Consider the following 57034-nt stretch of genomic DNA (forward strand, 5'->3'; position numbering starts at 1 on the left):
CGGATCCCGCGACCGGCTCGGCACCCGCGCCGACGGCAGCGGCGCCCGCGGCCCCGAGGCCCGAGCCGCCCGGCTCACCACCGAGATCGCTCGGCGGATGCTGCTGGGTGCTGCCCATCAGCGCTTCACCTCACCGATTCACCAAGTCGCCATTACATCGATACAGAGAGTGGGAGCCGACCATGGCTCTCTCACGCCCCCTCGCGCAGGTTCTTCTGCCCGGCGTTCCGGGTACAACACCCGGTTCGTCACCTCGCGGTCGTGAGCAAACCGACAGCAGGGTGCGGCCGCGCCGCGCGGAACCTATTCGGAGAGGGCCGCTTCCAGGGTGTCGTGCACGGTGAAGACAGCTTCCGCACCGGTGATCTCGAACACCCGGGCCACCACGGGCTGCATGCCGGCCAAATGGACCCCTCCCCCTGCCGCCTCGGCCTTCAGCCGTGCGCCGAGCAGCACATTGAGGCCGGTGGAGTCGCAGAACGCAAGCTGCGAGCAGTCGACCACCAGCCGTGATCGCCCCTTTTCGAGCGCGGCTTCCAGCGGTTCGCGCAGCAGGTCGGCGGTGTGGTGATCGAGCTCACCCACCGGCGTGACGACCTCGCTCCGGCCCTCCGTCCGGACCCCGACGCTGAGTCGGCCCTGATTCGCGCTGCCGACCGTCCCGCGGTCCATGCCGCCCCTCTTCGCCGATGCCGTTGAGTCGGTAGAACCCTACGCCTTCTCCCCACCGGTCGGTAGTCGGACTCCCCTGCAACCCAGACATATGGGACAATTGACACTTGCAACGATCCAGGAAGAGCGGGTAGGGCTAGTAGGGACACCCATTCGCAGGGGACACCCGCCACAGGGACACCCCCGACACGGCCGGCTTCGGAGGCGCCGCACACCGCAGCGACGCAGATCGGCATCGGCGGCCTTATGCCGAGAACGATGGAGGAGACCATGTCACCCCGGCTCGACGCAACGCGTACCCCCCTCGCGACGTCGACAACTCCGCCCCACCACATCCCCTACGAGATCACCGGTACGCTCGGCGACCCGGCCGACCCCCTCGCCGGTCTCGGCCTCCCCGACATCCCCCCGTACGACGAGGTCGAACCGCTCGACGCGCGAGCGCTGTCCAAGACGCTCTTCGCCCGGCTCGAAGCGCTCGAGGAGGGCACGTACGAGTACGCGTACGTCCGCAACACCCTCGTCGAGCTCAACCTCGCCCTGGTCAAGTTCGCCGCCTCCCGGTTCCGCTCCCGTAGCGAGCCGATGGAGGACATCGTCCAGGTCGGCACCATCGGCCTGATCAAGGCCATCGACCGGTTCGAGCTGGCCCGTGGCGTCGAGTTCCCCACCTTCGCGATGCCAACCATCATCGGCGAGATCAAGCGCTTCTTCCGCGACACCTCCTGGTCCGTGCGCGTCCCGCGCCGGCTGCAGGAGCTGCGCCTCGACCTCGCCAAGGCCGGGGACGAGCTCGCCCAGGAGCTGGACCGCGCCCCGACCGTCGGTGAGCTCGCCGAGAAGCTCGGCATCACCAAGGAAGAGGTCGTCGAGGGCATGGCGGCGAGCAACGCGTACACCGCGAGCTCGCTGGACGCGCAGCCCGAGGAGGACGACACCGAGGGCGCTCTCGCCGACCGCATCGGCTACGAGGACAACGGCCTGGAGGGCATCGAGTACGTCGAGTCCCTCAAGCCGCTGATCGCCGCGCTGTCCGCCCGGGACCGCAAGATCCTCTCCCTGCGCTTCGTCGCCGGGATGACGCAGTCGGAGATCGGCGAGGAGCTCAACATCTCGCAGATGCACGTCTCCCGGCTGCTCTCGCGCACCCTGGGCAAGCTCCGCAAGGGTCTGACCCTGGACGAGTGACACCGCAGGTCCCCCTCCCCGGAAGGGCCCGTTCCGTCAAGGGATGGGCCCTTCCGCCGCCTTGACGGGATCGTCCCCATGGGGCGACATTGTCCCGGGGCTCAGGGGGGTATCACATGCGGTACGCGGCTCTGGAAGAACGCATGCGCGCACGGCTCGGCAGAGAGTGCCTGTACGTGCCGTCGTGCCGGCTCGGGCTGTACCTGGCGCTGCGTCACTTCTGCCCGCCGGGCGGCCGGGTGCTCATGTCCCCGGTCAACGACGACGTCATCCTCTTCGTCGTCCTCGCCGCCGGGCTGCGCCCCGTCCAGGCGCCGCTGAAGCCGCACGACGCCTCCCTCGACGCCGCCGCCGTCCCCGAGGACGTGTGGCGCGGCCTGTGCGCCGTGCTCACCACCAATCTGTACGGCAACCCCGACCCGGCGCCGGAGCTGGCCGCCGCCTGCCGCGCGCGTGGCATCCCGCTGCTGGAGGACGCGGCGCACGCGATCGGCAGCGTGGTCGGCGGCCGGCCCGTCGGCACGTACGGCGACGCGTCCGTCTTCAGCCTCTCCAAGCACACCGGCGCCGGGACCGGCGGGTTCCTCGCCGTCCGCGACGCCGGCCTCCGCGACGAACTCGCCCTGGCGCGCGACGCGTTGCTCCACCCCGCCGGCCCCGGAGCCGAACTCGCCTACGCGGTACGGCCGTACGCCGAGGCGGCGGTGCGGGGGCTGCGGCTGGTGAGGGCCGCCCGGGCCACGCTGCGGGCACTGGGCCGGCAGGAGCGCGAGGGGATCCGGATGCCGCTGCGGCCGGCCGCGCTGGAACGGGCGGTGGCCGCCGCCCCCGCTCTCGTCCCCTTCCACCCGTGGGTACGGGTCGACCTGCACACGTACCGCCTCACCCCCGGACCCGCCCGGCTGCGGCGCACCGAGCGGCTCCTCGGGCGGCTGGACGCGACCCTGGCGGCCCACCGCGCCGGTACGGAGCAGCTCCTCGCGTCTCCCTGGGGCACCCCGCCGGCCGCGCTCCAGCCGCTGTTCCGCGTACCGCTGCTGGTCGCCGACCGGGACGCGGCCATCGCCGCCCTGGCCCGGGCCCGGCTGACCACCGGCTACCTCTACGACCCGCCCCTGGACGACTACGCGGGTGCCGCCTTCTGCGACCCCTCGCCCGCCCCGGGCGCCGCCCGCTGGTTCGCCCGGCACGCGCTGCCCGCCGACCCGCTGCGGGCCGGCGCGGTGCTCGGCGTCCTGCGCGCGTCGGGCGCACGGCCCGCGGGCCGCCACGGTGGCTGACACCTCCGTCCGGCACGGCACCGCGCCGGCGGAGGACGCCGGGAGCGGAGCGCCGTCCAGCGGCGACTCGATGTTCCGCAACGCCTACGCGCTGATGCTGTCGACCGGGGTCTCCGCGGCGCTCGGCCTGGGGTTCTGGCTGGTCGCCGCCCGCTACTACACCGAGGAGGCCGTCGGGCAGGGCTCCGCCGCCATCGCCGCGATGCGGCTGCTCGCCTCCGTCACCGCCACCACGATGATCGGCGCGGTGGTGCGCTACGTGCCGCGGGCCGGACGCGCGACCGGGCCGCTGGTGTGGCGCGCGTACGCCGTCAGCTCCCTGGTGGTGGCGGCGGCCAGCGCGGCGTTCCTGGCCACGCTGGACCTGTGGGGACCGTCCTACGCGCCCCTGCGCGGGCTGCCCGCCGGGCTGTTCTTCACCGCGGCGTGCGTGGCCTGGGCCCTGCTCACGCTCCAGGACGGGGTGCTGACCGGGCTGCGCAAGGCGGTGTGGGTGCCGGTCGGCAACGCCGTCTTCTCGACGGCCAAGCTGCTCCTGCTGGTGGTGTGCGCCACCGCGCTGCCGGTGCTCGGCATCTTCGTCTCGTGGGCCGTCGCCATCGCCCTGTCCGTACTGCCGCTCGGCTGGCTGGTGTTCCGCCGGCTCATCCCCCGGCAAGCGGCCGCCGACCGGGACCGGGAGCCGCCGACCCTGCGGGAGATGGGGCGGTTCCTCGCCGGGGACTCGGTGGGCGCCCTGTTCAGCCTGGCGATGATCAACCTGCTGCCGGTGATGGTCGCCGTGCGCTTCGACGCCGCGCACAACGGCTTCTTCTACACCGCGTACACGGTCGGCGGGACGATGGAGTTCATGGCCATCAACATGGCCTCGTCGCTGACCGCGCACGCCTCGCACAGCCCGGAGTCCCTCGCCGGCGGGGTGCGGGGCGCGCTGCGCCGGATGGCGTTGCTGCTGGTGCCGGTGGTGCTGGTGCTGGTCCTCTTCGCGCCGTGGATCCTCCTGCCGTTCGGGGCCGCGTACGCCGAACACGGCACGCTGGTGCTGCGGTTGCTGGCAGCCGCCGCGCTGCCGCGCGTCGCGGTCGAGCTCTGGATCGGTGTGCTGCGGGTCCAGGGGCGCACCGGCATGCTCGCCGTCGTGCAGGGCGCGATGTGCGCGCTGGTGCTGGGCAGCGCGGCGGTGCTGACGGTGACGGCGGGGATCGCGGGGGCCGGGATCGCGATGCTCGCGTCCATGACGGTCATGGCGCTGGTCTCGGTGCCGGGGCTGCGCGGGGCGCTGGCCGGCCGTGCGCCCCGCCCGCCGCGGTGGCGGCGGGACCGCGGGCCGGAGTACGGCACGCGCTGGGCCCGGGAGGCGGCGGAGCGGGCGGCCCGCCGGGAGGGGAGCCACGGCACGGAGTGGGCGCACCGGCCGGCGTATCCGCGGGTCGGACACGACACGGCGACGCCCGCGGTCGGGCTGCCGGTGTACGTACGGGCGCGGGCGCCGGCCGCGGTGGACGACGAGCGGTGGCCGGTCCGCTGGCTGTGGCTGCTGCTGGCGCTGGCCGCCGGGCTGTTCTGGGGACCGCTCGGCGGCGTCCGGCAGTCGGGGCGGGAGCGGCTGTCGGGCACCGTGTCCGGGGCCGAACTGGTGGCCGCGCTGCCCCCGGTGACGCTGACCGCGGGCATCCTCCTGGTCGTCGTGCACTGCGCGGCGCTCTCGCTGCGGCGGCCGCGGCCCGCGCTGACCGGTGCGGTCCTGCTGGTGACGGTCGCCGCCCTGCATTCGGCGCCGCTGCTGCTGGGCCTGCGGCCGGAGGCGGCGGGCGGGCCGTGGTCCGGGGCGCCGGCGCGGCTGCTCGCCGGGGTGGCGGGGCTGTCGGGGCCGCAGGGGGTGCTCGCCGTGGCGCCGTCGGTGCTCCAGGTGCTGTGCCTGGGCCTGGCGGCGGTGGCGCTGCGGGCGGCGGGCGCCGGCGGGCGGGAGGTGGCGGGCGCGGTGTGGGTGCTGGCGGTGGCGGGGTGGGCGGCGCAGGACGCGTTCGCGGCCGCTGCGGTGCCGGTGTTCCTGGGGTGGTGCGCGGCGGCCGCGGCGGCGCTCGTCGTCCGCCGCTACCGGGGCGGGAGCGGCTGCCGGAAGTAGTCGTCCTGCCCGGCGATCCGGTAGCCCTCGAGGCCCGGCCCGTCGTCGACGGTCAGGTCGCAGCCCTCGCCGGGGACCGGCCGGTTCCAGTGGACCAGCGCCTTGGCCTTCGGCAGCGTCGGCGCGACCCGCGGGATGTCGGCGTACCAGTCGCGCTGGCGCTGCGGGCGCGCCGGGTCGGGCGCGGTGGCGAACTCGGCGAGCATGAGCGGCTTGTCGCCGGAGATGTGGGCGCGCAGCCAGTCGTAGGAGGGCCGCTGGCTGCGGTCGAAGTCCAGCCAGGTGGTCGACCTGTGGCAGAGGTAGTAGTTGTACTGGTCCATGCCGATCCAGTCGACGTACGCGTCGCCCGGGTACAGCGCCTTCATCTGCCGGGCGTGGCCCAGGTAGCCGGAGACCGTCCACACCCACACCACGTTGTCCACGCCGAGCCGGGCGAAGCGGTCGTGCAGGTGGCGCCAGGCGGCGACGAACTCCTCGGGCGTGCCCGCGCCCTCCTTGATGCGGAAGTCGGTCTCCTGGTCGAAGGAGAGGAAGACGCGTTTGCCGTACGCCTTGATGCGGCGGGCCTGCGGATCGATGACGTCCTCGTCGTACGCGCCGGAGGCGATGTTCCTCCAACCGAGCTGCCGCTCGGTCCAGTTCGCGTGGTGGGGCTCGGTCCAGACGGTGGACTCCCAGGCGAGCATCAGCAGCCGCTCGCGACCGAGTTCCCGCTCGTCGGGGGTGAGGAGCTGTCCGTCGAGCTCCGTGCCGGACATGTCGTGGTAGTTGTAGACGAGGTCGAGCTTCCGGCCGATCCTGCGCTCGAACCCGTGGACGGCGTCCGTGAGGGAGCCGTTGGCCGCGTACGGCACGTAGGCGCCCCACCAGGCCCCGCACGGGGGTTCCAGCAGCGCGGTCGGCGCGCACGGACCCCGCGGTGCGTCGCCGGAGGCACCGCCCGGCCGGGTGGCGGTCCATACACCGAGGCCGAGGAGCAGCGCCCCGACGACGGCGAGCACCAGCGCGGTGACCGGGCGGGGGCGGCGGCCGCCGGTGTGCCGCCCGCTCATCGGTCCGGTCCGTCGGGTCCGGCGCGTCCGGCGGCGCCGCGGGTGGCCGCGGGGAGCGGCACTCCGGGCAGGGCGGCCACCACCGTCGCGAAGGCGGCCAGCGGGACCAGGAACGCGGTCGCCGAGAACCCCTCCAGCAGGAACAGCGTGGTCGCGGTCAGCGTGGCCAGCGACAGGCTCACCGGCGCCGCCAGCGCCAGCGCCTCCAGCCGCGCCCCGGGCCGCAGCCCGCGCGGCTGCGGGTGCAGCAGGGCGAGGCCGGGCCCGAAGGCGACGAAGGCGAGGACCGGGATCCAGCGCAGGGGTGAGCCGCCCGGCAGGGCGGTGGCCGCCAGGGCGAGCCATCCAAAAGCCGCCAGGGCGGCTCTGTACCAGGTGCGGTTCCTCGGCATGGCGACCTCCCTGTCACCGGGGCACGTGGACGAGTACGAGTCCGTGCCTGCTCTCCTCCACCACGCGGAACAGCGGCGAAGCCTTGAGGCCGGCCACGAGGGTGTCGAAGCCGCCGGGCGGCAGGTAGCCCTCCCCGGTGACCGCCTCCTCCTGGGTCGGCGTGAGGATGACGTACGCCCGGCGGCCCTCGGGGATGCCGCGCGCCAGGTAGCCCGCGGGGTCACGGAGCATGGCGAGGTTCTCCGGGATCTCCTGCTCGGTGAAGAACCAGCGCTCGTAGCGGTCGTAGCGGGTGTAGGCGCCGGGGAACGACCCCGTGGTGGCCAGGATCAGCGAGCCCGCCGGAGCCCGGTCGTAGGCGCGGGTCACGAGCGCGGTCTCGGCGGGCGGTGCGTAGTGCATGCCCTCCTTGCCGTAGTACGAGGGCAGGAACCCGGCCAGCAGCAGCGTCAGCGCGACGGGCAGGGCGACCGCCGTGACCCGCCGGGCGGTCCGGGCGCCACGGCCGGCCGCCCCGGCGGCCGGCACCAGCGCGGCGGCGGCGAAGAAGGCCGTGCCGGGCAGGCCGAACAGGTAGACGCGGAAGAGCATTTCGCCGCCGTAGTCGTTGACGGCGAACATCGGCACGGGCGCCGCGGCGGCCAGCAGCAGCGGCAGCGCGCTGCGCGCCAGCCGGCGGCGCAGCAGCACGGCCGTGCCGGCGAGCGCGGCGAGGAGGAGCACCACGGCGATGTTGGCCGTGCCGACCAGTTCCGGGCCGGGGCCCGTGGGCTCGCCGGCGTACCCGGCGCGGGAGTTTCCGAGGAGGTCGCCGGCCGAGTCGCGCAGGGTGCCCAGGGTCTCCAGGAACAGCACGCGCCCCATGGTCAGGTCCCAGGCCAGCATGAGCAGCCCGGCGACGACGAGCAGCCCGATGTTGCGGTAGCGGCGGGTGAGGCACAGGGTGAACAGCGTGGCGCACAGCATCACCGGGGTGAGCTGGTGCGAGGCGTTGACGGCGGCGATCAGCGGGGCGAGGACCAGGACGCAGACCGCGCGCTGCCGGGTGCCCGTGGGCGGCGGCACGGCCGCTGCCGCCGGGTCCAGCCATGCCCGGTCGCGCAGCGGCCCGGCGGACCCCGGCCGCACGAAGTGCCGTACGACGACGACGAGGACGGTGAGGTGCAGCAGGTACGAGAAGCCCTGCGGCGAGAGGTAGTCCTGGCCGACCCAGTTGGCCAGCTGGAAGACCCACACGCCCGTCCACACCAGCCGCCAGTCGTCGGTGAAGGTGCGGTAGAGCAGCGTCAGCACGGGCAGCGTGAGCACCCCGAGGGCGACGGGCGCCCAGTTGATGTAGGAGGCGGCCGCCTCCACGCCGACGGCGCGCACCAGGGCCGCGTTGAGGGAGAAGAAGCCGGGCCACTGGTCGTACGCCGCCATGCCGCCCGACAGTTCGGTGTACGGGTGGACCGTGCCCTCGGCGAGCAGCCGGGTGATCACGGCGTCGTGCTTGGCGGCCCAGGCGTACCGCACCCCGTCGTACAGCACGGCCGGCGGCGCCTTGAGCGCCACCAGCAGGGCCACGCAGTACGCCGCGGGCCACCGGGGCGCCGTCCCGGCGCGCCGCAGGGTGACGACGAACCCGGCCGTCAGGACGGCGAGCGCGGCGTAGTACGCCGCGGGGAAGCGGTCGAGCAGCCCGTGGTCGCCGATGTCGCGGAAGCCGGTGCGCGGCAGCGCGTACAGCCACAGGGCCGCCGCGACGAGCAGGGGCAGCCAGCTGAAGAGGGTCTGCAGCGGCCGTCCGCCGCTTCTCGCGGGCGGCGGCGCGCCCGCTTTGACGTCCGCCCCGTCACCGGCCGGCCGGGCGGCGGCCGGCGCGGGCACGCGGTGCTGCTGCTGCACTGTGCCACTCCCCCCACGCATGTGGCCGCTTCAGCGAAGGACGGGAACGTTCTCCGGGTCCGGGCGGCTCTCGTACGAAATCGTCTGTCGTGGATCAGCTCGTGGTGACGCCGGTGGTCCGGCCGGTGGTCCGGCTCGTGGATCAGCCGGCGAATTCGGGTCCGCGGACCAGGGCCCTGGCCCGCCGGTACATCCGCCAGCCGGCCGTCGCCGGCGAATCGGGGTAGGGCGCGGTCCGCGCGCCGCGCCCCGCCATCCACCGCTCGACGTCGGCGACGGTGTGGGATCTGCGCACGATGAGCCGCGCGATGCGGTACGGCTCGTCCGTCTCCGAGCTGAGGGCGTGCCGTACGGCGACGGCCGACGCGTACCCGGCGTCGGCCGCGGCCCGGCGCACGGCGCGGCTGTTGTAGCCGTGCGGATAGGCCAGGTGCGCCACCCGGTGCCCCAGCACGTCCTCCAGCGTGGCCTTGGCGTCGCGCAGTTCGCGGCGGAGCGCGCGCGGCGCCAGGGTGTCCAGCTGGGGGTGGGTGACGGTGTGCGCGCCGATCTCCATGCCGTACTGCTCCAGCAGGGGTGCCTGGGCGAGCGCCATCATCGGCGCGGGCGGCAGCAGGCAGTCCCGGCCGGGTGTGAGGGCCCCGGTCGTCAGGTACGCGGTGGCGGGCAGGCCGCGGGAGGCGAGCGCCTCGGCGGTCGGGCCGGGCAGGTCGGCGAAGCCGTCGTCGAAAGTGAGCACGACGGGCCGGGGCGGGAGCCCGCCCCGGCCGGCCAGGTGGCCGGCGAGCACCGAAAGCGGCACGGCGGTGCGGCCGCCGGCGACGATCGCGTCGAGCTGTGCCGCGAAGTCGCGGGGCGTGACGGTGAATTCGGCGATCCAGGGCGGCGGGTCGTCCGTCACCGCGTGGTAGAGGAGCACCGGTACGGGTGTTCTCATCGGGTCCCACCGCCCTCGGTGCCCGGTGCGACGCCGGTGGCACGCAGCGGGGCCGGACCGCCCGGCCCGGGGCGGGCGCGCAGCCGGGCGCGGGCGCGGGCGTAGCCGATCGGTCCGTAGAGCATGCCGAGCCGCTCCAGCCGGGACAGGCTGCGGGGCCAGGGGTGGCCCTGGGCGCCGTGTTCGCCCGGTGCGCCGGCTCCGGCGGCGCCGCGTGCGGCGGTCATCGCCCGCGCGTGGGCCAGTCCGCGCGGGAGGCGGGCGAGGAGGGCGGGCAGCAGGGCCGGGCGGCGGACGACCAGGGCGGTGAGGTACGCGGTGAGGCCGGCGCCGTACCCGTACGCCTGGCCGCGCAGGTCCTGCCAGGTCTCGCGGTGGTGGTGCCAGACGAGGGCGTCGGGCGTGTAGTGCAGCCGGTGCCCGGCGGTGAGCACGCGGACGAAGGCGTACAGGTCGTCGCCGCCCCGGGCGGGCGTCCCGGTGCCGGTGGCCGGGTCGAAGCCGCCCGCGGCGCGCAGGGCGGTGGCGCGGAAGGCCATGTTGGCGCCCGAGCCGAAGCTGCCGGCGGTGAACGGGAAGAGCGGCTCGCCGGCGGGCGGGCGGCGCGGGTCCCAGGTGCGCGGGGTGAAGCCCTTGGCGAAGCCGCCGTGGCTCTCGAGCAGGATCTGCGCCGGGGTGCGCAGCCGGGCGGGCAGGATCAGACCGGTGACGCAGCCGACGCGCGGGTCGGCGGCGAACGGCGCCGTGAGGGCGGTGAGCCAGTGCGGGTCCGCGACCACGTCGTCGTCGGTGAAGGCGAGGACCTCGCCGCCGGCGGCGGCGACGCCCCGGTTGTGGGCGGCGGCGAGCCCGGGCACGTCCTCGCGCACGTACCGGACGCCGGGGTACTCCGCCTCGATCAGCTCGCGGGTGGCCGCGGTGCGGGGGGCGTTGTCGACGACGACGACCTCGTAGTCGGGGTGGTCCTGTGCGAGGAGCGAGTCCAGTGCCCGGGGGAGCACGCCGGCGCGCTCGCGGGTGGCGACGACGACGGACGTCCGCGGCGGGGGGCCGTACGCCACGGGCCGGGGCACCCTCCCGGCCAGCCGCTCGCGGGCGACGGCGGCGAGGGCCCGCGCGGGGTCGCCGGTGCCCGGCGGGAGGTGGGCGAGGACGGTGCCGACGGGCCGCCCCCGGAGCCGTACGAGGGCGTGGACGCGGCCGTGGGGGACGTCGTCGCAGCGGAACGACAGGACCGTCCCGTCGAGTGCGAGGTCGAGGTCGGCGACGGCGATGGGCATGAGGGGGCCTCCTTCAGCGGCCGTGGCGCAGGCGGCCGACCTGGTTGAGGGTCTGCTGCGCGAGCCCCGCCAGCCGGGGGCGGCTGCGGACGAAGCTGTGGGCACGCCGCACGGGTGCGCGGCCGATCCAGTGCAGGCCCGCGCGCACGCCGGGGCGCACGCAGGAGCCCTCGTACACGCGCAGGTCGCCGGTCTTCAGGGCCTCCTTGTACTCGGCGCCGCCGCGCCCGAGGTCGAGCATCCCGATGCCGGCCGCGGCCGCCGCCTCGGCCATGCGCAGGTGGAGGACCAGGCCCGGTGAGTACTTGGCGAAGGCCGGGTCGTACGCGGGGAACCAGCAGGACAGGACGGTGCGGGAGCGCAGCCCGAAGTGTGCGGCGGCGGGCCGCCCGCCGGCGTACAGCACGGACAGGACACCGGAGCAGCCGGGCGCGCGGGTGGTGTGCAGGTCGCGGACCAGCGCGCTGATCCACGCCTGGGCGAACCGGTCGCGGCGGCCGGTGCGGCGGTACTGGGCGGACTTCCAGGCCATGAGGGTGCGCAGGGCGGCCGGGTCGTGGTCGTCGAACACGAAGCGGAGCTCCCCGGCCTGCCGGGCGAGGCGCCGCTCCTTGGCGCGGGTGGTCCGCAGGAACTTGGGCGACCGCTCGCGCAGTGCGTGCTCGTACGCGGCCCAGCCCTCGCCGACGTCGATGACGGGCGAGGGGAACTCCTCGGCGGCGTGCGGGACGAAGACGCCCTGCCCGGCTTCGAGGTTGTCGAACTCCCAGGCGGCCAGCCCGCAGCCGCGCAGCACCTCCCGTGCGCCCACCCGCAGCCCGGCCCGGAACACCCCGCCCTGGCTGTCGGAGACGCCGAGCCCGATGGCCCGCCCGTGCCCGAGGGCGCTCCTCTCGTGGGGGAAGAAGCCGACCGGCTCGCCGTCCTCGGTCAGCACACCGACCCGGGCCGCGGCGGGCCGCGCCCGGCCGACCGCGAGGGTGAACTCCGGTTCCATGAAGGGATGGGCGGGCGCGCCGGACTTGGCGCGCAGTTCACGCCACGCTTCGAGGTCCCCGGTGCGGAGCTCTTCCGGCCTCATGACATGGATGCGGACAGCCTGTTTCCGTGCAGCGCTCAACTCCGACCCCCCGGCCCCCGGTCCCCCGGTCTCCCCCTGAGCCTTGCCGGTACGAGACGCTACCGGCCCGCTTCCCTCCGGGACAGGGGCATTCGCCCATCTTGTGACCGATCCGTGAAGGAGTGTGACGGGTGGGGAGAAAGTGCCCGGAGGGACGGGGTGAGCGGGGGGAAACGCGACGCCGGGACGTCGTGTGGCGCGGCCGGGTCAGAGCGCGCGCTCGCCCCGGCGCCAGACGGCCTTCACCAGCGGAACGCCCGGGCGGTAGGCCAGGTGCACGTGTGAGGGGGCGTCCAGGAGGGTGAGGTCGGCGCGGGAGCCGGGGGTGAGGCGGCCGACGTCGGTGCGCCGCAGGGCCGCGGCGCCGCCGGCCGTGGCGGACCACAGCGCCTCGTCGGGGGTCATGCGCATGTCCCGTACGGCCAGCGCGATGCAGAACGGCATCGAGGAGGTGAACGACGAGCCCGGGTTGCAGTCCGTCGAGAGGGCCACGGTCACGCCCGCGTCGAGGAGGCGGCGGGCGTCCGGCCACTCGGCGCGGGTGGAGAACTCGGCGCCGGGGAGCAGGGTGGCGACCGTGCTGCCGCTCGCGAGCGCGTCGACGTCCTGCTGCGTGAGGTGGGTGCAGTGGTCGGCGGAGGCCGCGTCGAGCTCGACGGCGAGCTGGACGCCGGGGCCGTACGAGAGCTGGTTGGCGTGGATGCGCGGGTGCAGGCCGCGGGCCTTGCCGGCGGTGAGGATCGCCCGGGCCTGGTCGCCGTCGAAGGCGCCCTTCTCGCAGAACACGTCGATCCAGCGGGCGTGCGGGGCGCAGGCGTCCAGCATCGGGCCGGTGACGAGGTCGACGTAGCCGGCCGGGTCGTCGGCGTGGTCGGGGGGGACGATGTGCGCGCCGAGGTAGGTGACCTCGTCGGTGTGGCGGGCGGCGAGGCGCAGGGCGCGGGCCTCGTCCTCGACGGTGAGGCCGTATCCGGACTTGGTCTCGAAGGTGGTCGTGCCCTGGTGGAGGGCCTCGCGCAGGTAGCGGGTGACGTTGGCCTCGAGCTCCTCGTCGGTCGCGGCGCGGGTGGCGGCGACGGTGGTGCGGATGCCGCCGGCGGCGTACGGCTGCCCGGACATGCGGGCGTTGAACTCGGCGGTGCGGTCGCCCGCGAAGACGAGGTGGGAGTGGGAGTCGACGAAGCCGGGGATCACGGCCCGGCCGCCGGCGTCGACCCGGTTGTCAGTGGCGGGTGCTTTGCTGGTTTCACCGACCCAGGCGATGCGGTCGCCGTCGATGACGACGGCCGCGTCCTGGATCAGGCCGAGGGGGGATCCGTCACCGAGGGAGGGGTCGTTGGTGACCAGGCTGGCGATGTTGGTGATGGCGGTGGCCGTCGCCGCGACGGCGCTGTTCGTCGTGGCGGGGGCCGGCGTCGCCGGGGGGATGTTCGTGGTCTCGGGACCGCTGCTCATGATGAGGGGTGTCTCCTTCAGCCGTGGGGGCCGTACCGGTCGTCCCGGCCGGTACGGCCGTTTCGACCGGTTCAGCCGTTCCGGTCGTGCAGTGCGGCGATCGCGTCCGTCAGAGCTCGCGGGACGTCCGGGATCCCCGTGTGGGCTCCGTCCCGCACGACGTGGCGACCACCCACGACCGTATGGCGCACGTCCGCTGCCGACGCGGCGAATACCGCTGTCTCGGCGGCCAGACGAGGTACCGGTCCCGCTGTCCTGACCGAGTCGAGCGCGATCGTCGTGAAGTCGGCGAGCGCGCCCGCCTCCAGGCGGCCCGCGCCGGCCCATCCGAGGGCCGCGTGGCCGTCGGCGGTGGCGGCGCGCAGCAGCGCCGCGGCGGTCCAGTGGCCGCGGGTGCGGGTGCGCAGCCGTTCGTCGAGCTCCATGGCCCGCGCCTCTTCCAGCAGGTCGATGACGGCGTGGCTGTCGCTGCCCAGCGACAGCGGGGAGCCGGCCCGCTGGAGGTCGGCGGCCGGGCCGATGCCGTCGGCGAGGTCCCGCTCGGTCGTCGGGCACATGCAGGTCCCGGTGCCGGAGCCGCCGAGCAGGGCGATGTCCTCGTCGGTGAGGTGCGTGTTGTGGACGCCGGTGGTGTGCGCGCCGAGCACGCCGTGGTCGGCGAGCAGGCGCGTGGGGGTGCAGCCGTGTGCCGCGAGGCACGCCTCGTTCTCCGCCGTCTGCTCGGAGAGGTGGACGTGCAGCGGGGCGCGGCGGGCGGCGGCCCATTCGGCGACGGTGGACAGCTGCGCCGCCGGGACCGCGCGCACCGAGTGCACGGCGGCGCCGATGCGGACGCCGTCCCGCTCCTTCAGCAGCGAGGCGCGTTCCGCCCACGCCTCGGCCGTGCCGTCGGAGAACCGCGTCTGGTGCCGGTTCGGCGGCTGGCCGAACCCGGCCGACAGGTACGCCGTGTCGAGCAGCGTGATGCGGATGCCCGCCTCGCCGGCGGCCGCGATGAGCGCCTCGCCCATGGCGTTGGGGTCGGCGTACGGAGTGCCGCCGGGCGCGTGGTGGAGGTAGTGGAACTCGCCGACGGCCGTGATGCCGGCCAGGGCCATCTCGGCGTACACGGCGCGGGCGAGGGCGTGGTACGTGTCGGGCGTCAGCCGGGACGCGACCTGGTACATGACCTCGCGCCACGTCCAGAAGGTGCCGCTGCCGACCTGGACCGTGCCGCGCAGGGCCCGGTGGAAGGCGTGGCTGTGGGCGTTCGCCAGGCCCGGGACGGTGAGGCCCCGCAGGACGGCCGCGCCGGGTGGCGGGGCGCCGGTGCCGGTGCGGACGGCGGTGATGCGGCCGTCGGACACCTCCAGGGCGACGCCCGGCTCGACGTGGCTGCCGAGCCAGGCGTGCTCCAGCCAGTACGTGGTCACCCGCATGCCAGGCCCTCCAGTACGTCGGCGAGGGCGTGCACGCCGGCGACGCAGTCGTCCTCGGCGGCGTACTCGGCCGGCGAGTGGGAGACGCCCGTGGGGTTGCGCACGAACAGCATGGCGGTGGGGACGGCCGCGGACAGGATGCCCGCGTCGTGCCCGGCACCGGTGCCGAGGACCGGCACCTGCCCGCCGAGGATCTTGCCCAGCTCGTCGCGCAGCGCGTGCTCGAACTCGACGACCGGCGTGAAGGACTCGCGGACGACGGCGAGGTCGATGCCCTGGCGCTCGGCGGCCGCGCGGGCGGCGGCCTCGATCGCCTCGGTCACGGTGTCGAGCGTCGCCTGGTCGGTGGCGCGCGAGTCCAGCCAGCCGCGCACGAGCGACGGGATGGCGTTGACGCCGTTCGGCTCGACGGAGATCTTGCCGAAGGTGGCCACCGCGCCCGCCAGCTCGGCCTCCCGGCGGGCGGCGAGGACGGTCTCGGCGTACGTGAGCATCGGGTCGCGCCGGTCGGCCAGCCGGGTGGTGCCGGCGTGGTTGGCCTCGCCGTGGAAGTCGTACCGCCAGCGGCCGTGCGGCCAGATCGCGGAGGCGATGCCGACGGCGTCCCCGGTCAGGTCGAGGGCGCGGCCCTGCTCGACGTGGAGTTCGACGAACGCGCCGATACGGGCGAGCCGCTCCGGGTCCGGCCCGATGGCGTCGGGGTCGAACCCGGCCGCCTCCATGGCCTGCGGCAGCGTCACGCCGTCGCCGTCGCGCAGCCGGTGCGCCGCCTCCTTCGTCAGCTGCCCGGCCGTGAGCCGGGAGCCGACGCAGGCGAGGCCGAAGCGGGCGCCTTCCTCGTCACCGAAGTTGGTGATGGCGAGCGGCTGGCGGAACTCCGCTCCCCGGGCGCGGAGTTCGTCGAGGGCCGCGAAGGCGGAGACGACACCGAGCGGGCCGTCGAAGGCGCCGCCGTCGGGGACGGAGTCCAGGTGCGAGCCGGTGACCACGGCGCCCTCGCCGAGGGGGTCGCCGAGCCAGGCCCACTGGTTGCCGTTGCGGTCGGTCTCGTACGTGAGGCCGCGGGACTCCGCCTGGTCCCGGAACCAGGCGCGGCAGTCGGCGTCGGCGCCGGTCCAGGCGTAGCGGCGGTAGCCGCCGCTACCGGTGTCACGGCCGATGGGCGCGAGGTCGGCCCACATGGCGTGGAACGTCACGCGTCGTCACCCTCACGCATGGGGACGCGGACGCCGCGCTCGGCGGCGACCTCGTCGGCGCGGTCGTACCCCGCGTCGACGTGGCGGATGACGCCCATGCCCGGGTCGTTGGTGAGGACGCGGCGGATCTTCTCGCCGGCCAGCGGCGTGCCGTCGGCGACCGTGACCTGGCCCGCGTGGATCGAGCGGCCCATGCCGACGCCGCCGCCGTGGTGGAGGGAGACCCAGGAGGCACCGGAGGCGACGTTGACCATGGCGTTGAGCAGCGGCCAGTCGGCGATGGCGTCGGAGCCGTCGAGCATGGCCTCGGTCTCGCGGTAGGGGGAGGCGACGGAGCCGCAGTCGAGGTGGTCACGGCCGATGACGACCGGTGCGGACAGCTCGCCGCTCGCCACCATGTCGTTGAAGCGCTCGCCCGCGCGGTCGCGCTCGCCGTAGCCGAGCCAGCAGATGCGGGCGGGCAGGCCCTGGAAGTGGACGCGTTCGCCGGCCATCTTGATCCACCGGGCGAGGGACTCGTTCTCGGGGAAGAGGTCGAGGATCGCGCGGTCGGTGGCGGCGATGTCCTTGGGGTCGCCGGACAGGGCGGCCCAGCGGAAGGGGCCCTTGCCCTCGCAGAAGAGCGGGCGGATGTAGGCGGGGACGAAACCGGGGAAGGCGAACGCCCGGTCGTACCCGGCCAGCTGCGCCTCGCCGCGGATGGAGTTGCCGTAGTCGAAGACCTCGGCGCCCGCGTCCATGAAGCCGACCATGGCCTCGACGTGCCGGGCCATCGACTCCCGCGCCCGCTGCGTGAAGTCGGCGGGCTTCTCGGCCGCGTAGGACGCCATGTCGTCGAAGTCGACGCCGGCCGGCAGGTAGGCGAGCGGGTCGTGGGCGGAGGTCTGGTCGGTGACGATGTCGATCGGCGCGCCCATCGCCAGCAGCTGCGGGACGAGCTCGGCGGCATTGCCGAGGACGCCGATGGAGAGCGGGCGGCGGGCGTCGCGCGCCTCGGTGGCGAGGGCCAGCGCGTGGTCGAGGGAGTCGGCCCTGACGTCCAGGTAGCGGTGCTCGATACGGCGTTCGATGGCGCGCGGGTCGCAGTCGATGCAGATCGCGACGCCGTCGTTCATGGTGACGGCGAGCGGCTGGGCGCCGCCCATGCCGCCGAGGCCGGCCGTCAGGGTGATGGTGCCGGCGAGCGTGCCGCCGAACTTCTTCGCGGCGACGGCGGCGAACGTCTCGTACGTGCCCTGGAGGATGCCCTGGGTGCCGATGTAGATCCACGAGCCGGCGGTCATCTGTCCGTACATGGTCAGGCCGAGCTGCTCCAGGCGCCGGAACTCCTCCCAGTTCGCCCAGTCGCCGACCAGGTTGGAGTTGGCGATGAGCACGCGCGGCGCCCACTCGTGGGTCTGCATGACGCCGACCGGGCGGCCGGACTGGACGAGCATCGTCTCGTCCTGCTTCAGCGTGCCCAGTGTGCGGACCATCGCATCGAAGGAGCGCCAGTCGCGGGCGGCCTTGCCGGTGCCGCCGTAGACGACGAGCTTGTCGGGGTGCTCGGCGACCTCGGGGTCGAGGTTGTTCTGCAGCATCCGCAGCGCGGCTTCCTGCTGCCATCCCAGGGTGTTCAGTTCCGTGCCGCGCGGGGCCCGTACGGGTCGGGGTCCTGACATGGGGATGCCTCCTCGGTGGGGGTGCGGATGCCGTGCGCATGCCGATTGCAGATCGAGCTATTCACATCTTGTCGCGATGAATAGATGTAGTCAACGGCTGCGGTGGCGGACACCGGGTGATTGGCTGGGGGGCATGGCTCCCCACCGCCGCGATCAGGCCGTACGAGCAGCCGTCGACCAAGCCCTCCTCACCCCGGCCGCACCCGTGGCCGCCCTCCTCGACCTCGCCGGCGTCCGCGCCTCCGCCGCCGCTCTGCGCGCGGCCTTCGCCGGCGTCACCGACGCGCCGGTCCTGCACGCCTTCGCCGTCAAGGCATGCCCCCTCGTCCCCGTGCTGCGCCTGCTGCACGAGGAGGGGCTCGGCGCCGAGGTGGCCAGCCCCGGCGAGCTGGCCCTGGCCCGCGCCGCCGGCGTCGACCCGGCGCGGATCGTCCTCGACTCCCCCGCCAAGACACCCGCCGAGCTGCGCGAGGCGCTGGCCCTCGGGATCGCCGTGAACGCCGACAACCCGCAGGAGCTGGCCCGCCTCGACACGCTCGTCGCGCAGACGCCCGCCCGCTCCCCGCTCGGGCTGCGCGTCAACCCGCAGATCGGCGGCGGCACCATCGACGCCCTGTCCACCGCCACCACCACGTCCAAGTTCGGCATCGCGCTGCGCGACGAGGGCGCCCGCGCCCGGGTCGTGCGGGCCTTCCTCGACCGGCCCTGGCTGACCCGGCTGCACACCCACTCCGGCTCCCAGGGCATGCCGCTGTCCCTGCTCGTCGCCGGTGTCCGGGAGGCGTACGAACTGGCCGAGGAGATCAACGCGGCCGCCGGGCGCCGCCAGGTCGACACCCTCGACATCGGCGGCGGTCTCCCGGTGAACTTCGCCTCCGACGAGGACACCCCCACCTTTGCCGAGTACGCCCGGCTCCTGGCCGCCGAGGTGCCGGGCCTGTTCGACGGGCGCTACGGCCTGGTCACCGAGTTCGGCCGGTCGCTGCTGGCCCGGCACGGCACGGTCCTCGCCCGCGTGGAGTACACCAAGACCTCCGGCTCCCGCCCCATCGCCATCACGCACGCGGGCGTCCAGGTCGCCACCCGCACCGTCTACGACCCGGCCTCCTGGCCGCTGCGGATCGCCGCGTACGACGCCGCGGGCGAGCCGAGGACCGGCCCGGCCGTCGACCAGGACGTGGCGGGGCCGGCCTGCTTCGCGGGTGACCTGCTCGCCGTGAAGCGCCCCCTCCCCCTGCTGGAGCCGGGCGACGTGGTCGCGGCGCTGGACACCGGCGCGTACTACTTCGCGCACCACTACGCGTACAACTCCCTGACCCGCCCCGGCGTGTACGGCTTCACCGTCCGCGAGGACGGGTCGGTGCGCTTCGCGACCGTGCGCGAACCGCAGACCGTGGCCGAGATCGTCGCCGAGGCAGGTGGCGGACACCCGGACGTACTACTCCGCGGCTGACCGGGAATCAGCCGCACCCCGGAGGGCAGAAGTCCCGCATGCCAAGAGAAGAGACCACCCCCGGCGGCCCCGGGGACCCCACGGGGCCGGGCGAGCCCCGCGGGGCCACGCCGGAGCCCCCGCTCAAGCGGGCCATCGGGCCCAAGCTGCTGCTCCTCTTCGTCATCGGCGACATCCTGGGCACCGGCATCTACGCCACCACCGGCAAGGTGGCGGGCAAGGTCGGCGGGGCGCTCTGGCTGCCGTTCGTGATCGGCTTCGTCGTGGCGATCCTGACGGCGGCGTCGTACGTCGAGCTGGTCGGCAAGTACCCGAAGGCCGCCGGTGCCGCCCTCTACACCCAGAAGGCCTTCCGGGTGCCGTTCCTGACCTTCATCGTCGCCTTCATGGTGATGTGCTCGGGGCTGTCGTCGGCGAGCGCCGCCGCGCGGGCCTTCAGCGGCGACTACCTGGCCGAGTTCACGGACGCGCTGCCGCCCACCCTGGTCGCGATCCTGTTCATCGTCGCCCTCGCCGCGCTCGCCCTGCGGGGCGTGTCGGAGTCGGTGAAGACGAACGTCGTCCTGACCCTCGTGGAGCTGACGGGCCTGGTCATCATCCTCGTCATCGGCGCGTGGGCGGTCCTGACCGGCGAGGGCGAGCCGTCGCGGCTCGGCGAGTTCGAGTCGAGCGGCGCCGGATACGCCCTGCTCACCAGCGTGCTCGGGGCGACCGCACTGGGCTTCTTCGCCTTCGTCGGCTTCGAGGACTCGGTCAACATGGCCGAGGAGACCCGCGACCCGGTCCGCAGCTTCCCCCGGGCGATCTTCACCGGCGTGGCCGTGACCGGGACCGTGTACGTCCTCGTCGCGCTGGTCTCCTCGCTCCTCGTCGACCACCGCACGCTGGAGAAGTCCAGTGGACCGCTGCTGGAGGTGGTCGAGGCGGGCGGGCTGGACTTCCCGCCCAAGGCGTTCGCGCTGATCGCGCTGTTCGCCGTCACCAACTCCGCGCTCATCAACATCATGATGGCGTCGCGCCTCTGCTACGGCATGGCCAACGAACGGATCCTGCCACGCGCCATGGGCCGCGTCCTGCCGGTGCGGCGCACGCCCGTGACCGGGATCCTGTTCGTGACGGTGCTGGCGATCGGGCTGGTGTCGACCGGCGAGATCGCGGGGCTCGGCGACACCACCGCGTTCCTGCTGCTGTGCGTCTTCGCCGTGGTCAACGTCGCCGTCCTGGTGCTGCGCCGCGACCGCGTCGAGCACCCCCACTTCCGTACGCCGACGCCACTGCCGGTCCTCGGCGCGCTCACGTCGCTGATTCTGGCCAGCCCCCTGGCGGACCGGGAGGCGGACGTGTACATCAGGGCGGGAGTGCTGCTGGCGATCGGCATCGGGCTGTGGGCGCTCAACAAGACGGTGATGCGCGTACGCGGAGAGGCGTAGGAGCGGGGCGCGGGCGCGACGCCGCACGGGCGCGGGCGCGGAGGCCCGCGGGCGGGCGCCCGCGGGCGGGGGCGCGCGCGGACGCGACGGAGGCACCGAGGCGTCGGGGCGAACCCTAGCGCCTCGGGGGCATGTTCCAGCCGCAAATGCCAGAACTCTCCCTGGGCGGGCGAACGTTGAGTAACGTCGCCGTCACAGCCGTGACCCACACAACGGGGAAATGGGAGGGGAGCCCGCGTGCCCGGAATCGACGAGTGCCTGCTCGAAGCCATGACCGTGCCGGGCGCACGGGGCGCGGCCCTCGTCGACTGGACCAGCGGGCTCGCCCTCGGCGTGATCGGCGACTCCCCGGTGGGCGACCACGAGACCACCGCCGCGGAGACGGCCGAACTGGCCCGCGCGGCGGCCGAGTACGAGTCGTTCGCCCCGGCCGACGCGGCGACCGACGAGCTGCCGAAGGGGCAGCCCGTCGAGGACGTCATCGTCACCACCCGCACCGGCTACCACGTCCTGCGCTTCGTCGAGACGACGTTCGACAGCAGCGTCTTCCTCCACCTGTGGCTCGACCGGGCCACCGGCAACCTGGCCATGGCCCGCATACGCCTGCGGGACCTCGCGGAACGGCTGGTCCTGGGATGACCGTCGTCTCACCGATGCTGCTGCGGCTGGCCGCCGAGCGGGCCACCGGCGCGCTGCTGCGCGACCACGGCACGCTCTACCTCCTCGACGGCCGGGTCGTGCACGCCGAGAGCCCCGTCGCGCCGGGCGTCGACGTCCTGCTCACGGCGGGCGGCCGGCTGCCGCGGCGCAGTTGGGAGGAGGCGGTCGCCCGGGCCGGGGCCCGCCACGAGGTCGGGCGGTTCCTGGTCGACAGCGGGCGGCTCGGCGACGGCGAGCTGGAGATATGCCACCTGGGCGCCCTCTTCGACGCGGCCTTCTTCGCGCTGACGCCCGGCAGCGGCCCGGCGCGCTTCCGGTACGGGGTCGGGCACTGGTTCGGCACGGTGCGCCCGGTGTCCGTGGCGGAGGTCGAGCGGGAGACCCTGCGCCGCCGGGAGCTGCTGGACGGCGTCTGGCCGTATCCGGCCGTCGACACCGCACCGGTGGTGCCCCGCCCGGGCGCCCCCGGCCAGCCGGTGACCGCCCGTCAGCGCGAACTGCTCGGGTACGCGGACGGGACGCGCACACCGTCCGACCTGGCGCGGGTGCTGGGCCGCCCCGCCTTCCACACGCTGCTGGACGTGCGGCGGCTGGCCGCGGCGGGCCTCGTCGCGACACCGCTCGACACCCCGGCCGCCGATGCGCCGGCCGGCGAGCCCCCCGCGCCCGGGCACGAGGACCCCGGCGCCCCGCACCCCGGCGCCACGGACCTCGACCCCATGGGCGGCCTGGATTCCACGGGTCCCGGCTCCACGGGATCAGACCCCACGGACCCCGGCTCCACGGACCTCGATCCGACGGGCCCCGGCCCCACCGGCCCCATCCCCACCGGCCTCGGCGGGCGGGTGCCCCGCCCCCGGATGCCCGACCAGTGGAACCCCGACCCGTGGAGCCCCGACCCGTGGGCCCCCGGGGCTCAGCCGGGAGCGAGCGGGGCGCCCGTGCCGCACCCCCTCCCCCCGCTCCCCGGCGGGCCGGCCGGCGCCGGCGGACCACCGCCGGTGCTGCCCGTCCGCCGACCCGGGCGGATCCCGTACGCCGCGCAGGTCCCGACCGCCCCGTCGGCCCCGCCGGTCACACCCGTCCCGTCCTGGGTCGCGGACATCGCCCCCGACCCGGACATCGCCCTGCTCCGCAGACTCCGCGACGCCCTGGAGGCCCAGCTGTGACGCCCCACACCGAGTCATGAGGCGCGCCCTTCGACCGCGCGCCGGAAGGAGACAGGTGGTCATGACGGCGGCCGAAACCGAAGCGCTCGGCGAGGTGCTCGGCGAGCTCAGACGCCTGCGGGCCCGCGTCCCGCAGCTGACCGGGGCCCTCGCGGCGAGCGCCGACGGCCTGGTCCTCGCCCAGGACACCGGCGACAGGGGCGCGGCGGAAGGTGTCGCCGCGCTCACCGCGGCCGCCCTCGGCGTCGCCCTGCGGCTCACCGACACGACCGGCCAGGGCGGCTTCCGCGAGCTGCTGATCCGGGGCGACCAGGGCTACGTCGCGACGTACGCGGCGGGCGGCTCGGCCGTCCTGACCCTCCTGGCGGAGCCCCGCATCAACGTCGGCCGGCTCCATCTGGAGGCCCGGCGCTCCAGCGCCCGCATCGGCGAACTGGTCGACGGCGCGCTGGAGCGCCGGGACCGCGAGACCACCGCCACCCCCGTACCACCCCGCCCGTCCCACAAACCGAAGGAAGCGTGAGAGGTCCATGGCCAACATCGAAACCGCCCTCAAGGAAGCCACCACCGGCATCGACGGTGCCCTGGGCGCCGCTCTCGTCGACTACACCAGCGGCATGGCCCTGGGCACGCTCGGCGGTGGTAAGGAGCTCGACCTGAACGTCGCCGCCGCGGGCAACACCGACGTGGTGCGCGCCAAGGTCCGCACCATGGAGATGCTCGGGCTCAAGGAGGAGATCGAGGACATCCTGATCACGCTGGGCAGCCAGTACCACCTCATCCGGCTGCTCAAGAGCCGCGGCGGCACCGGCCTGTTCCTGTACCTCGCCCTCGACAAGGACCGGGCCAACCTGGCGATGGCCCGCCACCAGCTCCGGCGGATCGAGTCCGAGCTGGAGGTCTGAACGCCGCGACGTTCAGCGACGGCGCCGCGCCCCGCCGGGTGCGGCGTCGCCCGCGGCGATGCCCGTGATGCGGTACGCCTCGACGGGCCGGCCCGCGGGCCCCTTGGCGAGCCGGTCCACGGGCACCCACAGCAGCACCTCACGCGCGCTCTCCCGGCGGCCCAGCCGGACGGCCTTCAGCCACAGCCCCGCACCGGCCCCCGCCAGGCACAGCCCGCCCGCGCCGGGGAGCACGAAGGACGAGCCGAGCGCGGCGAGGAAGGCGAGCAGCAGCCACCAGCGGCGCGACCGCCGCCAGGTGCGTACGGTCACGGCCCGGTCCTGGAGGAAGTCGGCGCGGGCGGCCCGCACGGCCCCGTCGGCCAGCCGGGTGTACCGCCCGTACCGGACCAGCGCCACGGCGGCGGCGGTCACCAGGAAGAGCGCCGCTCCGGCGAGCAGTCCGATGCGCCGCCCGGTCAGCCCTGGCACCAGCGCGCCCACCCCGGCGGCCAGCAGCCCCGGCCACCACAGCGGTGCGGCTCCGGCCCGTACGACCACGGCCACCCTTGCCAGCGCCTGCCCTCCGCGCCCCACGTCCGCCTCCCTGCTCGACCTGCGTGTGTGGGGCGGGAGCGTAACGCCCGACTCTTAAAGTCTCCTGAGAGACGGCCGGGCCGGGCGTACTACTCGACGAACAGCCCGCGTGCGGCTGCCGCGGCGTCGAACTCCTCCAGCCGCGCCTGCGCGTCCGGCAGCCCGTCGCACATCGCCTCCAGCAGCACCCGGCCGAGCAGCATCGGCGCGCAGGCGGTGTCGAAGGCGAGGCCCGTGCCGACGGCGGCGGGCAGCAGGACGTCGCTGTGCTTGGCGACCGGCGCGAACGCCGATTCGGCCACCGTCACCACCGTCAGCCCGGCCGACCTCGCGTACGCCAGGGCTTCGACGACCTCCCGGGGGTGGCGGGGCAGGGCGAAGCACAGGAGCACCGTCGCCCCGGCCCGTACCGCCCCGTCGATCCGGTCGGTGAGCATCGTGCCGCCCTCGTCCAGCAGGCGTACGTCCGGGTGGACCTTGCCCGCGAAGTACGCGAAGCCGCGCGCCTGCGAGGAGGCGGCGCGCAGGCCCAGGACGGGCAGCGGCCGCGAGGAGGCCAGCAGCCGGCCGGCCCGTTCGACGGGGGCGGGGTCGGCGAGCAGCTCGGCGAGGTGGCGCAGGTTCTCGATCTCGGCGTGGACGGCCTGCTGGTACTCGTTGAACCCGGAGCCGCTGGGGGCCGGCTCGGCCGGGGCCACCTCGCGCAGGTGCTTGCGCAGCGCCGGATAGCCGTCGAAGCCGAGGGCGACGGCGAATCGGGTGACGGACGGCTGGCTGACCCCGGCGAGCTCCGCCAGTTCGACGCTGGACAGGAACGGCACGTCGGCGGCGCGCCGCACCATCCAGTGGGCGATCCGCCGCTGCGTCGGCGTCAGCCGGTGTCCCTCGAAGAGCGCCTGGAGCCGTGCGCCCGGGGTGTCGCTCATGCCGGTCCCCCTGTCCTTCGCCTGGTCTATTCAGTCACCCCCGTGACTGAATAGACCATATGCAAGAGCCGGGGCCGGGCGAAAGCGGGGGCTAGCCCCACCGACACGGCGCCCGCACCCGCCTAGCGTGGCAGGCATGGAGACCCGCGACACGGAACTCAAGCGCGATCTGGACGCCACCCTCCAAGCCCGCCGCGAGCTGGGCACGGAATACGAGTCGGCGCTGATCGAGTCCTTCCTGGAGAAGGTGGAGGAGCGCCTCGACGGCACCATCGACCGGCACGTCCGCCGGGGGCTGGCCGAGCGGCAGCTCACCGCGGCGCGCGACGGCCGGGCGGGCGGTGCCGGCGCGCCCGGCGGCTTCGGCGAGCGGTTCGGGTTCGCGGCCGTATCGCTGCTCCTGGCGGTGCCGCTGTCCGCGATAGCCGTGTCCCATGCGGGCCTCGGGGGCCTGGTGGTGACCTGGCTGGGGATCGTCGGGGTGAACGCGGCGCAGGTCGCCCGCGGTCTGTCCCAAAGGCCCTTCCGCCGCCCGGAGAGCACGGACCGGTAATCCGCCCGCGTTCTCCACCGGATCCTCACAGCCCCCAATCTGCCTGCGGGGCAGTCGTGTTGTCCGGCACATCGCAGGTCTTTCCGGCACGACCCGTTCCGATGCCTCCGGCACGCCGCACATACAATGCGACACATCTTTGATCAACAGCCACGGGGGTCGGCACATGGGATTCGACGAGGAATGGGCGCAGCTGCGGTCCGAGGCCGCTGACCGGCGGGAGGCGTCGATGCGGCTGAACCAGCTGCCCGCCGACCAGGGCGGCGGGGGCGGCGGGGGTGCCGGCGGGAAGATGGCGTCCACCCCCTCCGAGAAGCGCGCGGCCGCCAACACCATCGAGACCACTCTGGTGCCGGACACCAAGAAGGCCACCGACTGGGCGGACGAGGCCACGACGGGCGCCATGGGAGCGCTCAAGGGCTGGGAGACGGCAGCGGGCCTCAAGACCGTCCAGGACACGTGGGACAAGCAGGTCAAGACCCTGATCGGCCGCCTGGACCGGGAGAAGGGCGCCCTGCGGGCCACCGTCACCACCCTGACGGGCGTCGACGTGGGCCGCGGTCAGCAGATCGGCAGCATCCCGTCGAACATCAACACGTACTGACCGGCCGTCATGTACGTGACCCGTCCGATGCCGATGCACCGTCGCCCGTAGGGAACCACCATGCTGACGTACCACGAGATCATGTCGACCGACTTCGGACCTCTCAACACCGCTGCCGACAAGTGGCAGTCGATGGCGGACGAGATCCACAAGGTGGAGCTCGCCTACCGGGACAGCGTCCAGAAGATCACCCTCGGCCCGCAGTGGCTGGGCCAGAGCGCCACCGTGGCGCACACCAACTTCGCCGCGACGCGCTACGAGTACCAGGCCGCCCAGACCCAGGCCAAGGCCACCGCCACCCTGCTGCGCAACGCCCACCAGCAGTTCGTCGAGCTGAAGAAGCAGCTGGAGAACGCCCGCGCCGACGCCGTCAAGGCCGGCATGAAGGTGTCCGAGCAGGGCAACGTCGCCTACGACTGGGACAAGCTCACCCCGGCCGAGCGCACCGCGGCCCGCCACGACCCGGACCACGCCCGTACCGTCCGCGAGAGCGAGCAGTCCTGGGCCGACTACATCAAGGCGTGCGTCAAGGCCGTCGACGACGCCGACAAGGACCTGAAGAAGGACCTGGAGGCCGTCGTCAAGGACGGCTACGGCAACAAGAACGACGAAACCCTCGGCACCGGCTTCAACGGCGATGCCGGCAAGGTGTCGCAGGCGGACGACAAGCAGAAGCAGGACCGTACGCAGCTCGCCGCGCTGAAGATCCGCGACAACGAGACCCTCGAGGACTACCTGCTGCGCCTGCAGCGCACCGGTGTGGAGAAGATCAGCGGCAGCAAGGAGCTGGCGGACCTCTTCGCAGCCGTCCAGAAGGGCACGGTCACGGCCGGCGCCTTCGCCAGGGCTGTGAGCAACAGTGGCTCGGCCGGCCTGAAGCTGTTCAAGTACCTGAAGGAGAACAAGCCGATCACCGCGGCCGGCACCTTCGTGGGGAGCCGCATCAACGCGCGGATCGCCTCCGCCGCCCCGGGCAGCTTCTGGAGCCGTATGCCACCCAATCTGGTGGGCGCCCTCACCGGCTCGGACGAGGCCGCCAAGCTCGCGTACGCGAGGGCCGGCTCCGCCTTCGTCCCCACAGCGGCTGAGGCGAGCCTGATCACCGTCGCCAAGAACGGCGGTCTCGCGGAAGCGGCGAAGACCGCGGGCTGGCTTCGTGGCGCCGGTGTGGTGGGTGGTGTCGCGGCAACCGCCTACGGTCTGGCGAACCTGAGCACCTACAACGGGGACATGATCAAGGCCGACCCGGCCAAGTTCGCCTCGGACCTCAGCGGCACGGCCTTCAACGCCTCCCTGACCGCGCTTACCGTGGCACCCAGCCCGGTGACGCTCGGTCTGACGATCGGCACGGGCGTGGTGTACGCCGGCTGCTTGATCTGGGACAACCACGAGGCCATCGGCGACGGGATCGAGAAGGCGGGCGACTGGATCGGCGACAAGGCATCGGACCTCGGGGAAGGCATCTCCAGCGGCGCGAAGAAGCTGGGCAGCGCCCTCAATCCGTTCGACTAGCGAAAGATCCCATGCACACCACCATCACCCCGTTCACGCTCGCCTTCTGGAAGGGGGAGCGGACTCGGGGCAAGCCGCTGCAGCGCGCCTGGCAGGGCACGTCTCCGGAATACGGGGACATCCGCGTCCTCTGGCCCGCGCCTCCCCACGTCGACGAGCGCATCGCCACACAGGTGAGCGGTGGTCTCATTCCGACGGCCACCTTGGAGACCCGCGGCATCCACGCCGAGCTCGTGGGGATGCCGACCCTGAACCGGGCGACCCTGCGTGTGGGCGACGGCCTCGTGTCACTGAGCCGGAACAGGTTCGCCGCGACGAAGAGGGGCCGTTCCCTGCGCATGACGTACCTGGGTGACCACTACAGGCTGACCGCGATCGACCGGAAGGCGTACACGCTCGCGCGGACGCCCGACGGCGACGACCCCGGCGCCGTCGTCACGGTGCGGCAGTCGGGGCTCGGGAAGAACAAGAAGGTCTCCGTGCAGGGGAACGGCCGGGTCCTGCCCGCCGATCTGGCCCTGGCGGTCCTCTTCTCCGGAGTCGACCGGGCCGTTCTCACCCGGGGAGGCGCGGTGCGCGCCGGCTTCTCGAGGCTGTCCCACTTCTGGGCCGAGACCTACACCCCCTGACCGCGACTAACAAATGAGTGTGTATGCCTTCTGTCGACATTTCCCGGTCCCGGTTCCGCCTGGCCGACGATCACCTCATCGTGCTGTGCGAGCTCGCGGCCGGGAACGAGGTGCCCGAAGATCTGGCCACCGCCCGTAAGGAGCTGGTGGACAGCGGCCTGATCAACCCGGGTGGTGAACTGGTCCATTCGCTCCTGCCGCTGCTCAAGACGGTCCTGAATCCCGGGGTGGTCATCTCCCTGGAGGCGGCCGGCCGGCAGGGAGACCTGCGCCACGGCATGCTCATCGGCGAGGACCACGTCGTCGCCCACGAGGCGTGGCCGGGGGAAGCCGAGGCCGAGTACTCCTGCGTCCAGCCGACGATGCTGGTCTGGAAGCTCGCCGACATGGTGAACCTCCAGCAGCCCCGGGTCTCCCCCGCCACGCCCCTCTCCGTCCTGGAGACCACCGTGGGCACGGTGGAGGCGGGATTCGCCGGGCTGGAGGGCGCGGCCCTGGCCAGCTCCGGTGAGGAGGAGCGGGACCTCGTGCACCGCTCCATCACGACGGGCGGCACCCTCGCCGAGCCCTCGGCCACGCACCTTGCGGAGCTGATCTGCGAGGTGCGGTCCAGCTGGCGCATGACCGCCGCCTGGCGGGGGACTTCCGGGGAGCAGGCGGGCGTCTCGGCGCGCGGCTTCGCCGTCTGGGACTGCGGCCCCCTGGGCTACTGGCTGCGGGAGCTCCCCGAGGAGCCGGTACCCGCCGAGCGCATCACCCCGACGAGCCCGTTCCGGCTCGTCCGCGTGGACGCGAAGACCATCTGGACGAGGATCACCGAGCTCCTGCCGGACCAGGCGGAAATCCGCTCGGCCGCCCCGGGAGCCTGAGCCGCGCCGACACCTGTTCGGCCGCGCCCCCGATACCCCTGGCGCAGGAGCGTCGCGTGCGGCCGCGCGGCCGTGTGGCTCGGGCGCGGCGGTGTCGAAAGGGAGAACGCGCGGAGGTTCCGAGGAACGAGGAACCGAGCACGATCGACCGTCGACACCGACAACAGGCGCCCCGGAGCCGAACGAGCCCTGAAAAGGCGGGGACCGCCGCACCCCCGTGAACGGGGGGCGGGACGACGGCGGTCCCCGCGGGGGACACGGGCCCGGGTCAGGGCCGGTCTCCGCGTCCGCGGCGTACATGGAGGTCCGGGAGCCGCTCCGGAAGTTCCTGACGCCGACAAGGACAACAGTGCACGAGCCGTGTTAAGCGGGTGCTGCCGCCACATGACGTGCTCGTACCGTTTGCGCGAAGCTACTTCCCGTCCTTCGCGAGGAACGACAGCAGGTCCTGACGGCTCACCACACCGGTGGGCTTGCCCTCGACGAGCACGATCGCCGCGTCCGCCGTACCGAGGACGGACATGAGGTCGGCGACCGGCTCGCCCGAGCCGACCTGCGGCAGCGGCGAGCTCATGTGCTTGTCGAGCGGGTCGTCGAGGGAGGCCCGCTTGGTGAACAAGGCGTCCAGGAGCTCGCGTTCGACGACGGAGCCGACGACCTCGGCGGCCATGACGTCGGGGTGGCCGGCGCCCGGCTTCACGATGGGCATCTGGGAGACGCCGTACTCCCGCAGGACATCGATGGCTTCGCCGACCGTCTCCTCGGGGTGCATGTGGACGAGCTTGGGGATGTCGCCCTCCTTGTGGCGCAGGACGTCCCCGACACGGGCCGACGAACCGGTGTCCTCCAGGAAGCCGTAGTCGGCCATCCACTCGTCGTTGAAGATCTTGGACAGGTAACCGCGGCCGCTGTCCGGCAGCAGGACCACGACGACGTCGTCCGGGCCGAGCCCTTCGGCCGCCCGCAGCGCCGCCACGACGGCCATGCCGCAGGAGCCGCCGACGAGGAGGCCCTCCTCCTTGGCGAGGCGGCGCGTCATCTGGAACGAGTCCTTGTCCGAGACGGCGATGATCTCGTCGGTGACGTTCTGGTCGTACGCGCTGGGCCAGAAGTCCTCCCCGACGCCCTCGACCAGGTACGGGCGCCCGGAGCCGCCGGAGTAGACCGAGCCCTCCGGGTCGGCGCCGATGATCCGGACCTTGCCGCCGCTGACCTCCTTCAGGTACCGGCCGGTCCCGCTGATCGTGCCGCCGGTGCCGACGCCCGCGACGAAGTGGGTGATCCTCCCGTCCGTCTGCTCCCACAGCTCGGGACCGGTCGTCTCGTAATGCGAACGCGGGTTGTTCGGGTTGGAGTACTGGTCCGGCTTCCAGGCACCGGGCGTCTCACGGACGAGCCGGTCGGACACGTTGTAGTAGGAGTCGGGGTGCTCCGGGTCGACCGCCGTGGGGCAGACCACGACCTCGGCGCCGTAGGCGCGCAGGACGTTGATCTTGTCGGTCGAGACCTTGTCGGGGCAGACGAAGATGCACTTGTAGCCCTTCTGCTGGGCCACGATGGCGAGGCCGACGCCGGTGTTGCCGGACGTCGGCTCGACGATGGTGCCACCGGGCTTGAGAGCACCGCTCTGCTCGGCCGCCTCGATCATGCGCAGGGCGATCCGGTCTTTGACCGAGCCGCCCGGGTTGAAGTACTCGACCTTGGCGAGGACGGTGGCCTGCAGGCCCGTGGTCACACTGTTGAGCTTCACCAGCGGGGTGTTGCCGACGAGGCTGATCATCGAGTCGTGGAATTGCACCGTAGTTCTCCGGGGTCTCCGTAATGGTCCCGCCAGCGTATGCGTAGTCGGAGGTGGTTACGGGGCAGTTAGCTCTTGTACGGCCTGGAGGAGGTGGTTGCCCCGATGTCGAGGGCGAGGGTGGCGCGACGGATCGCCGCGGGTGCGGCGTACGGCGGTGGGGGCATCGGGCTTCTCGGCGCCGCGGCAGTAGGGGTCCTGCTGGCCGAGATGCAGTTGGCGAAACGTTCCGTGGGCGGCGGGGTGGCACCGCTTCCGCCGGCGGCGGACGGGCTGTACGGGCGCGGCTTCGAGGGGGCCGGTGAGCCCATCCGGATGGCTCTTCTGGGTGATTCCACGGCGGCGGGCCAGGGGGTGCGGCGGGCGGGCCAGACACCGGGCGCGCTGCTGGCCTCGGGGCTGGCGGCGGTGGCGGAGCGCCCCGTGGAGCTGCGGAACGTGGCGCTTCCCGGTGCCCGCTCCGACGACCTGGAACGCCAGGTCACGCTGTTGCTGGCGCATCCGGGGAGGGTCCCGGACATCTGCGTCGTCATGATCGGCGCGAACGACGTGACGCACCGGATGCCGCCGACGCAGTCGGTGCGCTACCTGTCCACGACCGTGCGCCGGCTGCGCACGGCGGGCGCGGAGGTGGTCGTCGGCACCTGCCCCGACCTGGGCACGATCGAGCCGGTCTACCAGCCGCTGCGATGGCTGGCCCGGCGCGCGTCGCGCCAGCTGGCGGCGGCGCAGACGATCGTGGTCGTGGAGCAGGGCGGCCGTACGGTCTCGCTGGGCGATCTGCTCGGCCCGGAGTTCGAGGCGAACCCGCGCGAGATGTTCGGCGCGGACAACTACCACCCGTCGGCGGAGGGCTACGCGACGGCCGCGATGGCGGTCCTGCCGACGGTCTGCGCCGTGCTGGGCGTCTGGCCGGAGGAGGAGCGGCTCGACGCGGACCGCCGCGAGGGCATGCTGACCGTGGCCCAGGCGGCCGCGGAGGCCGCGGAGGAGGCGGGTACGGAGGTCACCGGCGCCCGTGCGCCGTGGGCCCTGCTGAAGCACCGCCGCCGCCGGCGCCTCCCCCCTGTCGCGGACCGCACCCCGGCCCCGCCGTCCCCGGACCACCACCCCTGACCCGGTCACCGCCCCCGCCCGGCCCGGGGCCCGCAGCCGCCCCCGGACGGCCCGGGGCCCGCAGCCGCCCCCGGACGGCCCGCGGCCCCGGGAGGGACGGAGCCGCGGAACCCGGCACGGAGGCTCCGGCGCACCATGAGGCGTGGATGCGGCCCCCGGCGATCCTGCTGGCTCATTCGGGGCTACGCGGCGATGCTGCGTCACCCGGCGATCGTGCGGACCTGACGGACCTCGAGAGTCCCTGCGGTGCTGCGGCGGCCAGGAGGATGTCGACGAGCGCGGCGATGCGGTCCTCGCGCGTGCCGCGGAGGGCCTGGGGGCCAGCGAGGCGCTCGGTGTATGCCTGGATGTGGGCGGCGCCGCACAGGGTGGTCGCCAGGGCGTACGGGTCCGCCGTCGGCGCGATCTGCCCGGCCTGTCGGCATGCGGTCAGGTAGGCGGTGATCTGGTCGATGGCCAGCTGCGGGCCGGTGCCATGGGCGGCGTTGGCCTTGCGGTGCTCGGCGAGCAGATCGTGGTCGGCCTGGGCCACAGCCAGGATGGGCAGGGCAGCCGTGTAGTAGTCGATGCCGCGTGCGATCAGGTCGGTGAGCACGGCGCGCAGTGGGCGCTGGCCGGGTGGTGTGGCCGCGGTCTGCCAAGCGCGCAGTTCGGGGAGTTCTTCCGACAGCAGAGCCGAAAGCAGCCCGGCCTTACCGCCGAAGTTCTTGGTGATGCTTCCCTCTGCGGCGTCGGCGGCCTCGGCGATCTGCCGGGTGGTGAGCCGGGCGACACCCCGCTCGCGGATGAGACGTGCGGTGGCCTCGAGGATGCGTTGCCGGGCGGGCGGAGCCATGGATACTCCTTTGACAAGTGAGGTGAGCGCGCACCACACTACCTGGGAGTTGAGTGCAGTGCGCTCACCTCACTTGGGGGTTGTCATGGATGCTCTACTGCTCGCCGTCGAGAGACTCGCCCTGGGCGTCGTCGCTGCCGGTGGTCTGGTCATGGCCGCCGCAGTGCGCCCGCTGCTGCTGGCCGCCCAGAGCCCCGGCAGCGATCCCTCCGTCGCGACCGCCGTCGAGAAGATCTCGGTGGGTGCCTGGAACCGCTACAACCGCCTGGCCCTCATCGCCGCGCTCCTGCTGGCGGCCACCGAATTCACCCGGCTCCTGGCCGGTGGCCGCTTCGCCACCTTCTACCTTTCCGGCAGCCTGGTCATGGCCGCACTGCTTGCGGTCAAGCTGCGCGTCGACGCGTCCCTGGCCGCCAGGTCCCGATCCGGCGCCGACGCCACTCGCGGCGGAACCGGCTCCGACCTCGACCGCACGCACAAGATCGTCGAACTGCTGTCGGCGCCGGTCCTGGTCATCGCCGGCGTCCTGATGCTCCTGCCCATCCCCGGCTGATTCGGGGCTGCGCGGCGAGGGAGAGGTCGAGCCGGGCGAGGTGGCCGACGCGGGTACGGTCGAGGGGAGGGCCGTTCCAGGCCGGGCGCCGAACCTGCGGCCACGCCCTCGGCTGCATCGGCATCCCGCACCCCAGCCGCGACCGGAACGACAGGACGGCCGCTGCCCGCACAACGAGCCGCCGGACCGGTCGGTACGCAATGAGCCGGCAGGATCCCCGGCGGGAACAAAACTGCCTGAGCGAGCGCTTAGAAATGCGGTGCTCGTCACACGTTCCGCCCGATGACCTTCGCGATACGTGCGGGTAACTTCCCTGATAGGTCCGCCATCCGCCCTCACCGCACCTGGAGCCCCGATGCCCGAAGCCGTGATCGTCTCTGCCGCCCGCTCCCCCATCGGCCGGGCCTTCAAGGGCTCGCTGAAGGATCTGCGGCCGGACGACCTGACCGCCACCATCGTGCAGGCCGCGCTCGCCAAGGTCCCCGAGCTCGACCCGCGCGACATCGACGACCTGATGCTGGGCTGCGGCCTGCCCGGCGGCGAGCAGGGCCACAACCTCGGCCGCATCGTCGCCGTGCAGATGGGCATGGACCACCTGCCCGGCTGCACCATCACCCGCTACTGCTCGTCGTCGCTCCAGACCTCCCGCATGGCCCTGCACGCCATCAAGGCGGGCGAGGGCGACGTCTTCATCTCCGCCGGCGTCGAGATGGTCTCCCGCTCCGTGAAGGGCACCAGCGATGGCCTGCCCGACACCCACAACCCGATCTTCGCCGAGGCCGAGGCCCGCACCGCCGCCCGCGCCCAGCAGGAGGGTTCCGACTGGCACGACCCCCGCGAGGACGGCCTGCTGCCCGACGCGTACATCGCGATGGGCCAGACCGCGGAGAACCTGGCCCGCCTCAAGGGCGTCACCCGCCAGGACATGGACGAGTTCGGCGTACGGTCGCAGAACCTCGCCGAGGAAGCCCTCAAGAACGGCTTCTGGGAGCGCGAGATCACCCCGGTGACGCTGCCCGACGGCACGGTCGTCTCCAAGGACGACGGCCCGCGCGCCGGCGTCACCCTCGAGGGCGTCCAGGGCCTGAAGCCCGTCTTCCGCCCCGACGGCCTGGTCACCGCCGCGAACTGCTGCCCGCTCAACGACGGTGCCGCCGCGCTGGTGATCATGTCCGACACCAAGGCCCGCGAGCTCGGCCTCACGCCGCTCGCACGGATCGTCTCCACCGGTGTCTCGGGCCTCTCGCCGGAGATCATGGGCTACGGGCCGGTCGAGGCCAGCAAGCAGGCGCTCCAGCGCGCCGGGCTGACCATCGACGACATCGACCTGGTCGAGATCAACGAGGCCTTCGCGGCGCAGGTCATCCCGTCCTACCGGGACCTGGACATCCCGCTCGAGAAGCTCAACGTGAACGGTGGCGCCATCGCCGTCGGCCACCCGTTCGGCATGACCGGCGCGCGCATCACGGGCACGCTGATCAACAGCCTGCAGTTCCACGACAAGCAGTTCGGCCTGGAGACCATGTGCGTGGGCGGCGGCCAGGGCATGGCCATGGTCATCGAGCGGCTGAGCTGAGCCGGAGCGGAGGGTAGGGGCCGCCTGAGGCACGAGGGCGGCACCTGCCCGCAGCGGTGGCGAAGCGAAGCGCGACCAGCAAAACCGAGCGGCTGAGCTGAGCCGGAGCGGAGGGTAGGGGCCGCCTGAGGCACGAGGGCGGCACCTGCCCGCAGCGGTGGCGAAGCGAAGCGCGACCAAACAAATCGAGCGGCTGAGCGGAGCGCGACCCCGCGAAGCCGGGCGGACGCCGACTGGGCGTTCCAACCGCGTCGCGTCCCAGCCGTGACCGAATCTCCCCCAGGATGTGACCTATATCCCGGGGGAGATTCGTTTCTGCAGGTCAGCATCGGTTTCAGGGAAACCGCCGGGGCAAAAGACCTGTCCAATTCGTGACGTAATGCACTGACAGGGGGCGCGAGGTCACGACAAGCTGATGTAGGAAGTGCGGGGGATCGATTGAAATCGGGAGTAAGTCAGTGAGCGCCATGTCTCTCGCCCTGCTGCTGACCACGGCCACCGCCACGGCCGTGGGCGCCGCTGCCCTGCACGCCGCCCACGGGCTGCGCAGGCAGGTGGCCGCTCTGCGCAGCGAGCTCGCCGCCGCGAACGGCACCGCCGGCCGGACCCCCGCCGTACCTCATGCCCGCTCGACCACCGAGGACATACGCGCCGCCGTGGCCGAGGCCCTCGCCGAGGAGCGCGAGCGGGAGCTCGCGGAGGCGCGGGCCTTCTGGGCCGCCCAGGAGGCCCGTGACGCCGCCGACGCGCCCGGCACGCTGCTGGGCGGCGGCCTGCCCGGTCTCGGCGACGACGGGCCCTTCTTCGTGCCGCGCCAGGCCGACCTGGCGGGCCTGGACGCGCTGGACCTCGACGGCGACGACACGGACGCCGAGTACGCGGAGTACGCCGCCGAGTACGAGCTGCCCGAGTTTCCCGAGGACTCCCCCGAACTGGCCGCGGCCCGCCGCCGCCACCCCTCGCACCCCGACTTCGTGCCGGTGCAGACGCCCGTGGTGACCGACCACGAGCGCACGGTGGCCCGCCTCGAGGAGCTGGCCGAGACCCGCACCGCGCTCACCGACGTACGCCCCGGCCCGCTCGGCACGCTCGACGTGTACGTCTTCGCCGACGGCACCACGCTGTGCATGACCCCCGGCCACCGCGAGACGGCCGAGCGCCTCGCGGACTGCCTGCGCAAGGGCGGAGCTCCGGTGCTGCTGGGCGGTTCCGGTCTCTCCGGCGCCTACGCCCTGACCTTCTCCTGCGGCGAGGGCGACGACGCCGAGAACGTCTACGTCCTCGCCGACCGCGTCATCGCCTCGCTCTGACCCGGCGTGCCGCCCGGCGGCCCCGGCCCGCCCCCGCGCCGCCCCGGACCCCCCGCCGCGCGAGCCCCCGCCCGCTACAGCGCCGCCTTCGCCGCCGCCCGCCGCACCGCCTCCACGGCCTCGTCCAGCTCCGCCGCCGCGGGCCCGGGCGGGGCCGTTCGCAGAATCTCCGCCAGATCGTTGCCGGCCACCACAAGTTGGTCCGCGACGGCGAAGACACCGGCGTCCGGCATGATCCGCGGCTCCGCGCCCGGCTCCTCCAGTCGCTGCGCCCGCAGCGCCAACTCCCTGGCCAGCGCCAGCCCTTCGGCCGCCGCGCCCCGCGTCAGGCGGCTCTGCGGCGCGGCCCGCAGCCGGTCGGCGAAGCGCTCCACGGCGGCGGTCAGTTCAGTCGTGTCAACCACGCCGCGACCCTATGCGCCGGGGCGGCACTGTTGCCAATACGCCCACGCTCAGGCACGGTGACGGGAAGGAGCACACGCGCACAGCGTCCGGAGGCGCCGATGTCCCAAGTCTTCTCCGAAGAGACCCACCGAAATCTGCTCTCGCGCATTCCAGCCTGCACCGGTCGTGAAGTGGCCGACTGGCTTCGCACCGTAGAGGAAGGCCCTTCCCTCCTCCGCTTCGAGGAGAAGGTCAGCTGGCTCCGGGGCGAGCACAACCTGGCGTACGGGCATGCCAAGGCGATCATCCACGAGTACGACCTGCGCAGGGCCGCGCGCAAGCTGCTCTAGACGGCGGCGGTGACACCACGGTCACAGGACAGCGGGAAGGCCCCGTCCCGGCTCGCGCCGGTACGGGGCCTTCCTGTGGTCCGGGGCCGCACCCCGTCGGACCCGCGAGCGGGTCCGGAGGCGTCAGTCGTCGCCCTGCAGGATCGAGATCAGCCGCAGGAACTCGAGGTAGATCCACACCAGGGTCATGGTGAGGCCGAAGGCGGCCAGCCAGGACTCCTCGCGCGGGGCGCCGTAGGTGATGCCGTCCTCGACCTGCTTGAAGTCCAGGGCCAGGAAGCACGCACCGAGGATGATGCCGATGACGCCGAACATGATGCCGAGGCCGCCGCTGCGGAAGCCCAGGCCGTCACCGCCGCCGAAGAGCGCGAACAGGGCGTTCACCGCCATCAGCAGCACGAAGCCGATCGCGGCCGCCATCACGAAGCCGTAGAAGCGGCGGGTGACGCGGATCCAGCGCATCTTGTACGCGATGAGGACACCGGCGAAGACCGCCATGGTGCCGAGCACCGCCTGCGGGACCGCGCCGGCCGTGACGTACGTGGAGACGGCGCTGGAGATCACGCCGAGGAAGACGCCCTCGAAGGCGGCGTAGCCCAGGATGAGCGCGGGCGACGCCTTGCGCTTGAACGCCTGCACCATGGCGAGCACGAAGGCCACCAGGGCGGCGCCGATGCCGATGCCGTAGGACTTGCCGAGGTTCGCCGGGTCGACGGGCAGCAGGAGCCAGGCGAGCGTCGCGGTGACGAACACCGTGCCGAGCGTGATGGCCGTGCGGGTCACCACGTCGTCGATGGTCATCGCACCCGGGCGCGCCGGCGCCTGCGGGAGGCCCGTCTGCACGTCCTGCTGAGGGGCGTACGGGTTGGTCGCGTACGGGTTCTGCGCGTACGGGTCGGTTCCAGCGGCGGGGCCCCCGGCCGGCTGCTGCGCGTTGAAGCCCGCGTAGCCGCCGTTGTCGCGGCTGAACCCCCGTCGCGAGAAGACCGGGTTGCTGCTCCTCATCTCACTCCTCCATGGCCGCCGTGCGCGGCCTTGAGACAAGAGTAATGGGGACGCAAAAGAAACACCCTAGTGCTCCGGGAGGATCTTTCGGACCGTGACGGAGAAAGGGTGTGGGACCGCTCCCGGGGCGGCGGTCGTGAGTGCCCGGAGCCGGACTCGAACCGGCACGGCCCGAAGGCCAGCGAGGTTTAAGCTCGCCGTGTCTGCATTCCACCATCCGGGCGCGGCACGCGGCTCCGCGTTGGCACACGAGCCTATCCGGACGCGTCCCCCGAACAGCGGAAGAGTGGCCCGATGTTGTCTTATTTTATTGACGCTTGAGGGAGCGTCAGCGCAGGTGGAGGGCGTTGCACAGCAGCGGTTCGGGGCTCGCGGCCGCAAATATGTGCGCAAAGGAATGACGGAAAGTCGCCGCCTCCGCACGGGCGGCGGCCCTCGTCCGGCCCGGGATTCCGTCGCGGTGCCGCGGGCCCGGCCCCGTCCCCCGGAGCGCCGGTCCGCAGGCACCGCGCGGCGGGGTTCGGCGCCGCCGGGCGCCCGCGGCGGTCTCAGGGGTGCCGTCATACCTCAGGAGGAGGGGCGGGCCCCCCGGTCCGACTCCAGGCTGCCCCAGGAACGGGCATGCGGGCGGACGTCCGGCGGGGTGGCCGGAGCGGACGATGGACGGGTCCTCGCAGCACGGAACCGCCCCGACAGGAGCCCCCCCCTCGTGACCACCACCCCCCTCGCTCACCGCGCCACCACGGTGGCCGCCCGCGCCACGGATCTGTCCAAGGTCTACGGACAGGGCGAGACCCAGGTGGTCGCCCTCGACCGGGTGACCGTCGAGTTCCGGCAGGGCGAATTCACCGCGATCATGGGGCCCTCCGGGTCCGGCAAGTCGACGCTGATGCACTGCGTGGCCGGCCTGGACACCTTCAGCTCCGGCTCGGTGCGCATCGGGGAGACCGAGCTCGGCACGCTCAAGGACAAGCAGCTCACGCAGCTGCGCCGGGACAAGATCGGCTTCATCTTCCAGGCGTTCAACCTGCTGCCGACGCTCACCGCGATGGAGAACATCACGCTCCCCATGGACATCGCGGGCCGCAAGCCGGACAAGGAGTGGGTGCGCAAGGTGATCGACATGGTGGGGCTGTCCGCCCGCCTGTCGCACCGGCCCGCCCAGCTCTCCGGCGGCCAGCAGCAGCGCGTCGCCGTGGCCCGCGCCCTGGCCTCCCGGCCGGAGATCATCTTCGGGGACGAGCCCACCGGCAACCTGGACTCCCGGTCGGGCGCCGAGGTCCTGGGCTTCCTGCGCAACTCGGTCCGTGAGCTCGGCCAGACGGTCGTGATGGTCACCCACGACCCGGTCGCCGCCTCCTACGCGGACCGTGTGGTCTTCCTCGCCGACGGCCGCATCGTCGACGAGATGCTCCGCCCGACGGCGGACGGCGTGCTGGACCGCATGAAGGAGTTCGACACCAAGGGCCGCACCAGCTGACGCCCGGGCCGGCGCCCCCGCTCCGGCCGCCCCCACGCCTCCGCCTCACCGGCCACCCACCTCAGGACCTCACCTCATGTTCCGTACCGCCCTGCGCAATGTGCTCGCGCACAAGGCCAGGCTGCTGATGACCGTGCTCGCCGTCATGCTCGGCGTCGCCTTCGTCTCCGGCACCCTGGTCTTCACCGACACGCTCTCCCACGCCTTCCGCAACCAGGCGGCCAAGGGGTACGACGGCGTCGCCGTCGCCGTCACCTCGTACGGGCCGCCCCCCGGGCAGGCACAGAACCAGCAGCCCGGCATCCCCGCCGCGACGGTCGACAGGATCGCGAAGATCGACGGCGTCGCCGGGGCGTCCGGTCGCGTCGACGGCTTCGCCGGGGTCGCGGACCCGAGCGGCAAGCTCATCGGCAACGGCTGGACCAACAAGGGCGCCAACTTCGCCCCCGGCAAGGACGGCAAGGACGAGCGCTACTCCTTCGTCGAGGGAGCGGGTCCCGCCCGCTCCGGCGAGATCGCGCTCGACCGGGCCACGGCCACCACGGGCAAGTACAAGGTCGGCGACACCGTGCGGGTGGCCACCAACGGGCCCGTCCACGAGTACACCCTCTCCGGGGTCTTCACCACGGACGACGGCCAGGTGAGCGCGGGCGGCAGCCTCGTCCTGTTCGACACAGCCGTCGCCCAGAAGCTCTACCTTCAGCCGGGCTTCTACCGGGACGTCACGGTCACCGCGGCCCCCGGCGCGTCCGACCGGAAGATCCTCGACCAGGTCGAGCCCCTGCTGCCCGAGGGGGCGGAGGCCAAGACCGGCGCCGCCCTCGCGGACGAGGAGGCGAAGATGATCGAGGAGGGCCTGAGCGGCCTCAACCAGATGCTGCTCGGCTTCGCCGGCATCGCCCTCTTCGTCGGTGTCTTCCTGATCTCCAACACCTTCTCGATGCTGGTCGCCCAGCGCACCAAGGAGCTCGCGCTGATGCGCGCCGTGGGTGCCTCGCGCCGCCAGATCACCCGCTCGGTGCTGCTGGAGGCCGTGGTGGTGGGCGCCGTCGCCTCGGCGGTCGGCCTCGCGCTGGGCATGGGGCTCGCCGTGGGCCTGCGCTCCGGCATGAACGCCTTCGACCTGAAGGTCCCGGGCGGCCCGCTGGTCGTCTCGCCGACCGCGATCCTCTCCGGTGTCGCCGTGGGTGTGCTCGTCACCGTGGTCGCCGCCTACCTGCCCGGCCGCCGGGCCGCGAAGATCCCGCCGGTGGCCGCCATGAACAGCGTGCACGCCGCCCCGACGACCAAGTCCCTCGTGGTGCGCAACACCATCGGCGCGATCGTCACGCTGCTCGGCACGGCCGTCATCCTCTGGGGTGTCTCGATCGGCAAGGACGGCAAGTGGACCGTGGCCGGCGGTGCCTTCCTCGGGCTGATCGGGCTGATCATCCTGATCCCGCTGCTCTCCCGCCCGGTGATCGCCCTCATCCGCCCGCTCCTGGTCCGCCTGTGGGGTGTCTCGGGCAAGCTCGCCGGCCAGAACGCCGTCCGCAACCCGCGCCGCACCGGCGCCACCGCCTCGGCGCTCGCCATCGGCCTCACCCTGGTGACCGGCCTGTCGGTGATGGGCGTCTCGGTCGGCGCGGCCCTGGACCGTACGACGACCGACCACGTCAAGGCCGACTACATGGTCCAGATGGCGGCCGACGGGATGAGCCTGGACCGGTCCGCGCTCCAGGCCGTGCAGAAGACGAAGGGCGCGACCGCGGTCTCGCCGCAGCAGGCCTCGTACTTCGACCTGGACGGCGTGAGCCGCTCGGTCTCCGGTGTCGTCCCGGGCGACTTCGAGAAGGTCGTGGACGTACGGGTCGTCGACGGCTCCCTCGCCTCGCTCGCCCAGGGCCGTATCGCGGTCGACCGGGAGACGGCCGCCAAGAACGGCTGGCGCACCGGTGAGACCCTGCCGGTGAAGTACGACGACGGGAAGACCGGCACGCTCACCATCGGCGCGACGTTCGAGCAGAACGACCTCGTCTCGACCGTCATCGCCCCGCTGTCGGTGCTCGACCCGCACGACCCCAAGCCGTACCTCCCGCAGATCTTCGTGAAGATGGACGGCGGCGAGAGCGCGGCCAACGAGCAGGCGCTGGTCGACGCGCTCGGTCAGAACCCGGCCATCAAGGTGATGGACAAGCAGGACATCCGCGACCAGTTCGGCGGCATGATCAACATGATGCTGAACATCATGTACGGCCTCCTCGCCATGGCCCTGATCATCGCGGTCCTCGGCGTCGTCAACACCCTCGCCATGTCCGTCTTCGAGCGCCAGCAGGAGATCGGCATGCTGCGGGCCATCGGCCTGGACCGCCGCCGTGTCAAGCGGATGATCCGCCTGGAGGCCGTGGTGATCTCGCTCTTCGGCGCGCTGGTCGGTGTCGCGATGGGCAGCTTCCTGGGCTGGGCCATCGGCCAGACCCTCAAGGACTCCATCCCGGGGTACGCGATGGTCATGCCGTGGGACCGCATCGGCATCTTCCTGGTGCTGGCCGCCCTGGTGGGCGTCCTGGCCGCGATGTGGCCGGCGCGCAGCGCGGCGAAGCTCAACATGCTGAACGCCATCAAGGCCGAGTAGTCCGCGCCCGCACGCGCCGGAGGGCCGGTTTCCCCGCGGGGAACCCGGCCCTCCGGCCGTTGCCGTCACCGGCCGTGCGCGTCAGCTGCCCGCGCAGTAGCTCATGAGCTTCACGTGGTTGGCCTTGTACTGGTCGAAGACGGCGGCGTCGTCGATCTTCAGCAGCGTCTCGTCGTTCGACCGCAGCGCCTGGTACGAGTAGTTGTGGCTGCCGGTCCAGACGATCTTCTTGCCGGCGACGCCGTCGTACTTGCCGTTGACCAGCAGGTACTTGGAGTGCAGACCGATGTTGCCGGTGCGTCCGGCGGGCGGGGCCTCCCAGCACTCCACACGCTGGGTGAGCTGTCCGTAGAGAATGCCCTCGACGGTCTTCCCCATGGAGTTCACACCGTCGCCGCCGCCCGCGGGGTCGCCGTCGTGGGCGAGGATCACCGAGCAGCCCGCGTCCACCATGGAGACCATCTTGTCGGCGATCTGCGTCCGGTAGAACAGGTTGGCCGCGATGCGCACCTCGGAGCCCGCCGCGCAGTCCACCTTGTCGAGGATCAGCTTGACCGTGTCGGTGGAGGCGTCGGTCTGGTAGGTGGTGCCGGACGTCTCCTTGCGGGGGAAGAAGTACGCCTTGTACGCCGGGTTCGTCGTGCTGATCGGCGTCGTGTAGTAGTGGCTCAGGCCGGCGCCGGCCGCGTGGGCGACCAGGTCGTCGAAGTAGGCCCCGTAGATGTCGTAGAGGCCCTTGTCGACGAGGGTCACGGCGTTGTTGTGCAGGCGCTCGCGCTGGAAGGTCGTGAGGTTGAACGAGGTCTGCACCACCACGTTGTCCGCCCCTCCGGTGTGGGAGAAGAGGACGAACTTGTTGTGGTTGATCGGGTAGTCGCGGCTGCCGTCGGACTTGATCAGCGGACGGGTGCCGATGCAGCCGCGGTCCTTGCCGCAGTCCAGGAGCCACGACGGCTGGGTCCGGTCGGTGCCCAGCGCGGTGCGCAGGGTCTCCAGCTCCCCGCCGGTGGTCACGGTCTCGGAGGAGTAGTGGTCGAGGACCACCTGCACGGAGACGCCGCGGTTCTTGGCCGCGATCAGCGCGTCCCGGACGGGGCCGTCGGTGAAGGTGTACATCGACATGCGCACCGAGCTGCCCGCCGGGGCGTCGCCGATGAGCGAGACGAGGTGGTCGCGGATCCTGTTCTGGTCGGCGACGGTGCCCGCCGGGTCGCTGAAGACGGCCCCCGGCGTGACGGTGACCGCGGCGGCCGGGGTGGGCGCGGCGAGAACGGCGGTGAGGGCGACGACCATCCCGAGGAGCCAGGATCTGCGGTGCGGGTGCACACCGACCTCCAGTACGTGCGGCACCCCTGGTGGGTGCATGACAAATGGGGCATTGCGGACCGCCGGACGCGGAACGCCGGCCCCGGGGGTACCGGGACCGGCGCCCGCCGGGTCCGGACGGCGAACATATATCAGCGGCCGGGCGCACCCCCGGGGCGCCCGGCGGCCCCCGGGTGTGGCTGCCCCGGGGCGCCCCAGCGGCCGGTCCGGATCAGCCGGAAACCTCCCGGCCCCAGGTCCGCGCGCGCAGCGGCATCCCCGAAGCACCGGACTGCGGCGTCTTCACGGCCAGGACCTGGTTGACCCCTATCCGGTTGCGCTCGAACGAGATGGCGGACGCCGCCATGTACAGCCGCCACACCCGGACGCGCCCGGGCGAGGTCAGACGTGCGGCCTCGGCCCCGTGCGCCTCCAGGTTGGCCACCCAGCGGCGCAGCGTGAGGGCGTAGTGCTCGCGGATGGCCTCCACGTCGCGCACCTCGAACCCGGCCTCCTCCAGGGTGGAGGTGGTGCGGCCGACGGGTGCGAGCTCGCCGTCGGGGAAGACGTAGGCATCGATGAACTCGTCGACGTGGTAGGCGGTCTCGTCCGGCTCGGGGCGCCGCGAGATCTGGTGGTTGAGCAGCCGGCCGCCCGGCTTGAGCAGGGCGTACAGGCCGTCGGCGTACTCGCGGTAGCGGACGGCGCCGACGTGCTCGGCCATCCCGATGGAGGAGATCGCGTCGTACGGCCCGTCCCCGACGTCCCGGTAGTCCTGGACCCGGATCTCGACCAGGTCGGTCAGGCCCTCGTCGGCTATCCGCTTGCGTGCGAAAGCGGCCTGCTCCTCCGAGAGCGTCACGCCGACGACCCGGGCACCGTACTCACGGGCGGCGTGGAGGGCCATGGAGCCCCAGCCGCAACCGACGTCCAGCAGCCGGTCGCCCTCCTTCAGGCCGAGCTTGCGGCAGACCAGGTCGAGCTTGTCGCGCTGGGCCTCCTCCAGCGTTCCGCCCTCGCTCCAGTACGCGCACGAATACACCATCGAGGGGCCGAGGACCAGCGCGTAGAAGTCGTTGCCGACGTCGTAGTGGTGTCTGATGGCCTCCTTGTCGCGCCGCCTGGTGTGCAGCGGACCGGTGCGCCGGCGGACCTCCTCGGCGGGCGGCGGGGGCGGCGGCCACGGCCCCGCGATCTTCACCAGTTCGCGCAGCGCCCTGCGCACCCGCGGGTCTCGCACGTAGTGGACGGCGTCCTTCGCCTCGCCGCCGCGCTCCCAGAGGAAGCCGGAGAGCCGGTCGAGCACCTCGTACAGGTCGCCCTCGACGTCGATCTCACCGGTCACCCAGGCCCGGGCCAGCCCCAGCTCGCCCGGCTTCCACAGCATCCGCCGCAGGGCCCGCCGGCTGCGCACCACCAGCACGGGGCCGCCCGGAGGTCCTGCCTCGCTGCCGTCCCAGGCGCGGATCCGGACCGGCAGGGAAACCCCCAGCAGATCCTGGGCGAGAGTGTTCAGCCGCGACGCGGCGTCGGCCATGGTGACACCTCCGTGACGTCGGATCCCGGAAAGCTCGTCACCACGTAAACACCCAGAGCAACGGGATGCAGTCCCGTACGACGCAATGAGCGGGCAAAGAAACGCACGAAGGGGCCGCCCGCACCACGGATGGCGGGCGGCCCCTCGGTGAGCCCGGGGCGAACCGGGCTCAGGGCGGAGCGTGCGTCAGGAAGCCTTGGCCTTCTGCGGCGCCGACGCGGCGGACGACGCCTGCGGAGCCGGCTTGGCGGCCTCGTAGAACTCCTCGCGCGGCGACTCGATGGCGCCGAGCGAGACGACCTCGCGCTTGAGGAACACCGCGAGGGTCCAGTCCGCGAAGACACGGATCTTGCGGTTCCAGGTCGGCATGGCCATGCCGTGGTAGGCGCGGTGCATGTACCAGGCGAGCCGGCCCTTGAGCTTGATCTTCACCTTGCCCATGACGATCATCGCGACGCCCTTGTGCAGGCCGAGACCGGCGACCGCACCCTTGTTGGCGTGGCTGTACTCCTTCTGCGGGAAGCCCCGCATGCCGGAGATCACGTTGTCGCCGAGGACCTTCGACTGGCGCAGCGCGTGCTGGGCGTTCGGCGGGCACCAGGCGTTCTCGTTGCCGGCCTTGCGGCCCACGAGGTCCGGGACCTGGGCGTTGTCGCCCGCGGCCCAGATGTAGTCGCTGCCCTTGACCTGGAGCGTGGGCTCGCAGTCGACGTGGCCGCGCGGGCCGAGGGGCAGGCCGTAGCGGGCGAGGGCCGGGTTCGGCTTGACGCCGGCGGTCCACACGATGGTGTTGGAGTCGACCTCCAGGCCGTTCTTCAGCACCACGTGGCCGTCGACGCAGGAGTCCATGGAGGTGTTGAGGTAGATCTCCACCCCGCGGCCTTCCAGGTGCTCCTTGCCGTACTGGCCCAGCTTCGGGCCGACCTCGGGAAGGATCTTGTCCGCCGCGTCGACGAGGATGAACCGCATGTCCTCGCGGCTCACGTTCTTGTAGTACTTCGCGGCGTCGCGGGCGAGGTCCTCGACCTCACCGATGGTCTCCGCGCCGGCGAAGCCGCCGCCCACGAAGACGAAGGTCAGGGCCTTGCGGCGGACCTCCTCGTCGGTCGTCGAGTCGGCCTTGTCGAGCTGCTCGAGGACGTGGTTGCGCAGGCCGATGGCCTCCTCGATGCCCTTCATGCCGATGCCCTGCTCGGCGAGGCCGGGGATCGGGAAGGTGCGGGAGACCGCGCCGAGCGCGATGACCAGGTAGTCGAAGGGCAGCTCGTACGCCTCGCCGACGAGCGGCGAGACCGTGGCCACCTTGCGGTCCTGGTCGATGCTGGTGACCCGGCCGGTGAGTACCTCGGCCTTGGGCAGCACGCGCCGCAGTGGGACGACGACGTGCCGCGGCGAGATGCTGCCGGCGGCGGCTTCGGGCAGGAAGGGCTGGTAGGTCATGTACGACCGGGGGTCGACGACCGTGACGGTCGCCTCGCCGTAGCGCATCTTCTTGAGGATGCGCCGAGCTGCGTACAGGCCTACGTACCCACCGCCTACTACGAGGATCCTGGGACGCTCCGTGGTGCTCATGCCATCGAGTATCCACCCGCCGGAGGGGGGGTGCTCGTGCGCCCCTTCACAAGCTCTCGGGAGACCTCTGCTACACTGCGCGGCCCACGTGACCGAGGTCATGGCGCGGCAGGGGAACCACGGTGTAACGGAAGACGTTGTTCACCCCCGCTGAACTGGGCGTGCGAGCACCTTTTAACGGTGGACCGCCCCAGAGTTCACGCCTACGAAACACAGGCACAGGCCCGCTCCCGGGTGCGCGAAAGGGCCCCGGAGGGGGTTCCGGAGGCGCTTGAGCGGCTCCGTGACCCTCCTCGGGGCCCTTTTCCTTGTGAAGAACTTCACGAACTTTCCCGACGGCCCGTCCGGACGGGCGGCCGGAGGGCGCCCGTCCGGGGGCGGTCAGACCAGCGACAGGGCGATTCCGTCCAGAATGTCGTGCTCGGAGACCACGACCTCACGGGCGCCGACGCGGTCCATGACGGCCAGCAGGACCAGCGCTCCGGAGACGATGACGTCCACCCGGCCCGGGTGCATCACCGGGATCGCGGACCGCTCGTCGTGGGTCGAGCCGAGCAGCCGTGCCGTGACCTCCGCGACCTGGTCGTAGGAGATGCGGGAGCGGTGGATGGCGGCCGAGTCGTACGCCTCCAGGCCGAGCGCGATCGCGGCCACGGTGGTCACCGAGCCGGCCAGTCCGACGAGGGTGTCCGCCTCGCGCAGCGGGACGGTCGCCTCCGCCACGTCGAGGGCCGCCTCGATGTCCGCCCGGATCGCCGCGACCTCCTCCGGCGACGGCGGGTCGCTGCGCACATGGCGCTCGGTCAGGCGGACGCAGCCGATGTCCACCGACCGGGCCGCGCGGGCGTGCGCGGTGCCGACGACGAACTCGGTGGAGCCGCCGCCGATGTCCACGACCAGGTACTCCTCGGCGCCGGGCAGCTCCTTGGTCGCGCCCGTGAAGGAGTACTCCGCCTCCTGGTCACCGGTGATGACCTCGGGCTCCACCCCCAGGATGTCCAGCACGCCCCGGACGAAGTCGTCGCGGTTCCCGGCGTCGCGCGAGGCCGAGGTGGCCACGAAGCGCAGCCTCTCGGCGCCGTACTCCTTGATGACGGCGGCGTATTCGCGGCAGGCGGCGAAGGTGCGCTCCAGCGCCTCGGGCGCGAGGCGCCCGGTCCTGTCGACGCCCTGGCCGAGCCGCACGATCGTCATCCGCCGGTCCAGGTCGGTGACTTCGCCGGTGGCCGGGTCGATGTCGGCGACGAGCAGGCGGATGGAGTTGGTACCGCAGTCGATGGCGGCGACCCGGGTCACTGCGCGTCCTCCCCGGTGCCGCCGGCCGTGGCGCAGGGCGTCACGCAGGGGCCCTTGGCCCACCACTCGGGCAGCATCGCCAGGGCCTCGTCGCCCAGCGGGTTCACCCCGGGGCCGGCCACGAGCGAGTGCGCCACCAGGACGTGCAGGCACTTCACGCGGTCGGGCATGCCGCCCGCGCTGGGGAAGCCCTCCAGGACCTCGATGGCGTCGCGGCGCGCGATGTAGTCCTCGTGCGCGGAGCGGTAGGCGGCGGCCAGTTCGGGGTCCTGCTGGAGCCGTTCGGTCATCTCCTTCATGACGCCGTTCGCCTCCAGCGTGCCGATCGCGGAGTTCGCCCGCGGGCACGTGAGGTAGTACGTCGTGGGGAACGGCGTGCCGTCGGGCAGCCGCGGCGCGGTCTCCACCACGTCGGGGTTGCCGCACGGGCAGCGGTGCGCGATGGCGCGCAGGCCGCGCGGCGGACGGCCGAGCTGGTCCTTGAACGCCGCGACGTCCGCCTCGGTGGGCTCGGTGCGTGCGGTCTGCGGAGGGGGCGTTTCCATGCCTGCCTTGGTTCTACTTGTCCGTGGTGCGGTCGGCGCTGTCCACGCCGTCCCAGAGGTTGGAGTACCAGGGGCGGTCGGCCGCACCCTGGTCGGCGCGGCGCTGGCGCACCGCGTCGGGGTCGATCACGGTGTAGCCGGTCTCCCCCGGAAGTACGTAGTGCAGGTGCTCGCGGGCCAGTCGCCTGATGTAGGCGTCGTCCTGCAGCCTGGCCTTCTCGTCCCGCAGCCGCTCCACCCGCTCGGCCGCCTCGGCCGCCAGCCGCTGCTGCTCGGCGATCTCGCTCTGCTGGGAGACCCACTGGCGCATCGGGTAGGCCAGGGCCACCACCATCGAGCAGACGACGAGCGCCAGGAAGGCCGCGCGTCCGGTGAGCCGCGAGCGGCGGTCCTGCCGGCGGCTCTGGGAGCGGTAGACACGGGCGGCGGTCTGCTCTCCGAGCAGCCGCAGTCTGGTCGCGGTGGAGAACCGGTCCCGGGCCATGCGTCCCACGCGCCTCCCTCTCCTGCGTACGTACGTCCCCGGACACGGTACGGGACCGTGGCCGGGGACGTACGGAGGCTGGTGCGGTGATCAGCCCTTGAAGCGCGGGAAGGCGCTGCGGCCCGCGTACACCGCCGCGTCGTCGAGGATCTCCTCGATGCGCAGCAGCTGGTTGTACTTGGCGACGCGCTCGGAGCGGGCCGGGGCACCGGTCTTGATCTGGCCGCAGTTGGTGGCGACGGCCAGGTCGGCGATGGTGACGTCCTCGGTCTCGCCGGAGCGGTGCGACATCATGCACTTGAAGCCGTTGCGCTGGGCCAGCTCGACGGCGTCCAGGGTCTCGGTCAGCGAGCCGATCTGGTTGACCTTGACGAGCAGCGCGTTGGCCGCGCCCTCCTCGATGCCGCGGGCCAGGCGCTCGGGGTTGGTGACGAACAGGTCGTCACCGACGAGCTGCACCCGGGTGCCGAGCTTCTCGGTGATGGTCTTCCAGCCGTCCCAGTCGTCCTCGAACAGCGGGTCCTCGATGGAGACCAGCGGGTACGCGTCGACGAGCTCGGCGTAGTAGTCGGTCATCTCGGCGGCCGAGCGGGACTTGCCCTCGAACGCGTACGCGCCGTCCTTGTAGAACTCGGACGCGGCGACGTCGAGCGCCAGCGCGATGTCCTTGCCCGGGGTGTAGCCGGCCTGCTTGATGGCCTCGAGGATGAGGTCGAGGGCGGCGCGGTTGGACTCCAGGTTCGGGGCGAAGCCGCCCTCGTCGCCCAGACCCGTGGACAGGCCCTTGTCCTTCAGGACCTTCTTCAGGGTGTGGTAGACCTCGGCGCCCCAGCGCAGGGCCTCGGAGAAGGACTCCGCGCCGATAGGGGCGATCATGAACTCCTGGATGTCCACGTTGGAGTCGGCGTGCGAGCCGCCGTTCAGGATGTTCATCATCGGAACGGGCAGCAGGTGCGCGTTCGGGCCGCCCAGGTAGCGGAAGAGCGGCAGGTCCGACGCCTCGGAGGCGGCGTGGGCGACGGCGAGGGAGACGCCGAGGATGGCGTTGGCGCCGAGCGACGACTTGTCCGGCGTCGCGTCCAGGTCGAACATCGCCTGGTCGATCAGCCGCTGCTCGGTGGCGTCGTAGCCGACGAGCTCCGGGCCGATCTGCTCGATGACGGCGAGGACGGCCTTCTCGACACCCTTGCCGAGGTAGCGGTCCTTGTCACCGTCGCGGAGCTCGAGGGCCTCGAACGCACCGGTGGAGGCACCGGACGGAACGGCAGCACGGCCGGTGCTGCCGTCGTCGAGGCCGACCTCGACCTCGACCGTGGGGTTGCCTCGGGAGTCCAGGATTTCCCGGGCTACGACGACGTCGATGGACGGCACGAGCATCTCCTTCTGGGATGTGACGCACAATGTGACGCAAGTGGTGCAGGGTCTCTTTGGCCCTTGCGACGGTCTTGCGGCAAGAGCCTAACCGGCTGCGGGGCCGTGACCAGCCGACGCCCGCCCCCTGGGACGAAAAAGGACCCGGGGGCTCCGATAGCAGGACAAAACCCCACAGTCTTACCCACCGGTAACCGGGAGAGCCCCGGCCCGGCGCGTACGGGGGAAGGAGCGCCGGGGCCGGGGCGGCCGGGGTACCGGGGGGTCAGCTCAGGTGGAGCTGCTGGCCCGGATGGATGAGATCGGCGTCCTCGATGATGTCCTTGTTCAGCTCGAAGAGCTTCTCCCAGCCGCCCTGGACCTTCTTCGTGGCGGCGATGGAGCTGAGGGTGTCGCCGGCCTGCACCTTGTACTCGCCGTCACCCTTCTCGACCTTCTTGCCGGTCGGGGTGGTCACCGTCTCCTGGGCGGGAGCCTTCGGCGCGGTGCGCTGCTCGCTGCGCGTGGTGGGCTGCTCGGCCGCGCGCTCCTGCTGCTGCGGCTGGGCCTGCTCGGCGGAGCCGCCGCTGTACGGGGTGCTGGACAGGCCGACGCCGCAGCTCGGCCAGGCGCCCTTGCCCTGGCCCGCGAGGACCTTCTCGGCGATCTCGATCTGCTGGGACTTGGTGGCCTGGTCGGCGGTGGCGGCGTACGCGGTGCCGCCGTACGCGGCCCAGGTGGAGGCCGAGAACTGCAGGCCGCCGTAGTAGCCGTTGCCGGTGTTGATGGACCAGTCGCCGCCCGACTCGCACTGGGCGACCTTGTCCCACTCGGCGGTGGTGGCGGCCGAGGCGGACGTGGCGCCCATCAGCGGAGCGGCGACGGCGACGCCGGTGATACCGGCGAACGCGGCGAAACGGGCGGCCTTGGACGGGCGACGGTGCTTGGACTTCCCGGAAAACAGCATGGAACTTCTCCTCACCGACGCCTGCGAGGTGAGCTGTCGGGTTCGGGCGTGAGCTGCCCGGCCGCGCGGTGTGCGCGGCTTCACCCCGAGCCGGACCGGCCGTCGTCTCCAACGGCCTGGGCCGGCACAAACCTTGGGTCCCCCGCTCCTGCCTTCGGCGCATGACGCGTCGACTGTTCCCTCACGGCCGGCGGCAGGATTCGGCGTTCCGGCCGGAGGGGCCCGCGATGGCGAGCGATGACGACCGTAGACACAGTCGTCGCCGAAGTTCAAAGACGGACATCCCACCCAATCCGCCCCTACTGCCTGGCGCTTGACGGACGTTTGCGCAGGTGAGGGGCGGAACGGACAGATCGTGCGTTCGTGAGATGCCAGTCGGCACAAAGAGACGCTTGTCTCACTTACATAGAAGCGGACATAGCGGCACGGATCACCCCGCCGGCTGCTCCTCAGCGGGCTTCAGGTCGAGGCTCTGGCCGGGCTGGATCAGGTCCGGATCCTCACCCACCGTCTCGCGGTTGGACTCGTAGAGGGCGGTCCAGCCTCCGGGCAGCTGGTGCGCGTCGGCGATGACGGAGAGGTTGTCGCCGGGGCGGACGGTGTACGAGCCGGGATCCTCGGACGCGGCGGACTCGCCGACGGCGGGCTCACGTGTCGCTCCGTCACCTCGCGAAGCGTGTTCGCCCTTTTCGCGCTCGGTGACCGAATTGTCGTCGTTCGTGGCGCTTTCACCCTCGGGAGCCGCCGGACCGGCCGTCTCGGCGGACTCGGCCGGGTCGGGCTCGCCGCGGTGCTTGCCGGTGCCCGGTGCCACCGGCTCCGTGGGCTCGACCCGCTCGGTGGGCCGGGACTCGGCCGGCTCGGTGGGCAGGAGGCTCTCCACCGGGTCCGCGGGGGTCGCGGGCGCGGCGGGGTCCGACGGCTCCAGGGGGTCGGAGGAGTCGGCCGGCTCGGGCGCCTGCACGGTCTTCTCGGGCGTGACCTCCGGGCTCGTCCCGGCCGCCTCGCCGGAGGCACCGAGGCCCGCGATCGGGGCGCAGGTCTCCCACGCCTTCTCGCCGGTCGCGGCGTAAACCTTCTCGGCGACGGCTATCTGCTGGGCGCGGCTGGCCAGGTCGGGGCGCAGGGCGTACTGCGTGCCGCCGTACGCGTCCCAGGTCTCCTGGGAGAGCTGGAGGCCGCCGTAATAGCCGTTGCCCATGTCGGCGCTCCACGCGCCGCCGGACTCGCACTCGGCCACCCGGTCCCACGTGGTGGCGTCGACCGCGGACGCGGATCCCGCGCCCAGCAACGGAAGGGCGAGGGCGGATCCGGTCACCCCCGCGGCGACGACGATGGCGGGGGCTTGACGGGGTCGTCGGTGACGGCCGTTCCCGGAGCGCATGCGGTGCTGCCTTTCGCGTGACTGCTGAGGTGGGGGTGAACGTAGCGGCATTCGAACGTCAGTCACAAGTCGATGCAGCGGAGATAACGCGAAGATCACATTTCTGACGACCCGTCACTTCCCAAAGGGGTTACTGTGTCCGGATTCTGGGGGTCGACCGCCGGCTCCCAGGCCACCGGCAGCGTCCGCAGCCCCCGCATGATGAGCCCGCCGCGCCACCGCAGTTCGGCCGGATCCACCGCGAGCCGCAGGTCCGGCAGCCGGGTCAGCAGCGTCGCGAGCGCCGTCTGGCCCTCCAGCCGGGCGAGGGGCGCGCCGAGGCAGTAGTGGATGCCGTGCCCGTATCCCAGGTGCTGGTTGTCGCGCCGCGCCAGGTCGAGCGTGTCCGGCCCGGCGAACCGCTCCGGGTCGCGGTCGGCGGCCGCGAGCACCACCAGGACGGGGTCGCCAGCCGCGATGCGCTCACCGCCGATGGTCAGCGGCTCGGTCGCGAACCGCCACGTCGCCAGCTCCACCGGCCCGTCGTAGCGCAGGAGTTCCTCGACCCCGCTCTCCAGCAGCTCCCGCTCGCCGGCCGCGAGGGACGCCTGGAGCCGGGCACGCTCGCCCGGGTTGCGCAGCAGCGCGTACACCCCGTTGCCGATGAGGTTCACGGTCGTCTCGAACCCGGCGAACAGCAGGATGAAGGCCATGGCGGCGGCCTCGTTCTCGGTGAGGTGCTCGCCGTGGTCGCTGGCCCGGATGAGGCCCGAGATGAGGTCGTCCCCCGGGTCCTGCCGCTTGCGGTGGATCAGCTCGGCGAGGTAGCCGCGCATCTTCTTCACCGACCGCGCCACCCCGCCGCGCGGCCCCCCGCCGTGCCGGATCATCATCCCGGCCCAGTCCCGGAAGTCGTCCTGGTCCTCGGGGGGAACGCCCAGCATGTCGCAAATGGCGTAGATGGGGAGCGGGAAGGCGAACTCGTGGATGAGGTCGGCCTCCCCTTTTGTGACGAAGTTGTCGATGAGCCGGTCCGTCAGCTCCTGCACCCGCGGCGCGAACTCGGCGACCCGGCGGGGCGTGAACGCCTTGGAGACCAGCCGCCGCAGCCGGGTGTGGTCCGGCGGGTCGATGTTGAGCAGGTGCGTCATGAGCTCGGCCTTGCGCTCACCCGGGATGCCGGTCCTGCCCCGGGCGTGCGCGGGCTCGTCGTGGTGTGCCGGGTTCTTGCTCAGCCGCTGGTCGGCGAGCGCCTGCCGGGCGTCCGCGTACCGGGTGACCAGCCACGCCTCGACCCCGCTGGGCAGCCGGGTGCGGTGCACCGGCGCGTGCTCGCGCAACCAGGCGTAGGCGGGGTACGGATCGGTGGCGAACTCCCAGGTGAAGAGTTCGGGCGGGGTGCTGCGGGCGGGCTGGTCGTTCACTCCTCGACGGTATCCGCCGCGGCGGCGAGTGCCTCCTTCGCACCCGGGTGCCCGGCGCCGGCGGCCTTGCGCAGCCATGCGGCGGCCTCCCCCGGACGGCCCTCCTTCTCCAGGAGACGGGCGAGCCGGAAGGCGCCGTAGGCGTCACCGAGCGCGAAGCCCTTCTCGTACCAGGTGCGGGCCTCGTCGGTGTCGCCGTGGTTCTCCAGGAGGACGCCGAGGTTGACGGGGTCGAGCCCGCACCCGCGCGCCGCGTCATCACGGAAGAACTCGTCCGCCTCGGCGAGCGAGCGGATCCGCAGCGCCTCCAGGGACTCGGACCGCCGGGTGTCCCCCGCGTCGATCGCACGGCGGAGCCAGACGACGGCCACCTTCTCCTCCCCCTGGTAGCGGTGGAGCGCGCCGAAGCTGCCGGCGACCGCCGCGTACCCCGCGTGGGACGCCTGGAGGTAGAGATCGAAGGCGCCGTCCGTGTCCCCCTCCGCGAACAGCACGTCCCCCAGCCGGTGGGCCGCCTCCGGGTCACCCGCCCGGGCGGCGGTGACGAGCCAGTGCCTGGCCCGGTCCTGCAGCAGCTTCGCGAGCAGCGTCGCCGCCCGCGCGTCGCCCGCCCCGGCGGCCGTCTCCAGGTACGGCTCCGCCGCCCGGCCCTCGCCGCGCCCGGCGAGCAGCCCGCCCAGCTCGCCGCAGGCGCCCGGGTGTCCCGCGTCGGCGGCCTTGCGCAGCCACGTCTCGTCGCCGCCCAGCCGCGCGAGACGGAACATCGCGTCCGGCTCGCCCGCTTGCGCCGCGTGCCGGTAGTGGATGCGGGCGGCCGTCGTGACGGCCTCCGGCTCGTGGGCGAGGGCGGCGTCCCAGACCGCGTCCGGGGTCGGCGGCACGGCGTCCGAGCGCAGCGCTTCGGCGAGCAGCGAACCGTACGGCCGCCACCCGCCGCCCTCCCGGACGAGCAGTCCGGTGATGCCGAGCCGGGGCCGGGCCGCCCACGCCAGGGCGTCCTCGAAGGACTCACCCGGGGCGTCGGCGCCGTAGAGCTCGTGCGTCTCGCGCAGCAGTTCCTCCGGGAGCGGCGCCGTGGTGCCGCACAGCGCCAGGTCGACGGCCGCGCGCACCAGCAGGTGGCCGCGCGGGTGGTTGGCCGGGCGGCGGGCGCGCTGCCATTCGGCCCACAGCTCGGGCCCGAGGCCCAGATACTGCGTCACACCGGTCGCGCCCCGCCACAGCAGCGCCTCCTCGTGGCGCGGCTCCCCTGGCTCGGCCAGCCGCGCGAGCTCGTCCTCGCTCCAGTCGAGGGAGAGCTCCACCGTACGGGCGCGGCTGAGGACGCGCGCGTGCGGGGAGGAGCCGAAGCGGTGCCGGTCGTACGCCTCGTCGGACATGGTGGCGAGCACCGGGACGCCCGCTCCGGTGAGCCGGGCCAGGAGCCCGGTGTCCAGGCCGCGTTCGTGGAGGTGCCCCTCCAGGTCGTCGAGCCACAGCACCCACGGGCCGCCGCCGTGCGGGGCCAGGGCGCGCAGGTCCGTGCCCGGCGGCGGGACGCAGACCCGGTGACCGGGCAGGGCGCGGACCATCGCCGCCCACGCGGTGGTGGTCCTGCCGGACAGCGGCTCCCCGGTCACCAGGACGAAGCCGCGGACCTCCGCCAGTTCGGCGTCGCGGTCGCGGCGTACGTACGGGCCTCCGTGCCGGGCGCCGAGCACCACCGGGTCGGTCTCGGACACGGGCAGCCAGACCGCGGGGTCGGGCGGTGCGGGCGGCCCGAAGCGGACGGAGCCGAGGGTGCCGGTCTGGACGACCGGGCCGAGGAACACACCGCCCGAGACGTCGTTGTCCGCGCGGACCGCCGCCGCGATATCCGCACCCGCGGCATCCGCCGCCGCACGCGCCACCGCACGGTTCTCCGCCTCGCGCTCCGCCGCGGCCTGCGGTCCCCCGGCCGGCGGTTCGGCCGCGGGTGCCGCGGCCGGCTGCGCCGGCTCGCGCGTCGGGGAGGGCCCGGCGGCCGAGCGGATCGTCTCGCGGAGTCCGGCGCGCGCCGACGGTCCCTGGGCGACGAAACGGCGCACCCACTCCGTCAGCACCGCGCGCACCCGCGGGTTGTCGCCGTACCGGCCCAGCTCGAAGGCGAGCAGCTCCAGTTCGCTCGCCGCCAGCTTGTCGACGGCCGCGACCCGCGCCCTGACCGCGGGCCATGCCGGGCCGGTCAGCTGCTGCCGCAGATCGGCCGCCAGCGCCCGCAGCTCCCTGTCGTCCATTCCCGATCCCCCGCCCCCACCGGCCCGTTCGCCCTACGGGGCCACGTTACTGACCGCCGTGTCCCTCCGCCGCGCGGATGGCGTCCCGGTACACGCGGCCCGCCGCCCGCAGCGCCGCCTCCGGGTCCACGCCGGCCGCCTCCGCCCGTACCGCCAGCGCGAGCAGCTCGTACCCGATGCCCTCGCCCGCGGGCAGGGCGACGTCCAGTCCGGCGTTGCGCACGCGGCTCGCCAGCTTGGCGGCGAGGGCGAGGCCCGGCTGGCCCAGCGGCACACCGTCCGTCACGGAGTCGCGCTGCTTCTCGTCCGCCTTGGTGCGCAGCCAGTGCTCCCTGACCTCCTCCGGCGTCTCCGCGCGCTCCTCGCCGAAGACGTGGGGGTGGCGGCGGATGAGCTTCTCGACGATCGTGCCGGCGACGTCGTCCACCGAGAAGGGCTCCTCCTCGTGCTCCTGCGCGATCCGCGCGTGGAAGACCACCTGGAGCAGGACGTCCCCGAGCTCCTCGCGCAGCTCGTCGCGGTCGCCGTCCTCGATGGCCTCGACGAGTTCGTACGCCTCCTCGATGCCGTACTTGGCCAGGCCCTCGTGGGTCTGCCGCGACGACCAGGGGCACTCGCGGCGGATCCGGTCCATCACCTCGACGAGGTCGAGGAGGCGCGCGCCGGGCAGGTCGTACGAGCCGGGCAGCAGTTCCAGGTCGGGCATGGCGACCCGGCCCGAACCCGCCATCCGGGCCAGGCCGTCCGTCAGCGCGCGGTCGCCCTCGCCGGACGCCAGGACCAGCACCGTACGGCCACCGGCGCAGGCCTCCACCAGGTCCTCCGCCGCGGGCGCGGCGATCTCGACGGTGACGCCCGCCTCCCGCAGGTACGGGAGCTGCGGGTGGTCCGCGTCGGCGCACAGCACCCGGTCGGCGGCGTGCAGCGTCCGCCACGCGGGCCAGGACAGCAGTCCGGGCGCG

General features: G+C 73.0%; 49 protein-coding genes, 1 tRNA gene, 1 pseudogene and 1 riboswitch (1 of these 52 running past the window's edge). Of the genes and pseudogenes, 21 read left to right on the top strand and 30 right to left on the bottom strand.

Going from position 1 to position 57034, the window contains the following annotated elements; all coding sequences use genetic code 11:
- Positions 1-303 precede the first annotated feature (303 nt).
- A complete protein-coding gene (locus IH00_RS0100780; protein ID WP_031068380.1) occupies positions 304-672 on the bottom strand; it encodes an STAS domain-containing protein in 369 nt (122 codons plus the stop codon).
- Positions 673-942: 270 nt separating this feature from the next.
- On the opposite strand from IH00_RS0100780, the gene IH00_RS0100785 reads away from it, so the two are divergent.
- The 3 genes from IH00_RS0100785 (at position 943) to IH00_RS0100795 (ending at position 5265) form a co-directional block, all read left to right on the top strand.
- Complete coding sequence (locus tag IH00_RS0100785) at positions 943-1860, top strand: RNA polymerase sigma factor SigF (protein WP_031068383.1); 918 nt, start codon at positions 943-945, stop codon at positions 1858-1860.
- Positions 1861-2003: 143 nt separating this feature from the next.
- Positions 2004-3140: a DegT/DnrJ/EryC1/StrS family aminotransferase gene (locus tag IH00_RS0100790; RefSeq protein WP_031068385.1), complete on the top strand. Its 1137-nt coding sequence runs from the start codon at positions 2004-2006 to the stop codon at positions 3138-3140.
- Complete coding sequence (locus IH00_RS0100795) at positions 3133-5265, top strand: lipopolysaccharide biosynthesis protein (protein ID WP_039945939.1); 2133 nt, start codon at positions 3133-3135, stop codon at positions 5263-5265. Before IH00_RS0100790 ends, IH00_RS0100795 begins: the two co-directional genes overlap by 8 nt.
- Here the strand turns inward: IH00_RS0100795 and IH00_RS0100800 are convergent.
- From IH00_RS0100800 to hutU, 10 genes are all read right to left on the bottom strand, one after another.
- Complete coding sequence (locus tag IH00_RS0100800; protein ID WP_031068389.1) at positions 5235-6320, bottom strand: glycoside hydrolase family 26 protein; 1086 nt, start codon at positions 6318-6320, stop codon at positions 5235-5237. The two genes, IH00_RS0100795 and IH00_RS0100800, sit on opposite strands and share 31 nt — an antisense overlap.
- The gene (locus IH00_RS0100805; protein ID WP_052411101.1) at positions 6317-6712 is read right to left on the bottom strand and encodes a hypothetical protein; all 396 of its coding nucleotides are present in this window, start codon (positions 6710-6712) and stop codon (positions 6317-6319) included. The genes IH00_RS0100800 and IH00_RS0100805 overlap by 4 nt, the downstream gene beginning before the upstream one ends.
- Before the next feature lie 13 nt (positions 6713-6725).
- A complete protein-coding gene (locus IH00_RS0100810; protein ID WP_078887481.1) occupies positions 6726-8600 on the bottom strand; it encodes a hypothetical protein in 1875 nt (624 codons plus the stop codon).
- A 142-nt stretch (positions 8601-8742) separates the two neighbouring features.
- A complete protein-coding gene (locus IH00_RS0100815; protein ID WP_199819668.1) occupies positions 8743-9537 on the bottom strand; it encodes a polysaccharide deacetylase family protein in 795 nt (264 codons plus the stop codon).
- The gene (locus IH00_RS0100820; protein ID WP_107064377.1) at positions 9534-10817 is read right to left on the bottom strand and encodes a glycosyltransferase; all 1284 of its coding nucleotides are present in this window, start codon (positions 10815-10817) and stop codon (positions 9534-9536) included. The genes IH00_RS0100815 and IH00_RS0100820 overlap by 4 nt, the downstream gene beginning before the upstream one ends.
- A gap of 13 nt (positions 10818-10830) precedes the next feature.
- Entirely contained in the window at positions 10831-11898 is a 1068-nt protein-coding gene (locus IH00_RS0100825; protein WP_031068399.1) for a GNAT family N-acetyltransferase, read from the bottom strand.
- Between the two features lie 246 nt (positions 11899-12144).
- Entirely contained in the window at positions 12145-13392 is a 1248-nt protein-coding gene (gene hutI, locus IH00_RS0100830; protein ID WP_031068401.1) for an imidazolonepropionase, read from the bottom strand.
- A 71-nt stretch (positions 13393-13463) separates the two neighbouring features.
- Positions 13464-14810, bottom strand: coding sequence for a formimidoylglutamate deiminase (locus tag IH00_RS0100835; protein ID WP_031068404.1), 1347 nt, complete (start codon positions 14808-14810; stop codon positions 13464-13466).
- Positions 14801-15991, bottom strand: coding sequence for an allantoate amidohydrolase (locus tag IH00_RS0100840; RefSeq protein ID WP_199819669.1), 1191 nt, complete (start codon positions 15989-15991; stop codon positions 14801-14803). The genes IH00_RS0100835 and IH00_RS0100840 overlap by 10 nt, the downstream gene beginning before the upstream one ends.
- Positions 15992-16002: 11 nt before the next feature.
- Positions 16003-17667 carry a urocanate hydratase gene (hutU, locus tag IH00_RS0100845; protein ID WP_031068408.1) on the bottom strand — a complete coding sequence of 555 codons (1665 nt, stop codon included), beginning with the start codon at positions 17665-17667 and terminating at the stop codon, positions 16003-16005.
- Positions 17668-17800: 133 nt separating this feature from the next.
- On the opposite strand from hutU, the gene IH00_RS0100850 reads away from it, so the two are divergent.
- The 6 genes and pseudogenes from IH00_RS0100850 to IH00_RS0100875 all read left to right on the top strand — a co-directional run bounded on the left by IH00_RS0100850 (position 17801) and on the right by IH00_RS0100875 (position 23284).
- Complete coding sequence (locus tag IH00_RS0100850; protein WP_031068411.1) at positions 17801-19120, top strand: type III PLP-dependent enzyme domain-containing protein; 1320 nt, start codon at positions 17801-17803, stop codon at positions 19118-19120.
- Between the two features lie 38 nt (positions 19121-19158).
- Entirely contained in the window at positions 19159-20550 is a 1392-nt protein-coding gene (locus IH00_RS0100855; protein WP_031068413.1) for an APC family permease, read from the top strand.
- Positions 20551-20787: 237 nt separating this feature from the next.
- Positions 20788-21189 carry a roadblock/LC7 domain-containing protein gene (locus tag IH00_RS0100860; RefSeq protein ID WP_031068414.1) on the top strand — a complete coding sequence of 134 codons (402 nt, stop codon included), beginning with the start codon at positions 20788-20790 and terminating at the stop codon, positions 21187-21189.
- Positions 21190-21203: 14 nt separating this feature from the next.
- A pseudogene (locus IH00_RS0100865) lies at positions 21204-21869 on the top strand (transcriptional regulator); the annotation flags it as partial.
- 571 nt (positions 21870-22440) lie between these two features.
- Positions 22441-22902, top strand: a complete 462-nt coding sequence (locus tag IH00_RS0100870; RefSeq protein ID WP_420710844.1) for a roadblock/LC7 domain-containing protein — start codon at positions 22441-22443, stop codon at positions 22900-22902.
- A 7-nt stretch (positions 22903-22909) separates the two neighbouring features.
- The gene (locus IH00_RS0100875) at positions 22910-23284 is read left to right on the top strand and encodes a hypothetical protein (RefSeq protein WP_031068420.1); all 375 of its coding nucleotides are present in this window, start codon (positions 22910-22912) and stop codon (positions 23282-23284) included.
- Between the two features lie 12 nt (positions 23285-23296).
- On the opposite strand, the gene IH00_RS0100880 is transcribed toward IH00_RS0100875, so the two are convergent.
- Together IH00_RS0100880 and IH00_RS0100885 are read right to left on the bottom strand one after the other, a co-directional pair.
- Positions 23297-23860 (bottom strand): hypothetical protein, encoded by a 564-nt coding sequence (locus IH00_RS0100880; protein WP_031068422.1) that lies wholly within the window; start codon positions 23858-23860, stop codon positions 23297-23299.
- A gap of 89 nt (positions 23861-23949) precedes the next feature.
- A complete protein-coding gene (locus IH00_RS0100885) occupies positions 23950-24786 on the bottom strand; it encodes a MurR/RpiR family transcriptional regulator (protein WP_031068424.1) in 837 nt (278 codons plus the stop codon).
- A gap of 136 nt (positions 24787-24922) precedes the next feature.
- Between IH00_RS0100885 and IH00_RS0100890 the strand changes: the two genes are divergently transcribed.
- The 5 genes from IH00_RS0100890 to IH00_RS0100910 all read left to right on the top strand — a co-directional run bounded on the left by IH00_RS0100890 (position 24923) and on the right by IH00_RS0100910 (position 28953).
- The gene (locus IH00_RS0100890) at positions 24923-25339 is read left to right on the top strand and encodes a hypothetical protein (RefSeq protein ID WP_031068425.1); all 417 of its coding nucleotides are present in this window, start codon (positions 24923-24925) and stop codon (positions 25337-25339) included.
- Between the two features lie 166 nt (positions 25340-25505).
- Positions 25506-25943, top strand: a complete 438-nt coding sequence (locus tag IH00_RS0100895; RefSeq protein WP_031068428.1) for a hypothetical protein — start codon at positions 25506-25508, stop codon at positions 25941-25943.
- A 60-nt stretch (positions 25944-26003) separates the two neighbouring features.
- Positions 26004-27455 carry a hypothetical protein gene (locus IH00_RS0100900; RefSeq protein WP_031068430.1) on the top strand — a complete coding sequence of 484 codons (1452 nt, stop codon included), beginning with the start codon at positions 26004-26006 and terminating at the stop codon, positions 27453-27455.
- 11 nt (positions 27456-27466) lie between these two features.
- On the top strand, positions 27467-28084 hold the full coding sequence (locus IH00_RS0100905; RefSeq protein ID WP_031068432.1) for a hypothetical protein: 618 nt from the start codon (positions 27467-27469) through the stop codon (positions 28082-28084).
- A gap of 23 nt (positions 28085-28107) precedes the next feature.
- Positions 28108-28953: a hypothetical protein gene (locus IH00_RS0100910; protein ID WP_031068434.1), complete on the top strand. Its 846-nt coding sequence runs from the start codon at positions 28108-28110 to the stop codon at positions 28951-28953.
- A 412-nt stretch (positions 28954-29365) separates the two neighbouring features.
- Here IH00_RS0100910 and IH00_RS0100915 read toward each other — a convergent pair whose 3' ends face one another.
- Positions 29366-30751, bottom strand: coding sequence for a cystathionine beta-synthase (locus IH00_RS0100915; RefSeq protein ID WP_031068436.1), 1386 nt, complete (start codon positions 30749-30751; stop codon positions 29366-29368).
- 105 nt (positions 30752-30856) lie between these two features.
- Between IH00_RS0100915 and IH00_RS0100920 the strand changes: the two genes are divergently transcribed.
- On the top strand, positions 30857-31867 hold the full coding sequence (locus tag IH00_RS0100920; protein WP_234334718.1) for an SGNH/GDSL hydrolase family protein: 1011 nt from the start codon (positions 30857-30859) through the stop codon (positions 31865-31867).
- A gap of 172 nt (positions 31868-32039) precedes the next feature.
- Here IH00_RS0100920 and IH00_RS0100925 read toward each other — a convergent pair whose 3' ends face one another.
- A complete protein-coding gene (locus IH00_RS0100925) occupies positions 32040-32702 on the bottom strand; it encodes a TetR/AcrR family transcriptional regulator (RefSeq protein WP_031068440.1) in 663 nt (220 codons plus the stop codon).
- Between the two features lie 85 nt (positions 32703-32787).
- On the opposite strand from IH00_RS0100925, the gene IH00_RS0100930 reads away from it, so the two are divergent.
- The 3 genes from IH00_RS0100930 to IH00_RS0100940 all read left to right on the top strand — a co-directional run bounded on the left by IH00_RS0100930 (position 32788) and on the right by IH00_RS0100940 (position 36141).
- A complete protein-coding gene (locus IH00_RS0100930; protein ID WP_031068442.1) occupies positions 32788-33255 on the top strand; it encodes a hypothetical protein in 468 nt (155 codons plus the stop codon).
- A gap of 355 nt (positions 33256-33610) precedes the next feature.
- Positions 33611-34831: an acetyl-CoA C-acetyltransferase gene (locus IH00_RS0100935; RefSeq protein ID WP_031068444.1), complete on the top strand. Its 1221-nt coding sequence runs from the start codon at positions 33611-33613 to the stop codon at positions 34829-34831.
- A gap of 467 nt (positions 34832-35298) precedes the next feature.
- On the top strand, positions 35299-36141 hold the full coding sequence (locus tag IH00_RS0100940; RefSeq protein ID WP_031068446.1) for a hypothetical protein: 843 nt from the start codon (positions 35299-35301) through the stop codon (positions 36139-36141).
- A 74-nt stretch (positions 36142-36215) separates the two neighbouring features.
- On the opposite strand, the gene IH00_RS0100945 is transcribed toward IH00_RS0100940, so the two are convergent.
- Positions 36216-36545, bottom strand: coding sequence for a hypothetical protein (locus tag IH00_RS0100945; RefSeq protein ID WP_031068448.1), 330 nt, complete (start codon positions 36543-36545; stop codon positions 36216-36218).
- Between the two features lie 99 nt (positions 36546-36644).
- On the opposite strand from IH00_RS0100945, the gene IH00_RS0100950 reads away from it, so the two are divergent.
- Positions 36645-36875, top strand: coding sequence for a DUF4287 domain-containing protein (locus IH00_RS0100950; RefSeq protein WP_031068451.1), 231 nt, complete (start codon positions 36645-36647; stop codon positions 36873-36875).
- Between the two features lie 123 nt (positions 36876-36998).
- On the opposite strand, the gene IH00_RS0100955 is transcribed toward IH00_RS0100950, so the two are convergent.
- A complete protein-coding gene (locus tag IH00_RS0100955; RefSeq protein ID WP_031068453.1) occupies positions 36999-37880 on the bottom strand; it encodes a Bax inhibitor-1/YccA family protein in 882 nt (293 codons plus the stop codon).
- A 141-nt stretch (positions 37881-38021) separates the two neighbouring features.
- Positions 38022-38103: transfer RNA gene (locus IH00_RS0100960), tRNA-Leu, on the bottom strand.
- 486 nt (positions 38104-38589) lie between these two features.
- On the opposite strand from IH00_RS0100960, the gene IH00_RS0100965 reads away from it, so the two are divergent.
- Both IH00_RS0100965 and IH00_RS0100970 read left to right on the top strand, forming a co-directional pair.
- Positions 38590-39360, top strand: coding sequence for an ABC transporter ATP-binding protein (locus IH00_RS0100965; protein ID WP_031068454.1), 771 nt, complete (start codon positions 38590-38592; stop codon positions 39358-39360).
- Between the two features lie 76 nt (positions 39361-39436).
- Complete coding sequence (locus tag IH00_RS0100970; RefSeq protein ID WP_031068457.1) at positions 39437-41974, top strand: ABC transporter permease; 2538 nt, start codon at positions 39437-39439, stop codon at positions 41972-41974.
- Positions 41975-42055: 81 nt separating this feature from the next.
- Here IH00_RS0100970 and IH00_RS0100975 read toward each other — a convergent pair whose 3' ends face one another.
- The 12 genes from IH00_RS0100975 to IH00_RS0101030 form a co-directional block, all read right to left on the bottom strand.
- Positions 42056-43324, bottom strand: a complete 1269-nt coding sequence (locus tag IH00_RS0100975; RefSeq protein WP_234334719.1) for a phospholipase D-like domain-containing protein — start codon at positions 43322-43324, stop codon at positions 42056-42058.
- Between the two features lie 187 nt (positions 43325-43511).
- Complete coding sequence (locus IH00_RS0100980) at positions 43512-44816, bottom strand: SAM-dependent methyltransferase (RefSeq protein ID WP_031068460.1); 1305 nt, start codon at positions 44814-44816, stop codon at positions 43512-43514.
- Between the two features lie 186 nt (positions 44817-45002).
- Positions 45003-46388 (bottom strand): NAD(P)/FAD-dependent oxidoreductase, encoded by a 1386-nt coding sequence (locus IH00_RS0100985; RefSeq protein WP_078887483.1) that lies wholly within the window; start codon positions 46386-46388, stop codon positions 45003-45005.
- A gap of 381 nt (positions 46389-46769) precedes the next feature.
- A complete protein-coding gene (locus tag IH00_RS0100990; protein WP_031068464.1) occupies positions 46770-47684 on the bottom strand; it encodes a Ppx/GppA phosphatase family protein in 915 nt (304 codons plus the stop codon).
- Positions 47681-48229 carry a DUF501 domain-containing protein gene (locus tag IH00_RS0100995; protein ID WP_031068466.1) on the bottom strand — a complete coding sequence of 183 codons (549 nt, stop codon included), beginning with the start codon at positions 48227-48229 and terminating at the stop codon, positions 47681-47683. Before IH00_RS0100995 ends, IH00_RS0100990 begins: the two co-directional genes overlap by 4 nt.
- A gap of 13 nt (positions 48230-48242) precedes the next feature.
- Positions 48243-48713 carry an FtsB family cell division protein gene (locus tag IH00_RS0101000; RefSeq protein ID WP_031068468.1) on the bottom strand — a complete coding sequence of 157 codons (471 nt, stop codon included), beginning with the start codon at positions 48711-48713 and terminating at the stop codon, positions 48243-48245.
- A 90-nt stretch (positions 48714-48803) separates the two neighbouring features.
- On the bottom strand, positions 48804-50084 hold the full coding sequence (gene eno, locus IH00_RS0101005) for a phosphopyruvate hydratase (RefSeq protein ID WP_031068470.1): 1281 nt from the start codon (positions 50082-50084) through the stop codon (positions 48804-48806).
- Positions 50085-50349: 265 nt separating this feature from the next.
- A complete protein-coding gene (locus IH00_RS0101010; RefSeq protein WP_031068472.1) occupies positions 50350-51030 on the bottom strand; it encodes a LysM peptidoglycan-binding domain-containing protein in 681 nt (226 codons plus the stop codon).
- Positions 51031-51033: 3 nt separating this feature from the next.
- Positions 51034-51200: riboswitch (cyclic di-AMP (ydaO/yuaA leader) on the bottom strand.
- 260 nt (positions 51201-51460) lie between these two features.
- On the bottom strand, positions 51461-52348 hold the full coding sequence (locus IH00_RS0101015; RefSeq protein ID WP_324615763.1) for a transglycosylase family protein: 888 nt from the start codon (positions 52346-52348) through the stop codon (positions 51461-51463).
- A 161-nt stretch (positions 52349-52509) separates the two neighbouring features.
- Entirely contained in the window at positions 52510-53817 is a 1308-nt protein-coding gene (locus tag IH00_RS0101020; RefSeq protein ID WP_031068476.1) for a cytochrome P450 family protein, read from the bottom strand.
- Positions 53814-56072: an SEL1-like repeat protein gene (locus IH00_RS36815; RefSeq protein ID WP_052411102.1), complete on the bottom strand. Its 2259-nt coding sequence runs from the start codon at positions 56070-56072 to the stop codon at positions 53814-53816. Before IH00_RS36815 ends, IH00_RS0101020 begins: the two co-directional genes overlap by 4 nt.
- A gap of 46 nt (positions 56073-56118) precedes the next feature.
- Positions 56119-57034 carry the 3' portion of a nucleoside triphosphate pyrophosphohydrolase gene (locus tag IH00_RS0101030; protein ID WP_031068480.1) on the bottom strand. It continues 53 nt past the right edge of the window, so the window shows 916 of its 969 coding nt (coding positions 54-969); its start codon lies beyond the right edge, outside the window; it ends in the stop codon at positions 56119-56121.

Source organism: Streptomyces sp. NRRL S-118, from assembly GCF_000716335.1.
Classification (GTDB): domain Bacteria; phylum Actinomycetota; class Actinomycetes; order Streptomycetales; family Streptomycetaceae; genus Streptomyces.

Coding starts and splice junctions, on each gene's coding strand:
- IH00_RS0100910 (WP_031068434.1), top strand. CDS start 28,108: ATGCCTTCTGTCGACATTTCCCGGTCCCGGTTCCGCCTGGCCGACGAT.
- IH00_RS0100955 (WP_031068453.1), bottom strand. CDS start 37,880: ATGAGGAGCAGCAACCCGGTCTTCTCGCGACGGGGGTTCAGCCGCGAC.
- IH00_RS0100835 (WP_031068404.1), bottom strand. CDS start 14,810: ATGCGGGTGACCACGTACTGGCTGGAGCACGCCTGGCTCGGCAGCCAC.
- IH00_RS0100875 (WP_031068420.1), top strand. CDS start 22,910: ATGGCCAACATCGAAACCGCCCTCAAGGAAGCCACCACCGGCATCGAC.
- IH00_RS0100950 (WP_031068451.1), top strand. CDS start 36,645: ATGTCCCAAGTCTTCTCCGAAGAGACCCACCGAAATCTGCTCTCGCGC.
- IH00_RS0100815 (WP_199819668.1), bottom strand. CDS start 9,537: ATGAGAACACCCGTACCGGTGCTCCTCTACCACGCGGTGACGGACGAC.
- IH00_RS0100825 (WP_031068399.1), bottom strand. CDS start 11,898: ATGAGGCCGGAAGAGCTCCGCACCGGGGACCTCGAAGCGTGGCGTGAA.
- IH00_RS0100790 (WP_031068385.1), top strand. CDS start 2,004: ATGCGCGCACGGCTCGGCAGAGAGTGCCTGTACGTGCCGTCGTGCCGG.
- IH00_RS0100895 (WP_031068428.1), top strand. CDS start 25,506: ATGGGATTCGACGAGGAATGGGCGCAGCTGCGGTCCGAGGCCGCTGAC.
- hutU (WP_031068408.1), bottom strand. CDS start 17,667: ATGTCAGGACCCCGACCCGTACGGGCCCCGCGCGGCACGGAACTGAAC.
- IH00_RS36815 (WP_052411102.1), bottom strand. CDS start 56,072: ATGGACGACAGGGAGCTGCGGGCGCTGGCGGCCGATCTGCGGCAGCAG.
- IH00_RS0100980 (WP_031068460.1), bottom strand. CDS start 44,816: ATGGCCGACGCCGCGTCGCGGCTGAACACTCTCGCCCAGGATCTGCTG.
- IH00_RS0100920 (WP_234334718.1), top strand. CDS start 30,857: ATGTCGAGGGCGAGGGTGGCGCGACGGATCGCCGCGGGTGCGGCGTAC.
- IH00_RS0100930 (WP_031068442.1), top strand. CDS start 32,788: ATGGATGCTCTACTGCTCGCCGTCGAGAGACTCGCCCTGGGCGTCGTC.
- IH00_RS0100805 (WP_052411101.1), bottom strand. CDS start 6,712: ATGCCGAGGAACCGCACCTGGTACAGAGCCGCCCTGGCGGCTTTTGGA.
- IH00_RS0100935 (WP_031068444.1), top strand. CDS start 33,611: ATGCCCGAAGCCGTGATCGTCTCTGCCGCCCGCTCCCCCATCGGCCGG.
- IH00_RS0101010 (WP_031068472.1), bottom strand. CDS start 51,030: ATGCTGTTTTCCGGGAAGTCCAAGCACCGTCGCCCGTCCAAGGCCGCC.
- IH00_RS0100900 (WP_031068430.1), top strand. CDS start 26,004: ATGCTGACGTACCACGAGATCATGTCGACCGACTTCGGACCTCTCAAC.
- hutI (WP_031068401.1), bottom strand. CDS start 13,392: ATGAGCAGCGGTCCCGAGACCACGAACATCCCCCCGGCGACGCCGGCC.
- IH00_RS0100985 (WP_078887483.1), bottom strand. CDS start 46,388: ATGAGCACCACGGAGCGTCCCAGGATCCTCGTAGTAGGCGGTGGGTAC.
- IH00_RS0100970 (WP_031068457.1), top strand. CDS start 39,437: ATGTTCCGTACCGCCCTGCGCAATGTGCTCGCGCACAAGGCCAGGCTG.
- IH00_RS0100870 (WP_420710844.1), top strand. CDS start 22,441: ATGACGGCGGCCGAAACCGAAGCGCTCGGCGAGGTGCTCGGCGAGCTC.
- IH00_RS0100925 (WP_031068440.1), bottom strand. CDS start 32,702: ATGGCTCCGCCCGCCCGGCAACGCATCCTCGAGGCCACCGCACGTCTC.
- IH00_RS0100850 (WP_031068411.1), top strand. CDS start 17,801: ATGGCTCCCCACCGCCGCGATCAGGCCGTACGAGCAGCCGTCGACCAA.
- IH00_RS0100780 (WP_031068380.1), bottom strand. CDS start 672: ATGGACCGCGGGACGGTCGGCAGCGCGAATCAGGGCCGACTCAGCGTC.
- IH00_RS0100840 (WP_199819669.1), bottom strand. CDS start 15,991: ATGTGGGCCGACCTCGCGCCCATCGGCCGTGACACCGGTAGCGGCGGC.
- IH00_RS0100820 (WP_107064377.1), bottom strand. CDS start 10,817: ATGCCCATCGCCGTCGCCGACCTCGACCTCGCACTCGACGGGACGGTC.
- IH00_RS0100885 (WP_031068424.1), bottom strand. CDS start 24,786: ATGAGCGACACCCCGGGCGCACGGCTCCAGGCGCTCTTCGAGGGACAC.
- IH00_RS0100940 (WP_031068446.1), top strand. CDS start 35,299: ATGTCTCTCGCCCTGCTGCTGACCACGGCCACCGCCACGGCCGTGGGC.
- IH00_RS0101000 (WP_031068468.1), bottom strand. CDS start 48,713: ATGGCCCGGGACCGGTTCTCCACCGCGACCAGACTGCGGCTGCTCGGA.
- IH00_RS0100855 (WP_031068413.1), top strand. CDS start 19,159: ATGCCAAGAGAAGAGACCACCCCCGGCGGCCCCGGGGACCCCACGGGG.
- IH00_RS0100995 (WP_031068466.1), bottom strand. CDS start 48,229: ATGGAAACGCCCCCTCCGCAGACCGCACGCACCGAGCCCACCGAGGCG.
- IH00_RS0100905 (WP_031068432.1), top strand. CDS start 27,467: ATGCACACCACCATCACCCCGTTCACGCTCGCCTTCTGGAAGGGGGAG.
- IH00_RS0100800 (WP_031068389.1), bottom strand. CDS start 6,320: ATGAGCGGGCGGCACACCGGCGGCCGCCGCCCCCGCCCGGTCACCGCG.
- IH00_RS0100785 (WP_031068383.1), top strand. CDS start 943: ATGTCACCCCGGCTCGACGCAACGCGTACCCCCCTCGCGACGTCGACA.
- IH00_RS0100890 (WP_031068425.1), top strand. CDS start 24,923: ATGGAGACCCGCGACACGGAACTCAAGCGCGATCTGGACGCCACCCTC.